Source organism: Streptomyces sp. NPDC051555, assembly GCF_044454405.1.
Classification (GTDB): domain Bacteria; phylum Actinomycetota; class Actinomycetes; order Streptomycetales; family Streptomycetaceae; genus Streptomyces.
The window spans coordinates 18,968-73,001 of the sequence record NZ_JBITDP010000026.1 but is presented as its reverse complement, the minus strand read 5'-3'; the positions used below and the strand labels follow the sequence as shown (position 1 = coordinate 73,001).

The following is a 54,034-nucleotide window of genomic DNA, read 5'->3' as shown; positions in this document are numbered from 1 at the left end:
AACGTCTCCCACACCTCGGTCCGCTACTTCTCCGTCTACGGCGAACCCCAGACCGTCAAGGATGGGTCGCATTCCTGGGTCGTCGCCTGGATGACGATGCGCGCGAAGCTCGGTCTTCCCCTGCACCTGAACGGAGGCGGCCGACAAGTCCGCGACTTCGTGCACGTCGAAGACGTCGCCGAGGCCACCATCCGGGCCATGCTCGCCCCAGGCGCCGACCGGCAGACGCTCAACATCGGCACCGGCCGGGCCACGTCCGTTCGGGACGTGGCCCAGCTCATCCGCAACCGCTACCCCGACGCGGAGTTCCAGGACCGGCCCTCGCCCGAGGGCGACCCGCTGGGCGGGACGGCCGACACGGCCCGCATGACGGCCGCTTTGGAATGGGAGCCCCGGATCACGGTGGCCGAGGGCGTGGCCCGCTACGTCGCCTGGCTCGACAGCACTCCGGGCGCCCTTCCCGACTTCCTGCGGCGCGAGGCCGCCGAAACGGCCTGACCCCTCTCGCCACCCCGACGAAGATCAGGAGAGCCAGATGCCCGATTCCATCCGCATCGGAGACTTTGTGCGCGGACCCGTGGCGACGGGCTTGCACGCGACCGGCTACGCCAAGATCGGCGAGTTCGAGCTGTCCGACTTCCTCACCCGCTGGGACGAGGTCCAAACGGGCAGCATGATCACTCTCGGCCCTGGGATCGCCGTCGGCCGGCGCTCCGTCATCGCCTCGAGCGTCTGCATGGGCAGTGCCGTGGTCCCCCCTGCCAGCGTCGTGCGCTCCTCCTCACCCGAGGTCGTCATCGAGCCTCGCCGCATGCCACCCCCGCCGTCGGCCTCCGACTTCAGGTGGATGTCCGGGAGGGGCTTCGCGGGCGAGGATCCTCTGCATGAAGAGTGATCTTTTCGCATCGGAGAACCTGGCCCAGGCGCCCACCGCCCCCGGCATGGAGCTGCAGAACGCCAAATCCGTCAAGTACACCGTCAACGGTGAAATGCTCGCCCGCCAGGGCGCGATGATCGCCTTCCGGGGCAACCTCCAGTTCGAGCGCAAGGGCCAGGGCATCGGGGGCATGCTCAAGCGCGCGGTCACCGGCGAGGGGCTGCCCCTGATGTCGGTCCGCGGACAGGGCGAGGCCTGGTTCGCGCACCAGGCCGGGAACTGCTTCATCGTCGAGATGGAGCAGGGCGACGCGCTGACCATCAACGGCCGCAACGTCCTGTGCTTCGACCCGACCCTGTCCTACGAGATCAAGATGGTGAAGGGCGCCGGAATGACCGGCGGCGGCCTCTTCAACAGCCTCTTCACCGGCTACGGCAAGCTCGCCCTGGTCTGCGACGGCAACCCGATCGTCATACCGGTCACCGCGCAGGCGCCCGTCTACGTCGACACGGACGCGGTCGTCGGCTGGAGCGCCCAGCTGGAGACCGGGCTGCACCGCTCGCAGTCCGTCGGCTCGATGATCCGCGGCGGCTCCGGCGAGGCCGTCCAGCTGATGCTGCGCGGCGAGGGCTTCGTCATCGTCCGCCCGAGCGAGGTCACGGAGGCGGCCGCCGCCCACTGACCGGGCGACCGCCGACACGGTACCCGGCGGCGCGGCCGGGTACCGTCGTGGGCATGGACCAGCCGCAGGACCCGCAGCGCCCGGACGAGGGCGCGTCGTACTGCCCCGCCCCGGCCACCCCGGCCGGGCGCGTGCCCGGACCGCCCTACGCGGACTGCCTGGAGTGTGGCGAGCCCACCGAATACGGCGTCGCCACCCCGGGCGTGGTCCTGTGCCCGGTATGCGAATGGCAGGACGCCCAGCGCACGGCCTGCTCCGGCTAGACCGACCGGTCTTCCGCGGCGGAACGTCACTTCCCGATCAGGTCGGAGACCTTCGCGAAGCGGTAGCCGCGCTTGCGGAGTTCCGGGACGATCTTGCGGATGGCCTCCTCGGTCACGGGGGCGGCGCTGCGCGTGCAGTGCATGACCACCACCGAACCGGGCTTCACCCCGGCCAGCACCTGTTCGGCCACCGCGTCCGGGTCCTTGGCGAAGGCGTCCCCGCTGACCACGTCCCACTGGACCGCCGTGACCTTGGCCGTGGCCAGGACGCGCAGGGCCTGGTCGTCGTAGCAGCCGCCGGGGAAGCGGAAGTACGGGACGGTGTTGACCGCGCCCGCCTTGCGGAAGGCCTCGAAGGCACGGTCCACGTCGGCGCGGGCCGCGGCGCCGTCGAGCGCGGGCAGGCCGTAGCAGGGGGACTTGAAGGCGTGGTGGCTGTAGGAGTGGTTCGCGATCTCGAAGTTCGGGTCGGTACCGATGGCCTTCGCCTGGTCCGGGTACTCCTCGGCCCAACGGCCCGTCATGAAGACGGTGGAGGGCACCTTCAGCTGGCGCAGCGTGGAGATCAGCTGCGGGTTGTCGAAGTGCTCGCCGCCCGCCGCGCGCGGCCCCTGGTCGGAGGTCATGTCGGCGTCGAAGGTGAGCGCGACGGTCTTGTCCGTCGTCTGCCGGGAACGCTCGAAGACCGGGGTCAGCCCGCCCGGACCGGGGGCGATCGTGGGCGGCTTGGAGGGGGCTGCCGCCGAGGCGCCGGGAGAGGCGCCGGACGAGGGGGAGCCGGAGGGCGCGGCCGAGGCGGGCGCACCCGTCCGGGCGGGTGCGGAGGCGGCCCCCGGGGTGGCCGAGCCGCCCCCGCAACCCGCGAGGGCGGCACCGAGCGCGGCTACAACGGCCACTTTGCGTACAGAAATGGTCACGTACGCAAAATATATGACTATGAGGTAAGCAGGCGGGAGCGGCACTCGTCCACGTCGAAGTCGGCCGCGGGATACTCCGGCGCGAGGGCCTCCAGGTGCTCCAGGAGCAGCGCGCCGATCGCCCAGTTGCGGTACCACTTGCGGTCCGCGGGTACGACGTACCAGGGCGCGGCGGCACTGGCGCAGCGCTCCAGGGCCAGCTCGTAGGCCTCCTGGTAGGCGGGCCACACGCTGCGCTCCTCGATGTCCCCCGGGTTGAACTTCCAGTGCTTGGCGGGGTCGTCCAGGCGGGCCAGCAACCGCTCGCGCTGCTCCTCGTAGGAGATGTGGAGGAAGACCTTCAGCACGCTCACGCCGTCCTCCGCGAGGGCCTTCTCGAACCGGTTGATCTGCGCGTAGCGGCGGCGCACCTGACTGCGCGGCGCCAGCTCGCGGACCCGGGCGATCAGGACGTCCTCGTAGTGCGAACGGTCGAAGATGCCGATCTCCCCCGGCTGGGGGAGGGCCTTCTTGATCCGCCAGAGGAAGGGGTGCTCCCGCTCCTCCTCCGTCGGCGCCTTGAAGGCCCGGATCCGGCAGCCGGAGGGGTTGAACAGGCCGATCACGTGCTTGACCGTGCCGCCCTTGCCGCTGGTGTCCATGCCCTGGAGCACGAGCAGCACCCGGCGGCGGTCCCCGGCGGTGCTGGCGGCGTAGAGGCGCTCCTGGAGCTCGGCGAGCCGCTCGCCCATCGCGGCGGCGGAGGCCAGGGAGGCAGCCTTCCCGCCCGGGACGCCGGGTGTCGACCGGGTGTCGATGTGCGCCAGCTGGACGGTCTCCCCGAGGGACACCCGGAGCAACGGCGCGACGGGCACGTCCGCCTCCCGTCCCGCCTCCCGTCCCGCCTTCCGTCCGGCCTCCCGTCCCGCCTTCGGCTTCTTCTCCTGCTTGGCCTTCGTCTCCGCCTTCGCCTTCGCTTTGGCCATCACTACCCCCATCACGCCGGTTTCGTCCGATCTTGCACCACATCGAACGGGGCCGCGACGGGGCGCGACGGGGCACGAGGGCGTGCGGGGTCAGTGCCAGGGGCCCGTCACCGCGAACGTCGTGCCCGGGGCGTAGGCGTTGACGTACATCGTCCGACCGTCCGGGGCGAAGGTGACCCCCGCGAACTCGCCCCACTCCGCCGTGCCCGCCGTGCCGATGTCGTCCGCGTTGCGGGCCATCGCGTACACCGTGCCGGTCCGGGTCAGCCCGAAGACGTACTGTGCCCCGCCGCCGTCCTCGCACACCATCAGGCCGCCGTCCGGGGCCAGGCAGATGTTGTCCGGCGAGTCCCCCGGCAGCCGTACGTCCGTGGCCGGGCCGAAGACGACCTCCAGGCGGATCCGGCCGCGCACGGGGTCGTGGGACCAGACCTGGCCGAAGTGGTCGGCGGCGGCCCCCTCGCGGCTGCGGGCGAAGCTGGAGACGAAGTGCACCACGTCCCCGCCCCAGTAGCAGCCCTCCAGCTTCTGCGCGTGCGTGATGCCGCCCGGGCCGAAGTCCTGGAACCGGATCGGGGTGCGGGCGGCCGACGGGTCGGGTACGGGCACCCACTCGACCGGGAACTCCGTCCCCGGCTCCGTCACGACGGCCAGGTCCGCCACCCCCCGCACCCGCATCGCCTCCAGCACGCCCCCCGCCCGCAGCGAACCGGGCCCGCCCAGCGGGCGGCGCGGCAGGAACCGGTAGAAGAGCCCGAAGGGCTTCACGAAGGCGTCCTCGGTCTCGTAGACCACGCCCCGCACCGGGTCCACCGCCACGGCCTCGTGGGCGAAGCGGCCCAGCGCCGTCAGCGGCACCGCCCCCGAGCGCCGCGGATCGGCCGGGTCGACCTCGAAGACGTACCCGTGGTCCTTCGCGTACCCGGCGACGCCCGCGGTGTCCTCGGTCTCCTCGCAGGTCAGCCAGGTGTTCCAAGGGGTGCGTCCGCCCGCGCAGTTGACGGCCGTGCCCGCGATGCCCACCCGTTCGCCGACGACCTCGCCCGCCGGGCAGAGCTCGATGACGGTGCAGCCGCCGAGCGCGGCCGGGTCGTAGGTGAGTCCCTCGACGGGCGGGACGCGCAGCGCGGCGGTGGTCCGGTTCTCGTGGTTGCGCACCAGCCGCACCCCGCCGGACGTGGTGGCGAAGGCCGCCATGCCGTCGCAGTTGGCCGGGACGACGCCCTCACCGGAGCGCATCCGGTCGCCGGCCCGGGACAGCACCCGGTAGCGGAACCCCGCGGGCAGGTCCAGCAGCCGGGCCGGATCCGGTACGAGCGGCCCGTAGCCCCCCGCGGGGGGCGCGGGCGGCGCCGAGCGGGCGCTCGCTCCGGCGGAGGCGGTGAAGAGGGCGCCCAGCGCGCCCGTGAAGGCGATGGCGGCCGTACCGCCTGCGGCGAGCAGGCTGCGTCGGGTGGTGGGCATCGGCAACTCCCCATGGCGGGACCGGAGGTGGTTCCGGGCCGTCGTACCACGGGGGCGCGCCGGGCGGGCCGCGGCGCGGGCGGGCCCGGCGCGGCGTCACACCTGCGGGTGCCCGCCCGGCCCGGCCGCCCACCGGCCGCCCACCGGCCGCCCACCGGCCGCCCACCGGCCGCCCACCGGCCGCCCACCGGCCGCCGGCCGGTCGGGCCGGGGCGGGAGCGGGCGGGCCGGGCGCGGGCCGGGCACCGCGAGGGATCAGAGCAGCTCGGCGGAGAGCGTGATCGTGGTGCCGGTCAGGGCCTGGCTGACCGGGCAGTTCTTCTTGGCGTCCTCGGCCGCGGCGGCGAAGCCCTCGGCGTCCAGGCCCGGTACCTCGGCGCGCACGCTGAGGTGGATCCCGGTGATGCCCTCGCCCGGCTGGAAGGTGACGTCGGCCTTGGTCTCGACGCGGGTGGGCGGGGTGCCCGCACCGGCCAGACCGTGGGAGAGGGCCATCGAGTAGCAGCTGGAGTGCGCGGCGGCGATCAGCTCTTCCGGGCTGGTCTTGCCGTTGGCGGCCTCCGCGCGGGAGGGCCAGGAGACGTCGAAGGAGCCCTTGCCCGAGGAGTCGAGGGTGACGACCCCGGCACCCTTCAGCAGGTCGCCTTCCCAGACGGTGTGCGCGTGACGCGTGGTGGCCATGGCGGATCCCTTCACATAGGTGGAAGCGGCCGGGAGGTCTGACGACCTGTCCGGCGACCCCAAACCTACTGGGCCACCAGGCCCTTCGCGTCACGCGCCAGCGCGGTGAGCCGAGAGATGGCGCGGAAGTACTTCTTGCGGTAGCCGCCGTTCAGCATCTCGTCACTGAACAGACGGTCGAAGGGCACGCCGGAGGCGAGGACCGGTATCTCGCGGTCGTAGAGCCGGTCGGCGAGCACCACCAGGCGCAGCGCGGTCGACTGGTCCGGCACCGGGCCGACGTCGGTGAGGCAGACCGCGGCGACGCCCTCGGTGAGCGCGCCGTAGCGGCTCGGGTGCACCTTGGCCAGGTGTTCGAGCAGCCCGGGGAAGTCGTCGAGGCTGGCGCCGGGCGTCGCGTACGCCGCCTTGGCGACCTGCTCGTCGGAGAAGGGCGCGGGCGCCTCGGGCAGGCCGCGGTGGCGGTAGTCCTGGCCGTCGATCCGCAGCGGCCGGAACCGCGCGGACAGGCCCTGGATCTCGCGCAGGAAGTCGGCGGCCGCGAACCGGCCCTCGCCGAGCTTGCCGGGCAGCGTGTTGGAGGTCGCGGCGAGCGCGACGCCCTGCTCGACGAGCCTGCTGAGCAGCGAGGACACGAGCACGGTGTCGCCCGGGTCGTCCAGCTCGAACTCGTCGATGCACAGCAGCCGGTGCCCGCCCAGGGTCTGCACGGTCTGCTGGAAGCCGAGCGCGCCGACCAGGTTCGTCAGCTCCACGAAGGTGCCGAAGGCCTTGAGCGCGGGCTCGGCCGGAGTGGCGTGCCACAAGGAGGCCAGCAGGTGGGTCTTGCCGACGCCGTAGCCGCCGTCGAGGTAGACCCCGCGCGGGCCGGTGGCCGGCGCGACCTTGTGGCCGCGCCCGAACCAGCGGCGCTTGCCCCCGCCGCTGGCGTGGGCCCCGCCGAGACCGGCGGCGAAGCCGCTCAGCACGGTGACGGCCTCGGCCTGGCTGGGCTGGTCCGGGTCGAGGTTGTAGGTGTCGAAGCGCACCGCGTCGAAACGCGGGGGCGGCACCATCTCGGCCACGAGCCGTTCGGCGGGTACGTGCGGGGCGCGGGCGCACAGCGCGAGCGGACCGGCGTCGGGTCCGTCGGCGCCGGAGCGGGGTCCCGCGTCGGCTATCGGGCTCCGTCCGGCGGCGTCGCCGTGCGGGGCGGTCGCACCGGAGGGGGAGAGGGAGGTTGACACAGCCCTTAACTCTACGGGGCGTGGCACACTGCACCGATGCGACGCCTGTTCCCTGTGACCGATCAGACACCCCCCGTCCCGGGCGACCACCCGTGGTCGCTGGACGAGCTGGCGGAGGCCTACGCGTACCCCGCGCTCGGCGCCGGGGAGCACTGGCTGCGCGCGAACATGGTGTCCTCGCTGGACGGCGCCGGGCAGCACGACGGGCGCTCGCAGCCCCTGTCCAGCGAGACCGACATGAGGATCTTCGGCACCCTGCGGGCGCTGGCCGATGTGGTGGTGGTCGGTGCGGAAACGGTTCGCCAGGAGGGCTACCGCCCGGCCCGGGCCCGCGAGGACTTCGCCGCCCGCCGGGCCGCCGCCGGGCAGGGCCCCGCCCCGGTCATCGCCGTGGTCACCGCGAGCCTGGAGCTGGACTTCGCGCTGCCCCTGTTCACCGCGCCGCTCGTGCCCACCCTGGTGCTCACCGGAGCCGCCGCCCCCGCCGACCGGGTCGGCGCGGCGGCCGCGTCCGGGGCCGAGGTGGTGGTGGCCGGGGAGGGCGCGGGCGTGGACCCCGCCCGGGTGGTGCGGGAGCTGGCCGACCGGGGGCTGCGCCGCCAGCTCACCGAGGGCGGGCCGCGACTGCTGGGCCAGTTCGTGGCCGCCGGGGTGCTGGACGAGCTGTGCCTGAGCGTCTCCCCGACCCTCACGGCGGGTGACGCCCAGCGGATCGCGGGGGGCCCGCGGGTCGACGTACCGCACCGGCTGGCACTGGCCTCGCTGCTGGAAGAGGCCGGGTTCCTGTACACGCGTTACCGTCGGATCTGACAAGCAGCGGAATTTCCCGTTCCGCTTAGCTTCCGCTGGGCACATATACCAGCGCGAGCCCCGTGCGACATCGGGGCAGGATGGTTTCCGCAGGGGCCGGCCGCGGCCCATGAAGGAGAGGGCGTCCGTGTTCACGAGCGTTTTGATGATCGAGCAGCCTCTGACACCCGTAGACGTGGACTTCGTCACCACCCTGCACGGAGACGACCCGGTCTCCTTCTTCGTCCTCATGCAGCCCCGGGGCGACCAGGACCGGCTGCTGCGCGCCATCGACGATGTCGCGCTCGGCGAGCTGCCCGAGGCGTTGCGCGAGGGGGACGAGCCCGAGGGCGACGCCGCCCGCGGGCCCGCCGAGCAGGCCCTGGCCGTGTCGTTGGCGGCCCTGCGGGCCAAGGGAGCCAAGGCCGTCGGGCAGGTCATCGAGGACCACCCGCTCGACAAGTTGAAGGCCGTCGTGGCGGAGACGGGCGCCGATGAAGTGATCGTCCTGACCGCCCCGCACTTCGTGGAGGAGTTCTTCCACCGGGACTGGGCCTCACGGGCACGGCACAAGGTCGGGGTTCCGGTGCTCAAACTCTTCGCCCACAACGAATAGGCTGGGCGCCACGCACACCGCCACGCACACCGTCACGTTTGACCATCAGGAGCGACCTGTATGACGCCCGGCCTGCCGACCGCCATGGAACGGCCCCACTTCATCGGCATCGGCGGCGCCGGCATGTCCGGCATCGCGAAGATCCTCGCGCAGCGCGGCGCGCGGGTCGCCGGTAGCGACGCCCGTGAGTCCGAGACCGCCGCCGCCCTGCGCGCCCACGGCGCCACCGTCCACATCGGGCACGCCGCCGGCCACCTCGCCGACGACGCCACCTGCGTGGTCGTCTCCAGCGCCATCCGCGCGGACAACCCGGAGCTGGCCCGCGCGGCCGAGCTCGGCGTCCCCGTGGTGCACCGCTCGGACGCGCTCGCCGCGCTCATGGACGGCCTGCGCCCGATCGCGGTGGCCGGTACGCACGGCAAGACCACCACCACCTCCATGCTGGCGGTGTCCCTCTCGGCCCTGGGCCTGGACCCCTCCTACGCCATCGGCGGCGACCTGGACGCCCCCGGCTCCAACGCCCACCACGGCGAGGGCGACATCTTCGTCGCCGAGGCGGACGAGAGCGACCGCAGCTTCCACAAGTACGCGCCCCAGGTCGCCATCGTCCTCAACAGCGAGCTGGACCACCACGCGAACTACGCCTCGATGGAGGAGATCCACGACTCCTTCGAGACCTTCGTGGGCAAGATCCTCCCCGGTGGCACCCTGGTCGTCTCCGCCGACCAGGAGGGCGCGGTCGAGCTGACCCGCCGGGTCCGCGACCTGTCCTCGGTCGACGTCGTCACCTACGGCGAGACCGAGACGGCCGACGTCCGCGTCCTGAAGATCACCCCGCGCGGTCTGGCGGGCGAGGTCACCGTGCTCATCGGCGGCAAGCTGCTCACCTTCACCGTCTCGGTGCCCGGCCGCCACTACGCGCTCAACGCCGTCGCCGCCCTCGCCGCGGGCGTGGCCCTCGGCATCCCGGCGCACAACCTGGCCTCCGCGCTCGGCAAGTACACCGGCGTCAAGCGCCGCCTCCAGCTCAAGGGCGAGGCGGCGGGCGTGCAGGTCATCGACTCCTACGCGCACCACCCCACCGAGATGACCGCCGACCTGGAGGCCATCCGCGGCGCCGCCGCGGACGCCCGGATCCTGGTCGTCTTCCAGCCGCACCTCTTCTCCCGCACCCAGGAACTGGGCAAGGAGATGGGCCAGGCCCTCGCGCTGGCCGACGCCTCCGTGGTCCTCGACATCTACCCGGCCCGCGAGGACCCGGTCCCCGGTGTCACCAGCGAGATCATCATCGCCGCGGCGCGCGCCGCGGGCGCCGACGTCAGCGCCGAGCACGCCAAGGACGCCGTCGCGGAGGTCATCGCGGGAATGGCGAAGCCCGGCGACCTCGTTCTCACCATGGGGGCGGGTGACGTGACCGACCTGGGTCCGGCCATCCTGGCCCGGCTGGCGAACTGAAGGGGACGACGCGCGATGGCGTACGAGATCGAGAAGCCCGACGAGCAGTGGCAGGCGGAGCTGACGCCGTCGGAGTACCAGGTGCTGCGACTGGCGGGCACCGAGCCCGCCTTCCGCGGTGAGTACACGGACACCACCACGGCCGGCGTCTACTCCTGCCGCGCCTGCGGCTCCGAGCTGTTCCGCTCCACGGAGAAGTTCGAGTCGCACTGCGGCTGGCCGTCCTTCTTCGACCCGAAGGACTCCGAGGCGGTCGAGCTGATCGCCGACACCACGCACGGCATGGTCCGCACCGAGGTCCGCTGCGCGACGTGCGGTTCCCACCTTGGGCACGTGTTCGAGGGCGAGGGCTACCCCACCCCGACCGACCAGCGCTACTGCATCAACTCCATCTCCCTGCGCCTGGCCCCCGCCGAAGAGGGCTGAGCGCACCGCACGTCCCGCGCCGGGGCCCGCTGTCATCGGACAGCGGGCCCCGGCGTCGTCGTACGTGGGGGCGGGCCGGGGCGGGCCGGGGAAGGTCGCGGGGTGAAGGGAGGGTGGGGGCGGGGAGAAGACGGGGGACGAGGTCTTCCGTTCTCCGGGTGGACGTCGGAGGGTCACGCAAGCAACTCCGGTTGGTACGCCGGACACGTTGTCCTTGGGGCGCCCCTCGACGTCCCGCACCACCCCTCCTCACCCCCAGAGGTCCTCACACCATGGCAGAACTCGATCGTCGCCGGTTCCTCCAGATCGCGGGCGGCACCGCCGCCGCCACGTTGCTCTCGGAGAGCATCGCCCGCGCCGCCGCCATCCCCGCGCAGGGCGCCACCGGCACCATCCAGGACATCGAGCACGTCGTCGTACTGATGCAGGAGAACCGTTCCTTCGATCAGTACTTCGGGACGATGAAGGGAGTCCGGGGCTTCGGCGACCCGCGCCCGGTCCTCCAGGACAACGGCAAGTCCGTCTTCTACCAGTCCAACGGCACCAAGGACGTCCTGCCGTTCCACCCGACGGTGGGCGACCTGGGCATGCAGTTCGTCGAGGGGCTCAACCACGACTGGGCCGGCGGCCACCAGGCCTACAACAACGGCAAGTACGACAAGTGGGTCCCGGCCAAGACCACGACCACCATGTCGTACATGAACCGGAACGACATCCCGTTCCACTACGCCCTCGCCGACGCCTTCACCGTCTGCGACGCTTACCACTGTTCCTTCATCGGGGCGACCGACCCCAACCGCTACTACCTCTTCTCCGGGCACACCGGCAACGACGGTACCGGCGGCGGCCCGGTCCTCGGCAATCAGGAGGCGGGCTACGGCTGGAAGACCTACCCCGAGCGGCTGGAAGCGGCCGGGGTGTCCTGGAAGGTCTACCAGGACGTCGGCGACGGGCTGAACGCGGCCGGGTCCTGGGGCTGGATCAGCGACCCCTTCCGCGGCAACTACGGGGACAACTCGCTGCTCTACTTCACCTCCTACCGGGGCGCCCAGCCCGGCGACCCCCTGTACGAGAAGGCCCGCACCGGTACGAACGCCAAGGCGGGCGAGGGCTACTTCGACCGGCTGCGCGCCGACGTGCAGAACGGCACGCTGCCGAAGGTCTCCTGGATCGCGGCCCCCGAGGCCTTCAGCGAGCACCCGAACTGGCCCACCAACTTCGGCGCCTGGTACATCTCCCAGGTCCTCGACGCGCTGACCTCGAACCCGGCCGTGTGGGCGAAGACCGCCCTCTTCATCACCTACGACGAGAACGACGGTTTCTTCGACCACGTCGTGCCGCCGTACCCGCCCGCCTCCTCGGCCTGGGGCCTGTCCACCGCCGACGTCACCAAGGACCTCTACACCGGCGGCGTCTCCGGCTACGCGGCCGGTCCCTACGGGCTCGGCCCGCGCGTGCCGATGATCGTGGTCTCGCCGTGGAGCAAGGGCGGCTACGTCTGCTCCGAGACCTTCGACCACACCTCGGTGATCCGCTTCATGGAGAAGCGCTTCGGTGTGCAGGAGCCCAACATCTCGCCCTGGCGCCGCGCCGTCTGCGGTGACCTGACCGCGGCCTTCGACTTCACGCGGGCCGACGCCGCCCCCGCCGCGCTGCCCCCGACCACGGGCTACGTGCCCAAGGACCACAACGCGCACGCGTCCTACCACCCGGTCCCCCCGACCACCGGCTCCCTGCCGGTGCAGGAGACGGGCTCCAAGCCCACCCGCGCGCTCGGCTACGCCCCGTACGTGGATGGCCAAGCCACCGTCTCCACCGGCAAGTTCACCCTCACCTTCGCCAGTGGCCCAACCCTCGGCGGGCACTTCCACAGCACCTCGGGCAACCGTACGGACGGCCCCTGGCCCTACACCGTCGAGGCGGGCAAGACCCTCTCCGACACCTGGAGCACCAGCAGCTCCACCGGCAACCAGATCAATCTCAGCGTCTGGGGCCCCAACGGCTTCCTCGCCACCTTCAAGGGCCCGGCGAAGAAGGCCGGACCCGAGGTGAGCGCCCGGCACGTCACCGCCTCCGGCAACCTGGCGCTGTCCATGACCAACGCGGGCTCGGCCGCCGTGAACCTCACGGTGACCAACGCCTACGGCGGCGCCGCCCAGACCTTCAAGGTCTCGCCCGGGGCCACGGTCGCCCACACCGTCAACCTCCAGGCCACGGGCCGCTGGTACGACGTGAAGGTGGTCTCGGACGCGGATGCCACCTTCCTGCGCCGCTTCGCGGGCCACGTGGAGACGGGCGCCCCGGGGGTCTCCGACCCGGCGCTCAGGACCGCCTGACCCCGGTACCCTGCCCCCCCCACGGGGGTGGAGGGCCTTGATTCCGCACCCGGGGGCTTAATGCTTGCGTTAAGTTCCCGGGTGCGCCTCAATGGGAAGTGATTCTGGTCGGCGAAGTGGCGGCGTGGTTCGAGGCGCTGGCCGAGACCGACTGGAGCAGCGCTGAGCAGGTGGAAGACGCGGTGGACGCGCTCGCGATGGTCGGCCCGACACTCGGCCGACCGCTGGTCGACCGGATCAAGGGCGCCGAACAGCACCACATGAAGGAGCTACGTCCGGGCTCGTCGGGCGGTAGCGAGATCAGGATCCTGTTCGCCTTCGATCCGGTGCGTCGCGCGGTGCTGCTGGTGGCGGGGGACAAGGCCGGAAACTGGCAGCGATGGTACGAGGTGAACATTCCACTCGCGGAGAAGCGCTACCGGAACCACCTCGCCGAATTCGAGACCCGGGAGTACGAATGAGCACCGTCGGCTGGGAGGAAGCGAAGCGCCAGGCGCGTGAGCGCCGGGCGGCGGCCGGGCTGTCCGTGAGGTCGGCCGCCGAGAAGCGGGCCGCCATGGACCGGCTGCTGGCAGAGGTGAGGGCGTACCGGCTCGCCGAGATCCGGCAGGAGCAGGCGCTGACCCAGAAGGAGGTGGCGGACACCATGGGCGTCTCCGCTCCGCGGGTGTCGGCGATCGAGAACGGTGACACGGACCGTACGGAGGTCGCGACATTGAGGTCCTACGTCGAGGCATTGGGCGGGCGTTTGCGCGTCGTGGCGGACTTCGGCGACGCGGAGTACACCGTCGCCTGACATCCGTCCCCCGTGACGGTGTGAGGGTGGGCCCGCTGGGCAGAACGTACGGCGTCGGTTCGCGCCACCCCCACCGGCTCCGTCACCGAGGGAGAACACATGGCCATCGCCCACCGCAGGATCGGCGCCGGGCCCGTCCGCGTCGTCGTGCTGCACGACTGGTTCGGGACCTCCGCGCACTGGGGATCCGTACTCGACCACCTCGACCCCGCCGAGTTCTCGTACGTCTTCCCCGACTACCGGGGCTACGGCGAGCGCAAGGAGGTCGCCGGCCGCTACACGGTTGCGGAGATCGCGGACGACGTGCTCGCCCTCGCCGACGAACTGGGCTGGGACACCTTCTCGTTGATCGGGCACTCCATGGGGGCCAAGGCCGCCCAGCAGGTACTGGTCCGGGCCCCGCAGCGGGTCGAGAAGCTGATCGGGGTGGCCCCGGTGCCCGCCGGGCCCTACGCGATGGACGACGGGACCCACGCGCTCTTCCGGGGCGCCGCCGCGGACCCGGAGAACCGGCGCACCATCCTCGACCTGGTCACCGGCAACCGGGCGAGCCGGCACTGGCTGGACGGGATGGTCCGGCACTCCCTGGAGGTCTCCCGCCCCGAAGCCTTCGCCGCCTACTTCGAGAGCTGGCAACCGCTGGACCTGTCCGCCGCGGTCAAGGGGAACACGGTCCCGGTGCTGACCCTCGTCGGCGCCTACGACCTCGCGCTCACCGTCGACCTGGTGCGCTCCACCTGGCAGGCCCTCTACCCGCACTGCCGCGTCCATGTCCTCCCCGGCACCGGCCACTACCCCACCCACGAGACCCCGGTCGCCTTCGCGACGGAGGTCGAGGCCTTCCTGCGGACGTGAGCGCGGTCGGGCGGTGCGGTGGAGCGGGTCGGGGCGGGCGGAGCGGTGGTCATGCCGCCACCCGCCGGCCCGTCGCCCCGGCACCCTCAGTCCACCCGCAGCCGTCCCACCAGCCACTCCAGCGCCGGGGGCAGCTCCCGCCCCCAGGTCTCGTAGTTGTGCCCGCCGCTGTCCAGCACGATCGAGGACACCCGGGCGGGCGCTCGCACCGCCGCGACGAACTCCAGGGTCTGCGGGTACTGCTTCTCGCCCTTGCGGCTGCTCGCCACCAGCAGGGAGACCGGCGGCTGCGGCAGCGCCCGCAGCCGCCACAGCAGGTCGCTCTCCCGCCGCCGCACCGGGTCCCCGCCGAACAGCTCGCCCGTCTCCTCGTCCCGCTCCGCCGCGTAGGACGCCGAGAGCCCGGCCGCGGCCCGGTAGGACTCCGGCGCCCGCAGGGCCAGTTTCAGCGCGCAGTACCCGCCCACCGAATTGCCCATCACGCCCCACCCCCGCGGGTCCCGGGTCAGCCCGTAGTGCCCGGCGACCGCTGCCGGCAGGTCCCGCGAGAAAAACGTTTCCGCCTGCGGTCCGCCCGGTACGTCCACGCACTCGGTGTCCCGCGGCGGCGCCACGGTCGGGGTCATCATCACCAGCACCGCGGGCCGCATCGCCCCCGACCGCACCGCGTCCAGGGCCAGCTGCGGGTAGTGGAACAGGTCGATCAGCACCCGTGTCGTGCTCGGGTACCCGCTCAGCGCCAGCACCACCGGGAACCGGGCGCGCTGCTCCGCGCTCGCCCGCAGGAACTCCGGCGGCAGGTGGACGTACGCCTGCCCGTTCAGCCCGCTGCGGGACCCGCGCACCGTCACCGCCTCGATCCGCCCGATCACCGCCGGATCGTCCGAGCCCCGGTACCGCCAGGAGTGGGTGCCCTGGACCCGCACGGCGTCCGCGCCCGGGGCCCCGGTCAGCACCGGCGCGTCCCGGGAGAGGGCGAGTATGTCGTGCCAGGAGGAGTAGAAGCCGTACCCGCCGTTCACCGCGAGCAGCAGCGGCAGCCCCATGGTCAGGGCGAGCACCAACTGGAGCCCGATCCGGCCGAGCACCGGTCTCGCACCGGGGCCGGCCAGCCGGGGCCAGGCCCACCACACCACCGCCGCGAACACCGCGCCCGCCAGGATCAGCGCGCAGATCAGGGCGGGAAGGCCGTTGATCGCCATCGAGGAGTCTCCCGGCCGCTCAGCCGACCGGTCCGCGGGAGGTGACCGCGCCCGTTCCCCACGCCCAGGCGGCGATCTCGACCCGGTTGCGCAGGCCCAGCTCGGCCTGCACCGACACCAGATGGGTCTTGACCGTCGACGGCGAGATGTACAGGTCGTCGGCGATCAGTACGCGGATGTCACGGCTCATGGCGTTGATCTTGCCAGGCGAGTACCGGGAAGACACCGGTGACCTGCCAGCCACCGCCCGGCAGCGGCCCCGCCGCGAGCCGCCCGTCCACCGCCTCGACCCGTTCGCGCAGGCCGATCAGGCCCAGACCGCCCCGGCCGCCGGGCAGCAGGGCGACCACGCCGACCACGGCCGAGGGCGCCGCGGGCGTCGGCGACGGCCCTGGTGAGTCGTTCTTGCCGCATCGCTGTCCCGGCCGGTGGGTGGATGCGGAAAAGCCCGTGGGGGGTACGAGGAAAACCTCGTACCCCCCACGGGATCAGGGTGAGTGACGGGACTTGAACCCGCGGCCACCTGGACCACAACCAGGTGCTCTACCAACTGAGCTACACCCACCACGAAGGGCGGCGGACCACCCGTTCGATGTGCATGCACAGCATAGCCGATCAGGGAGGTGGTCCCGCGACACCGTTTCCGCGGGCCCGCCGGGCGCCTCCGCGGCCCACCGGCCCGGTTCGACCGGCCCGGTTCGACCGGCCCGGTTCGAGCGGCCCGCTTCGACCGGCGCGGCCGTCGCGCGCGCCGCACCGCTCACGGCAGGATCGGTCCATGGCCTTCGACACCGCACCCGGTACCGCGTCCGACACCGCCCCCGACCCCTTCACCGCCGCGGACTACGCGGCCCGGATGACCGCGGCCGCGCAGAGCGCCGCCGACGCCGGGCTCGCCGGTCTGCTCATCGCCCCCGGCCCCGACCTCACCCACCTCACCGGCTACCGGCCCGTGGACACCGAGCGGCTGACCCTGCTCGTCCTGGCCGCGGGGCAGGACCCGGTGCTCGTCGTCCCCACCCTGGAAGCCCCCGACGCGGCCGCGGCGGCCGGCGCTCCCGCGCTCACCCTGCGCGACTGGACCGACGGCAAGAACCCCTACGGCGTCACCGCCCCGCTGCTCGACGTCTCCGGTCGCTTCGGGGTCAGCGACAACACCTGGGCGCTCCACCTGCTGGGACTCCAGCGGGAGTTGCCCACGACCTCCTACGTCTCCCTCACCGACGCGCTGCCCATGCTGCGCGCCGTCAAGGACGAGCGCGAGCTGGCCCGGCTGGCGTCGGCGGGCGCCGCCGCCGACGCCGCCTACGCCCGGATCCTCGGAGTCCGCTTCGCCGGGCGCGCGGAGACCGAGGTCGCCGCGGACCTGGCCGCCCTGCTGCGCGAGTACGGCCACTCCCAGGTGGACTTCACCGTGGTCGGCTCCGGACCCAACGGCGCCAACCCGCACCACGAGGCGGGCCCGCGGGTGATCGAACACGGCGACATGGTGGTGCTCGACTTCGGCGGCCTCAAGCACGGCTACGGCTCCGACATCTCCCGCACCGTCCACGTCGGCGAGCCGACGGCCGAGGAGCAGCGCGTGCACGACATCGTCCGGGAGGCCCAGCGGACCGCCGTCGAGGTGGTCCGCCCCGGCATCGCCTGCCAGGACGTGGACCGGGCGGCCCGCGCGGTGATCACCGAGTTCGGCTACGGCGAGCGGTTCATCCACCGCACCGGCCACGGCATCGGCGTCACCACGCACGAACCGCCCTACATGATCGAGGGCGAGGAGCGGCCACTCGTCCCCGGCATGTGCTTCTCCGTGGAGCCCGGCATCTACCTCCCGGGCCGCTTCGGCGTCCGGATCGAGGACATCGTGACGGTCACCGAGGGCGGCGGGCGCAGCTTCAACAACGCCCCGCGCGAACTCGCCGTCGTCGAGTAGCGCCACCGGCCCGGGCCGGGGACCAGGTGCGTCGCCGGCCCGGCCCGGCCCCGGTCAGATCGTGACCGGGCCGTGGGCGGTGGCGAACTCGACCGAGACCAGGCCCGCTTCCTCGTCCTCGACCCAGGTGACGTCGATCTGGTCGAGGGGGTGGTCGGCCGGTTCGCCGAGGAATTCGGCGATGGAGGCGGCGTCGCCGGCGATGGAGACCCCGTGGATGGTGCTGGAGGTGCGCGGGTCGGCGCTCGGGCGTTCCTCGGCGGGGGCCAACCACTCCAGGAAGTAGGGCAGTTGCGGGTCCTCCATCAGCTCCAGCAGGCCGATCTGCTTCCACCGCAGGTCGAAGCCGTCGGGGCGGACGCGGTGGCCGTCGGTCGAGGTGCGGCCGAGGCGGGCCTCGACCGGGGCGATGTCGTCGACGGAGACCACCCAACCGAGCCAGCCGCCGCCCTCGGCGGCGCGGCGCGCGACGGCCTGGCCGAAGGGTGCGCGGTCGGCGGCGGGGTGGTCGAGCGTGGTGACGACCTCGACGTAGGTGCCGCCGCTCAGCGGGAGAATGAAATTGCGCGTGCCGAACCGCGGGTGCACGCCCCCGTCGACGAACCCGGCGCCGAGGGCCGATCCGATCCACTGAACGGTCGAGACGAAGCTGTCGCGGGCCACCGCATAGGACACATGATCAAGTCGCACTGCGGCATCATCACCCGACGACCCGTGCACATCCCGGCGCCACGCCCGACGCCCCGGCCGCGTCCGCCGCGAATTCAACCGTGGAGCGGATCGGTTCAGCCGTGGAGCGGATCGATCCTCGTCATCCCGGCGGGGAGGCCCCGCTCACGGGCCCAGGACGGCCGCCGACTCGCCCGCGAGGTGGAGGCGGCCGTCCGGCCCCGGGTGGTCCAGCGGCTCCCACGAGGCCAACACCCGTACGCCGTTGCGGCCCAGCGCGATCGTCACCGGCTCGGCGGACAGGTTGACCGCGACCCGGACGTCCCCGCGCCGGAAGGTCACCCAGCGGCGCTCCTCGTCGCAGGCCACCCGGACCGCCGCGAGATCGGGATCCCGCAGGTCGGGCAGGGTCCGGCGGAGCGCGATCAGCGTCCGGTACCACTCCAGCAGCCGGGCGTGCGCGGCCGCCTCCGGCTCGGCCCAGTCCAGGCAGGACCGCTCCCGGGTCGCCGGGTCCTGCGGGTCCGGGATCTCCTCGGCCTTCCAGCCGTGCGCCGCGAACTCCCGGCGGCGGCCGGTGCGCACGGCCTCCGCGAGCGCCGGGTCCGGATGGTCGGTGAAGTACTGCCAGGGGGTCCCCGCCCCCCACTCCTCGCCCATGAACAACATCGGCACGAACGGCCCCGTCAGCGCCAGGGTCGCGGCGCAGGCCAGCAGCCCGGGGGAGAGCGAAGCGGCGAGCCGGTCGCCGAGCGCCCGGTTCCCGACCTGGTCGTGCGTCTGGGCGTATCCGAGGAAGCGGTGCGCGGGCGTACGGCGCCGGTCCACCGGGCGGCCGTGGGTGCGGCCCCGGAAGGAGGACCAGGTGCCGTCGTGGAAGAAGGCCCGGGTCATGGTCTTGGCCAGCGCGCCGAGCGGGGCGCCGGCGAAGTCGGCGTAGTAGCCCTGTGACTCGCCGGTCAGCGCACAGTGCAGGGCGTGGTGGAAGTCGTCGTTCCACTGCGCGGTGAGGCCGAGGCCACCGGCCGTGCGCGGGGTCGTCGTCCGTGGATCGCACTGGTCCGATTCGGCGATCAGGAACAGCGGGCGCGCGGTCTCGACGCCGAAGGCGTCGACGGCCGCGGCCAGTTCCTCCAGGAAGGTCAGCGCCCGACCGTCGGCCAGCGCGTGCACGGCGTCCAGCCGCAGCCCGTCGATCCGATAGTCCCGCAGCCAGCCGAGCGCACTGCCGATCAGGTACGCGCGCACCTCGTCGGAGCCGGGCGCGTCCAGGTTGACCGCCGCGCCCCACGGGGTGTGGTGCGTGTCGGTGAAGTACGGGCCGAAGGCCGGGAGGTGGTTGCCGGAGGGGCCGAGGTGGTTGTGCACCACGTCCAGCACCACCCCGAGCCCGGCGCCGTGCGCCGCTTCCACGAAGCGGGCGAGCCCGGCCGGGCCGCCGTACGGCTCGTGCACGGCCCACGGCGCGACCCCGTCGTAGCCCCAGCCGTGGCGCCCCGGGAAGGAACAGACGGGCATCAGCTCCACGTGCGTGACGCCGAGGGCGGCGAGGTGGGACAGCCGGGCCGCGGCCGCGTCGAAGGTGCCCTCGGGAGTGAAGGTGCCGATGTGCAGCTCGTACAGGACGGCGTCCTGGAGGGAGGTGCGGGGCGCGGGGGCCGGGGCCTCCGGGAAGAGCGCCTCGACGTCGACCACGGCCGAGAGCCCGTCCGGGCCGTCGGGCAGGCGCCGCCCGCGCGGATCGGGCCGCACGGGCGGCGCCTGCCCGTCCGGGGCGTCGGTGTCGGCGTCGGTGTCCAGCAGGAAGCCGTACCGGTCCCCGTCGGCGGCCGGGGCCTCGACGCACCACCAGCCAGCCCGCTCCGGATCGGGCGCCATGTTCCGCGTGCTGTCGTTCAGCCGCAGACCCACCTGTCCTGCCTGTGGTGCCCACACCTCGAACTGCATGGACGGTCCCCTCGTCTCGGGCGGCAACCGGCATTCGTGCCACGACGGCGTCTCGACCCGGCCCATCATCGCGGCCCGGACGCAGGAGTTCTGGACACTTGGTGCACGACGGGCCGACAATCACCCTGTGACGTCCAGTTTCGAGTTCCCCGCCTATCCGGTGCCCCGGGTCTCCGACGCGGAGCGCGAGCGCGCCCTCGGCCGGCTGCGGGACGGCGCGGCGGACGGCAGGCTCTCGCACGACACCTTCGTGCGCCGGATGGAACTCGCGCTGGTCGCGCGCCGATCCGAGGACCTGGCCGTCCTCACGGCCGACCTCGGCGCGCGCGGCCCGGGCGGGCTGGAAAGCCCCCTGACGCAGCGTCTGTTCGGTTGGGTCGGCAAGGTCTCGGCGGTGAGCGCCGGTGTGCGGCGCGCCTGGGCCGCGGAGAAGCTGCCGAAGCTGTTGCTCCCGCCGCACGGCGCGCTCGGGCACGCGCTGACCATCGGTCGGGACCCCGGCAGCGGCCTGCGCCTCGTCCACGAGACGGTCTCCCGCCACCACGCCGAGCTCAGCCTGCGGGGCGGCCTGTGGGTGCTGCGGGACCTCGGCTCCACCAACGGCACCACGGTCAACGGCCAGCGCGTGACCGGCGCCGCCGTGGTCCGCGCCGGCGACCAGGTCGGCTTCGGCACCATGCAGTACCGGTTGTCGGCGAACTAGGCGAGACGGTCCGGGCCGGGACGGCCCGCAGGACCGGTGGGCTACACGTCCGATTCCTGCCAGCCCGCGCCGGGGGCGGGCGCCGAGACTGGGGTCATGACGACCACCTTCACGCCCCTGCCCGTCCCGCCCGCCGCCCTGCGGGAACTGCGGACCACCGATGACGCCGGGCGGCCGGCGCGGCCCTTCACCGCGCGCGCGGACGGGGCGCCCCTCGACTGCGTGGGCAGCCCCCTGCGCTGCTGCCTGCGCGGGATCGAAGCCGGTGACCGGGTCGCCCTCGTCTCCTACGCGCCGCTGCGCCGCTGGGCGGCGGCCACCGGGGTCGAGCCCGGGGCCTACGACGAGGTGGGGCCCGTCTTCATCCACGCCGAACCGTGCGCCGGGCCGGGCGAGGACCGCGGGTCCGGTGGGTACCCCTTCGCGCGCACGGGGGCCCTGCGCACCGTGCGGCGCTACGACGCCGACGGGCACATCGTGGGCGGCCGCCTCTTCGAGGTCCCGGACGACGCGGCGGCCGGCTTCGAGCGGGTCCTCGGGGAAGCCTTCGCCGAGCCCGAGGTGGCACTGGTGCACGTACGGGCCCTGGAGTACGGCTGCTTCCAGTTCGAGGTCCGGCGCCCGTAGGGGGTTGCCCGGACCCCGCCCGCGCGGCGCGGCGGGCCGGCCCGCAGGATGGCGGCATGGATTCCATGGACCAACGGCCCGCGGTGCGCCCGGCGCGCCCCGAAGACCTCCCGCGCGTGGTGGAACTCATCCACGAGCACGTCGCCCACGAACGCTCCGCCCCCCGGCCGCCCGACCTGGCCGAGCGGCTCGGCCCGCTGCTCTTTCCCGGCGGCGACGCGCCGGCGCCCCCGCTGTGGGTGCTGATCGCCGAGGACCCGACGGGACAGGCGGTCGGATACGCCGCCTGCTCCCGGGAGTTCGCGTTCTGGGACGCGGCCCACTACCTGCACATGGACTGCCTCTACCTCGCCGAGGGCGCGCGCGGCCACGGCCTGGGCGCGGCACTGATGGCCGCAGTCGCCGCCCTCGCGGCCGAGCTCGGCCTCGACCAGGTCCAGTGGCAGACCCCCGACTGGAACGAAGGGGCCGTGCGGTTCTACGACCGCCTCGGCGCGGCGGGCACGCCCAAGCGCCGGTACGGCTGGGCCGTCCCGGCCGCCGCGGACACCGACCGAGCAGGGGTCAACCTCCCGCGGTAGTGGGGGGACCGGCCGCCAAGAGCCGCTCGTACGTCGCCAGTACGGTGCGGGTCTGGTGCTCGACCTGGGTGGCCACCGGCACCCAGCGCGGCTGGAACCGGGCCGCGAAGGCCTCGCACCAGCCGGTGACCAGCCGGTCCAGCGCGGTCGCCGCCGGGTGCCCGGCCGCGCACAGCACCCGCAGCAGCATGGCGGCGGCCCGCAGCGCGAGGCGGCGGGCGAAGGCGTCGATGCTCCCGATGTAGGCGGCCGTCGCCTCCGGGGGCGCGGAGCCGGCGGACCACTGCGCGGCGATCTGCGGGATCAGCGCGAGCGTCCAGTCCACCGCCCGCAGCAGGGGCCCGGACGTCGGATCCCCGGCGGGCAGTTGGCCGCGGGCCCCGGCGAGGACCCGGGCGACCTGATCGGCGTCCGCGGTGAGCCGCCGGGCCAGGGACCGCAGGGCGCGCCGCGGATCGGGGTGCGGGGCCGGATCGTCCACCAGGTCGCTGGCCCACATGGGGACCTCGACGATCGCGGTCGTCCCGTCGTAGGCATGGGCGTGGTACCAGGTGCTCAGCCGGGTGTCCTCCGGGTGGAACACCCCGGGGGCATCGCTGTCCGGCGCGGGCATCACGAAGATCCCGGGGCCGGGGGAGGGCCAGCCCGCCGCGTCCGAGGCGCCTGTCTCCACCGGGATCCGCAGCTCGGCGGCCGACTTGGCGAACGGTTCGGCGAGTCCCGGTATGTCCCGGGTGAGCTGGACCCAGCTGCCGCCGAGGTCCGTCGCGTGCAGGGACACCTGGAGCACCGGGCGCAGCTCGTCGATCAGCGCGGTGAGGGCCAGGGTCTCGGGCGGCAGCCGGTCCGGAGGTAGTAAGGACGGCGCCCACTCGGGCTGTTCGGGACCGGGCGGGCGGAAGAAGTTGCGGTGGTAGTCCAGGATCGAGTGCGGGTGCGGTGTGCGGTGCAGGGCCGCCCCGTCCGGGTCGGCGCAGAGCAGGAAGTGCCAGCCGCACCCGGCGCGCAGGCCCGGGGCGTCGAGGACGCGGCGGGCGAGCGCGAGGGCGGTCGGCCCGCCGACGGGTTCGTTGGCGTGGGCCCCGGCCACGACCAGGACGTTGTGGCGCGGGGCGACGTCCGGACCGGAGCCGGAGCCGACGCCCGGGCCGGAGCCCGGCGCGGTGGCGGGCCGTGTCCCGCCCTCGGGCGACTGGACGGAGAGCAGCCACAGCGGGCGCCCGCCCCGGGAGGTTCCGGTACGACGGAGCCGGACCAGGGAGGGGTGCGCGTCGGCCAGCGCGCGGGCCGCCAGGGCGAGTTCCTGCGGTGTGGGGTAGCACATGTCTCGGAGGAGGGTCACTGTCAAGCTCTGCCCGCCTGACGTGCGCCCCTACCGCACGGGAGGCTCCGGGTTGACGCCCGCGGCCGCCACGGTCGCCCCCGCGCCCGGCTACTGCACGGCTACTGCTGGTGCAGGCCGCGCCCGGCCAGGGTCAGGAAGACCTCGCCGACGGCCTCCGAGAGCGTCGGGTGGGCGTGCACGTGCCGGGCCACGTCCGCCGGTTCGGCGTCCCACCCCACGATCAGCTGGCTCTCCGCGATCATCTCCGACACGTGCGGCCCGACCAGGTGCACCCCGAGCACCCGCCCGCCGCGCTCGGCGACCACCTTCACCATCCCGCCCTGCCCGTGCACCATGCCCTTCGCCACGGCCGTCAGCGGCATCGAGTTGACCACCACGTCGTAGGACCGTTCCCGCGCCTGCGCCTCGGTCAGCCCGACCGCGGCGGTCTGCGGGGCGGAGTAGGTCACCCGCGGCACCGCCGCGTAGTCCACCGGCGCCGACGCCACCCCCGCCAGGGTCTCCGCGACCAGCAGCCCCTCCGCGAACGAGGCGTGCGCGAGCCCGAGCGAAGGGGGCGGCAGCAGGTCGCCGACCACGTGGATGCCCGGGACCGCGGTCTCCAGCCTCGACCAGTCGGCGGGCGCGACGAACCCCCGCTCGTCCACGGTCAGTCCGGCCGCCTCCAGGCCCAACCCGTCCGTCACCGGCACCCGGCCGACCGCGACGAGCAGCCGCTCCGCGGCGATCGTGCGCAGCTCGCCGCGGGCGGTGCGCACGGTGGCGCGCACCCCGCCGCCGTCCGGGGCGCGGACCGCCCCCTCCAGCCGGGCCCCCGTCAGCACGTCGATCCCGCGCTTCTTCAACCCCCGGACCAGGTGCCGCGACACGTCCACGTCCTCCAGCGGGACGAGCCGGTCGGCCGCCTCGACCAGGGTGACGTCGGCGCCCATCGACCGGTGGAAGGAGGCGTACTCCACCCCGATCGCCCCGCCGCCCAGCACCAGCACCGATCCCGGCAGCCCAGGGGCGAAGAGCGCGTCGTCACTGGTCACCACCGTCCGGCCGTCCGGCTCCAGGCCCGGCAGGATCCGCGGCCGCGAGCCGGTGGCGAGCACGATCCCGCGGGTGGCGGTGAACTGCCGGCCGTCCTCGGTGCGGACGGACCGCGGGCCGGTCAGCCGTGCCCCACTGCGCACCACGGTGACCCCGGCGTGGCTCAGGTGGCCCTCGACGCCCTGGTGGTTGCGGCCGACGATGTCGTCGCGGGTGGCGGTCAGCGCGGACCAGTCCACCGAGTCCAGGGTCGCCTTCACCCCCCACCGCTCGCGGGCCTCGGCGATCCCGTCGACCAGCTCGGCCGCGTGCAGCATCGCCTTGCTGGGGATGCAGCCGCGGTGCAGGCAGGTACCGCCGACCTTGTCCCGCTCCGCGAGGACGACCCTGAGGCCGAGGGCCGCGGCGCGCAGGGCGGTGCCGTACCCGCCGGTGCCGCCGCCGATCACGATCACGTCGGTCACGATCACGTCGTTCGAACGTCCGTCGTTCGAGCGTCCGTCGTTCGCGATCACGTCGTTCGCGGTCACGTCAGTCACGTCTGTGTTCATGGACCCCAGCCTGCGCGGCGGGGCCGGGGCGGGTCCAAGGCAATGATCTTGTCGGACCCATGCACGTCCTGCATGACGCATGATGGCTGGTCATGAGCCTGCGCCAGATGGAGTACTTCCTCGCCGTGGTGGAGGAGTCCTCCTTCACCCGGGCGGCGGAGGTCCTGTACGTCACCCAGCCCGCCCTGTCCCACCAGGTCAAGGCATTGGAGCGGTCGCTCGGCGGGGACCTGCTGGAACGGATGCCGCGGGGCGTGCGGCTCACGGCGATGGGCCGCGCCTTCCTGCCGCACGCCCAACTGGCCGTGCGCAGCGCCCGGCTGGCCGAGCGCGCCGCCCGCGCCGCCGCCGGGGCGGACGGAGGCGAGCTGCACGTCGCCACCCTGCACGCCCTGGCCGTCGGTCTGCTGCCCGGCGTGGTCGCCCGGTGGCGCGCGCTGCATCCCGGGGTGGGGCTGGTGCTGCGCGAGTACGCCAGCACCGACGCCCTGGAGGAACAGCTGGAGCGCGGCGCCGCCGACCTCGCCGTGGGCCCGGAGCCGGAGGGCTGGAGCGGCCCGGTGCTCCCGGCGGGCCGGGAGGAGATCGTCCTGGTCGCCGCCTTCGACGACCCGCTCGCGGGGCGCGCCGCGGTCCGGCTGGCCGAACTCGCCGACCGCGACTGGATCCGGTGCGCCATGGAACCGCGCGTCGAGGGGGAGCCCTTCCTGGACCGGGTGTGCGGTCGGGCGGGGTTCACCCCGCGCAGTGTGCTCCACACGGAACACACCTCCACCGCCGTCCGGATGGCCGCCGCGGGCATCGGCATCGTCGCGGCCCCGGCGCACCTGGTCCGCGGCGCGATCGGCGAGGACTGCGTCCTGCTCCCGGTCGACCCGCCGTGGCACCGCGCCCTGGCGGTCTTCTCCCGCCAGCCCCTCACCGGCGCCGCCCGCTCCTTCGCCGCCCTCCTGGCGGACCCTCCCGGCGAGTGAGGGCCGTGGGCTAAGGTGCCCCGAACCGGGGCGAGGGGGGATCGCGTTGGAGCGTCGCAGGATGCTCGGGATCGGTACGGGGCTCGGAGCGGGCGCGGCCGCCGTGTGGGCGTGGCGGAGCCTGGGCGGACGGGGGGACGCCGGGGGCGGGGCGAAGTGGCACACCGACAGCGCCCCCCTGGAGGAGGCGTTCCCGGTGCTGGGCCCGCTCACCGACGCCGAGTGGGTGAGCAGCCGGGACCACGACCGCGACCTGCCGTCACCGGAGCTCGTCCTCTCGGGCTTCGCCCGGCTGGCCCCGGGCAGGCTCGCCGAGCTGACGGCGACCCACGACTTCGTCGTCGAGACGCCGACCGCGGGCTTCACCTCGTGGTTCGAGAAGCCGCTGGCCGGCCGGGGACCACAGCATCCACAGTGGATCCGCTCGCCCGCGCTCGACCATGACGGCGGCGATTCCGCCACCCACCTGTGGTTCGACCGGAGCGGCGACACCGTCCGCTTCACGGCGCGCAACCCGTACGGCTAAGGGGCGTCCGACGGCGCCTCGCGGACCAGGACCGTCACCGGGCCCGTCGACAGCAGGTGCTTGAGGGGGACCCGGTCGGTCAGGGGTTCGCGCCCGGGGTCCAGGACCGGGGTCCAGGCGCCCGGGGGCAATGGCAGCAGGGTGTCGCCCCAGCCGCCCGCGACGTCGAGCAGGTGCGGCAGGCGGGTGACCGCGACCAGCAGTTCCGGGGAGCGGGTGTAGGCCAGGCAGTGCTCCGCCGCCGGGCCCTCGGCCGCCAGCGGGGCGTAGCCGGCGAAGAGCTCCGGGCGCTCCCGCCGCAGCCGCAGCAGGGTGGTCGTCAGGGCCCGCTTCGCCGCGCCGGTGGCGGACCGCGGGGGGCCGGGGAAGGCCACCGGGCGGCGGTTGTCCGGGTCCACCAGGGTCCGGCACTCGTCCTCGCCGCCCTGGTAGAGCTCCGGCACGCCCGGCATGGTCAGGTGCAGCGCGGTCATCGCCAGGATCCCGTCCCCGGCCGCCGCCGAGACGTCCGGCAGGGCTCCCGGGCCGGGCAGGTGACCCGCGAGGGTGGCCTCGTACGCGGGGTTCGGATCGGTCCAACTGGTGAGCAGCGCGCTCTCCTTGGCGGCTTTGAGCAGGGCCGCGGCGAGCCGCTCGGTGCGCTGCGGCGCGTCCCCCAGGCCCAGGGCGCTCTGGAAGGCCGTCCACGCCTGCCGCGGGTCCGGGGCCCCGGCGAGCAGGGGCATCAGGTCGGGGCGCTGCGAGAGCACCGCGATCCGCGCCCGGACGTCCGCGCTGCGTTTGGTGTCGTGCGTGGACAGCACCGTGCCGGAACCCGGCCAGTGCCGCTCCAGGTGGGCGCAGTACGCGTGGAACTCCTCCGGGAGGACCGCCGGCCGGCCCGGGTCGCCGCCCACCTCCGTCGCCGACAGCAGCGGGGCGTAGCGGTAGAAGGCCCGGTCCTCCAGGGACTTGGCGCGCAGCGCGGCCGAGGTCTGGGCGAAGCGCGCCGCGAAGGCGGCGTCGGACAGCAGCAGGGCGCGCACCGCCGCGACGGCCTCCGGGGCGGCGGCCGACTCCGGCGGGTCGACGAGGCCGGGCAGGTCGGCCCGCCCCGGGTAGGTCCGGTAGACGCGGCACGCGACGAGGAGTTCCCGCACGGCCTCCGCCAGCGGGGGGCCGGCCCGCCGCACCAGGGTGGCCAGTTCGGCCGCCAGGTCCTGCGTGAGCACCTCGCGGGTGGCGGCCTCCGCCGTCCGCGGCCAGTCGGGCGCGCCGGTGGAGCTCCGGTAGCGGGCGGCGAGTTCGGCGGCTCCGGTGCCGCAGGTCAGTACCCCGTCCACCTGCCGCAGGGCGTCGTAGCCGGTGGTGCCGGCCACCGGCCAGTCCTGCGGCAGCCGTTCCCCGTCCGCCAGGATCTTCTCCACCACGATCCACACCCCGTCTCCCGCCGCGGCCCGCAGCCGCCGCAGGTAGCCCGCCGGGTCCGCGAGCCCGTCCACGTGGTCGATCCGCAGCCCGTCGGCGACCCCGTCGGCGAGCAGCTCCAGGAGCTTGCCGTGCGTGGCCGAGAACACCTCGGGATCCTCCACCCGCACCCCGATCAGATCGGAAATGGTGAAGAAGCGGCGGTAGTTCAGCCCGGTGCGGGCCTCCCGCCAGTGCGCCGGCCGGTACCACTGGGCCGCCAGCAGCTCGGCCGGGGGGAGCGCCCGCGTGCCGGCCCGCAGCGGGAAGCGGTGGTCCCCGACGTGGAGCAGGCCGTCCGCCACCCGGACGTCGGCCGGATCCAACGGAGCGGCCAGCACCGGCAGCAGCAGCTGACCGTCGTTCACCTCCCAGTCGATGTCGAACCAGCGCGCGTACGGCGAGCCGGGACCCTCCCGGAGCACCTCCCACAGGGGACGGTTGAGTTCTAAGGCCGCCGGGACCGCCATGTGGTTCGGGACGATGTCCAGGACCAGGCCGAGGCCGTGCGCGCGGGCCGTGCGGGCGAGCGCGCGCAGCCCCTCCTCGCCGCCCAGCTCGGCCCGGACCCGGGTGTGGTCGACGACGTCGTAGCCGTGGGAGGAGCCGGGCACCGCCTCCAGCACCGGGGACAGGTGCAGGTGCGAGACCCCGAGCGAGGCGAGGTACGCGGCGGCGGAGGCGGCCGCCGCGAAGGGGAATTCCGGGCGCAGCTGAAGTCGGTAGGTGGCGGTCGGGCGCGGGGTGGCTGGCTGCGGGCTCATGAGAACGTACGTACCCAACCTGCCGGATTCCGTGCCATGACCCAATGCATCCGGGTGACTGCGCCGGGTTAACGTTCGTCAGGTGTTTGGAACCGTCGACACCTATCGAAAAGTCATCGCCCTCACCGGGCCCCTCCTGCCCGTCATATCCTTCTTCGCCCGACTCCCCGTCGCGATGTCGCAGTTCGGCAGCGTCCTGCTGGTCGTCCAGACCAGCGGCTCCCTGGCCACCGCCGGCATCGTCGGCGGTTCGCTCTCCGCCGGCCAGGTGGTGTGCGGCCCCTTGCTGGGCCGGCTGGCCGACCGCCACGGACAGCGGCCCGTCGTCCTGGCCGCCGCCGCCGTCAACGCCCTCGCCACCGGCGCACTCGTCGCCGGGGCCCTCGTCGGCCTCGACACGGTCCCGCTCGCCGCGATCGGAGCCGTCACGGGGGCCTCCATCCCCCTGATCGGACCGCTCGCCCGGACCCGTTCCGTGGCCCTCGCGCACCGCGCCGGGGCCGACGAGGGCGTGATCGGCGCGGTCCACTCCCTCGAAGGCACCCTTGACGAGGTGTCGTTCGTGTTCGGCCCGGCCCTCGTCGGGCTCGCCGTCCTCGTCGCGCACCCGGCCGTCGCCCTCTCTGGCGCGGCCGTCCTCGTCGTCGCCTTCGGCAGTGCCTACGCCCTCCACCCGACCGCCTCCGTCACGGCCGGATCGCCGGCGCCCACCGGCGCCGCGAAGGCCGGCCGCCCCCGTCACCCCGGGATCGTGCACGCGGTCCGGGGCTCGCTCGCGCTCCAGGGCGCCATGTTCGGGGCCTGCCAGGCCGGCATCGCCTCCCTCACCGACCGCCTCGGGGCCCCCGGCCAGGCCGGGATCGTGTACGCCGCGATGGGCGTGGTCAGCGCGGTCGTCGGCCTCGCCCTCGGCGCCCTGCCCGCCCGCTTCGGGCTGCGGCTGCGTTGGCGGACGGCCACCGGAGCCGCCCTCCTGCTCTCGGCCCCGCTGCTGTTCGTCGACAGCCTCTGGAGCCTGTACGCCGTCGTCACCGTCCTCGGCGCGGCCTACGCCCCGCACCTGATCACCGCCTTCGCGCTGACCGAGCGGGCGGTGGCCCACGACCGGCTCGCCGAGTCGATGGCCTTCGCCGCCAGCTCCCTGGTCGCCGGGCAGGCCGCGGCGCTCGCCGTCTCCGGACGGCTCGCCGAGTGGTACGGGCCGGCCGGAGCCTTCGCGGTCGCCGTGGGCGCGGCCGCCCTGTGCCTGGTCCTCGCCCTCCTCGCCCGGGTGCCCGCCGCCCGTACGCACCCGGCCGCGGCGGGCGGCGGGGCGGCCGTCGTGCCCGCCGCCGTGTCCGCCGCCCCGCGGGGGTCCTACGCCGGGCGCTGAAGCACGACCAGGCTCCGCCCCGTCAGCGCCACCCGGTCGCCGGCCGCGTACTGCGGTCCGGTGCCGGGTGGCAGTACGTCCGACCGCGCCGTGTCCACCACGAGCCGCCACTGCGCGCCGTGTCCCACCGGGACCGTGAAGTCCTGGGGCTCCGCGCCCGCGTTGAACATCAGCAGGAACGAGTCGTCGGTGATCCGCTCGCCGCGGGTGCCCGGCTCGGAGATCGCCTCCCCGTTGAGGAACACCGTCAGGGCCTTCGCGTGCTGCGCCTGCCAGTCGCGCGCCCGCATCGGCTCGCCGTGCGGGGTGAACCAGGCGATGTCCGACAGCTCGTCGTCGGTCCCCTCGACCGGCCGTCCGTGGAAGAAGCGGCGCCGCCGGAACACCGGGTGGTCGCGCCGCAGCCACACCATCTGTCGGGTGAACTCCAGCAGGGGCGGCGGCGGTTTGCCCGGCTCCGGCCAGATCAGCCAGGACAGCTCGTTGTCCTGGCAGTAGGCGTTGTTGTTGCCGCCCTGGCTCCGGGCGAACTCGTCGCCGTGGCTCAGCATCGGCACGCCCTGCGACAGCATCAGCGTCGCCACGAAGTTGCGCATCTGGCGCGCGCGCAGCTCCAGGACCTCCTCGTCCTCGGTGGACCCCTCGACCCCGCAGTTCCAGGACCGGTTGTGGCTCTCGCCGTCCCGGTTGCCCTCCCGGTTGGCCTCGTTGTGCTTGTCGTTGTAGGAGACCAGGTCGTGCAGGGTGAAGCCGTCGTGGCAGGTGGCGAAGTTGATCGAGGCGAGCGGGCGCCGACCGTCGTCCTGGTACAGGTCCGAGGAGCCGGTCAGCCGTCCCGCGAACTCGGCGAGCGTGCGCGGCTGGCCGCGCCACAGGTCGCGCACGGTGTCGCGGTACTTGCCGTTCCACTCGGTCCACAGCGGCGGGAAGTTGCCCACCTGGTAGCCGCCCTCGCCCAGGTCCCAGGGCTCGGCGATCAGCTTCACCTGGCTGACCACCGGATCCTGTTGGACGAGGTCGAAGAAGGAGGAGAGCCGGTCGACCTCGTGGAACTGGCGGGCCAGGGTCGCCGCCAGGTCGAAGCGGAAGCCGTCCACGTGCATCTCGGTCACCCAGTAGCGCAGCGAGTCCATGATCAGCTGGAGGACGTGCGGGGACCGCATGAGCAGCGAGTTCCCGGTGCCGGTGGTGTCCGTGTAGTAGCGGGCGTCCTCCCCGAGCCGGTAGTAGGAGGCGTTGTCCAGGCCCCGGAAGGACAGGGTCGGCCCCAGGTGGTTGCCCTCGGCCGTGTGGTTGTAGACCACGTCGAGGATGACCTCGATGCCCGCCTCGTGCAGGGCCCGGACCGCCGATTTGAACTCCAGCACCTGCTGGCCCCGGTCCCCGGAGGCGTAGCCGTTGTGCGGGGCGAAGAACCCGATGGTGTTGTAGCCCCAGTAGTTGCTGAGCCCGTCGTTGAAGAGCCGGTGGTCGTTGACCGACTGGTGCACCGGCATCAGTTCCAGCGCCGTCACCCCGAGCTTGGTCAGGTGGCCGATCACCGCCGGATGGGCGAGGGCGGCGTACGTACCGCGCAGTTCCTCGGGCAGGTCGGGATGACGCATGGTCAGCCCCTTGACGTGCGCCTCGTACAGCACGGTGTGGTGGTACTCGGTGCGCGGCGGCCGGTCGTCGGCCCAGTCGAAGTACGGGTTCACCACCACCGAGGTCATCGTGCGCGGCGCGGAGTCCAGGTCGTTGCGCGAGTCGGGCCGGCCGAAGTGGTAGCCGTACACCTGCTCGCCCCAGTCGATCGACCCGCTGATGGCCCGCGCGTACGGGTCCAGCAGCAGCTTGGCCGGGTTGCAGCGCTGCCCGCGCTCGGGCTCGTACGGTCCGTGCACCCGGAAGCCGTAGCGCTGGCCCGGCATCACCCCGGGCAGGTAGGCGTGGCGGACGAAGGCGTCCGTCTCGCGCAGCTCGACGGCGGTCTCCGAGCCGTCGTCGTGGAGGAGGCACAGTTCGATGCGCCGTGCGGCTTCGGAGTAGACCGCGAAATTGGTGCCCGCCCCGTCGTACGTGGCACCCAGGGGGTACGCCTGTCCTGGCCAGACCTGCATAGATGCGACTCTTCCAATCTGATCCGGCGTCGGACTACGTCCCCCAGATCTTCCCCGAAAGAGCGGAGGTACGCGGGGACTTGGGATGGTCCTACCGGGTGAAGGCGTAGAGCCGATATGCGGGTCAGTGGACTATGCGCGCATCGGATAATGGGTCAACGGCGTGCCGGTGTAAGGGCCATCCGGCTGCACCGGGCCGCGCGCGCGGGATACCCTTCCTTGATCGTTGGAGGCGGGGGCCAGGAGCGGGAGGCGGTGCGCGGGTGGGCTCGGGAGGTCTGGAGCTTCCCCCTGGTGACAGCGGTCACGAGGGCGGTCCGGCGGACACCCCGGGAGGTGTACCCGGCGCGGTGGCCGGGACGGTCTTCCTGGCGGGTCCGACGGAGACCGGAAGTGCGGGGAGTGCCCGGACCGGGGTGGAGCTGGACTGGGGCGCGGACGCGTGGAGCGAGGTCCGCACCAGGGCCCAACGCGCGGGCCGGGCGTACATCTGGCTCAATCTGATCGAACAGCGGCTGCGGGCCGTGGTCGGGGCGGTGCTCCGGCCGATCTACGAGCCCGTGCACGGCCAGGACGACTGGGTGGTCGCGGCCGCCGGGCCCGCCGGGCAGGAGTGGGTGCAGCGGGCGGTCGCCGTCCGCGAGGTCAGCCGCCGCAAGGGCTACCTGCTGGACTCGGCCGACGACAACGTGCTGAGCTTCCTGACCCTCCCGCAGCTGCGGGAGCTGATGGTCCAGCACTGGCCCTGCTTCGAGCCGTACTTCGACGACCGGCGCGAGATCGAGCAGGCCCTGGACGAGCTGGAGGTCACGCGCAACGTGGTCTCCCGCAACCGCGCCCTGTCGCGCCCGGTGCTCGAACAGGCCGAGCGGGCCTCGGCGCGGCTGCTCGACGTCCTGGGCGGCGGTTCGGGCAGTCCCTCGGCCGACCGGCTGCCGATCGACGCCGTCGAGGACCTGGTCGGCGACCGGTACGCGGACGTCATCTCGGTCCACCCCGACCGGGTGCGGCTCCAGCGCCAGCTCCCGGCCGAGGACCTCTTCGGCGGCGCCCGCCGCCTCGACGCCATCGGGATAGGCCTGAACCTGCTCGTCCAGAACTACTCGGGCCGAAGACTCGTCCGGCTCACCGAGGCGGGCTGCCGGGTGCGGCTGCTGTTCCTCAATCCGGCGAGCAGCGCGGTCAAGCGGCGCGAGCGGGAGCTGGGGCTGCGCAAGGGGGAGTTGAGCCGCTCGGTGGAGATGAACATCCTCCACGTGCGGCGGGTCCGGGCGGGGCTGCGGGACCCCTCCCGCTTCGAGATCCACGTCTTCGACGAGACCCCGCGCTTCACGGCCTACCTGGTGGAGGGCGAGTCCTCGGGCATCGCGGTGGTCCAGTCGTACCTGCGCCGGGCCCGCGGGATGGAGGCGCCGGTCCTGGTGCTGCGCGGGGGTGGCCGGGGGGTGCCGCGCGACGCGGACCACGGGCTCTTCACGACCTACCGGGAGGAATTCGAATCGGTGTGGGAGGACTCCCGGCCGGTGTCGTGAGCGCGGGCGGGGCAGGGTAGGGGAGCGGGCGCGGGTCGGGTCGGGCGCGGGTCGGGGTCCGTCCGGCCGCCGTGCTGGCAGGATGGCGGCATGGAACGTGTGCAAGGCATCGGTGGACACTTCATGCGGGCCGCGGACCCGGCGGCCCTGGGCGCGTGGTACCGCGACTGCCTGGGTCTGGACGCGGACGAGCACGGCCTGTGGCGCCAGGAACCCGGGCCGACGGTCTTCGCGACGTTCGACTCCGGGACCGACTACTTCGGCTCCCGCACCCAGCAGAGCATGATCAACTTCCGGGTCCGTGACCTGGACGCCATGCTCGCGCAGTTGCGCGCGAAGGGGGCGGACGTGGCCGCGCAGACCCAGGAGATGGCGGGCGTCGGCCGCTTCGGCTGGGTCACCGATCCCGAGGGCAACCGCGTGGAACTGTGGCAGCCCGCGTGAGCCGCCCGCCCGTGTGGGTCGCCGCGCCGATCACCCCGGGGGCCGGACTGTCAGTGCCGCGTGACAGGCTGAAAGCCGTTGACCGGATGTGTACGGGGGAGGGGCGCGTGATGGGGGACCGGCACGACAGCTGGATCAGTGGGCCGTTGGTGGCCTTCGATCTGGAGACGACGGGCACCGACGTCGAGACCGACCGCATCGTCACGGCCGCGGTGGTGCGGTTGGAGGAGGACGGCGCCGTCTCGGGTGAGCGGACCTGGCTGCTCGACCCCGGGGTGGAGATACCGGAGCAGGCGTCGGCCATCCACGGCATCTCGACGGAGCACGCCCGCGCGCACGGCGCACCGGCCGCCGCCGCGATCGACGAGATCGCGCGGGCCGTCGCCGAGGGGCTGCGTCGGGGGACGCCCCTGGTGGTGATGAACGCCCGCTACGACCTCTCGCTGTTGGACCGGGAGTGCCGGCGGTACGGGGTGGAGTCGGTGAGCGAGCGGCTCGGCGGGGTGCCCGCGCCCGTCATCGATCCGTTGGTGATCGACAAGCACGTCGACAAGTACCGCAAGGGCAAGCGGGCGCTGCACGCGCTGTGCGCGCACTACGGGGTGCCGCTCCTCGACGCGCACGACGCGCGGGCGGACGCCGTGGCGGCCGCCCGGGTCGTGCGGCGGATGGGGGAGAAGCACCGGCCCGTCGGGGCCATGCCGCTGGCGGACCTGCAAGACCTCCAGGTGCGCGCGGCGGCCGAGCAGTCGGTCTCCCTCCAGGCGTACCTGCGGCGCACCGCGGACCCGACCGCCGTGGTGGAGCCCGCCTGGCCGCTCATCCCCCGCAAGCCCCAGGACGAGGGCGCGCTCAGGCATTAGGGAGTCCGCCGGAGCCCCCCCCGCTCACGCCGTGGGTCTCAGGCCGGTGAGGACGGGACGGTGGTCGCTGCCCAGGTCGGGCAGGACGCGGGTGGTGGTGGCCTCCAGGCCGCGCAGCAGCACGTGGTCGATCCGGACCACGGGGAGGGCAGCCGGCCAGGTGAAGCCGAAGCCCCGCCCCGCCTGGTCCTGCGCCGCGTCGAGGTGCCGGGCGAGGGGCGCCAGGCCCCGGTCGGCCAGGCTGCCGTTGAGGTCGCCGAGCAACAGCACCCGCGGGGCCGGATCCCGCGCCACGCGGTCGGCCAGCGCTGCCGCGGCCGCGTCGCGGGGTCCGACGGTGAAGCCCTCGGTCGCCCGGACCCGTACGGAGGGCAGGCGCACCGCGTACACGGCGGCGTCACCGCCGGGGGCGGCGACGACGGCCCGGATCGCGTGCGGCCAGGGGCCGCCCAGGTCCATGGCCTCGACCTCGCGCAGCGGATGGCGTGACCACAACCCGAGCGTGTTGCGGGTGGTGTGGTGGGGGTAGGCCGCGGCCAGCGCCTTCTCGTAGGCGGGGACGGCCGACACGGGAACCTTCTCCAGGGCGACGAGATCGGCGCCGGTGGCGATCACCTCCCGGGCCACGGCCTCCGGCGTGGTGCGGGTCCCGCCGACGTTGAAGGACAGGGCCTCGAAGGCGCTGGGCCCCGCTCGGGGCGGCGCCGTCAGGGCGGGCACGAAGAGGTGGCACCAGGCCACCAGGGGCACCAGGGCCGCGGCCACCGCCACCTTGGTGCCGCGCGCCGCGGCGCCGAGGAGGAGCGCCGCTATGGCGACGCCGAACCACGGCAGGACCGTCTCGACGAGGCTGCCGAGGTTGCCCGGGCGGTCGGGCAGCAGCCGGGGGAAGAACAGTGCTCCGGCGAGCAGCAGCGCCGGGACGGCGATGCGTGCGGTGCGGCGGGGGCGGCCCCCGCAACGATCCCGCCGTGTGCTGCGGGTCATGGACGATCACTTTCGCTCGGCGGACGCCGGGTCGGATACAGCCCCGGCGCCTCAGGTGGGTGAACATGGCGATGCCCGAACCCGCCACCAGGGCGAGGAAGGCGGGCCGGGCCCAGACGAACGCCGTCTCCGGCTGGTGGAAGTTCGCGGAGCAGATGCCGCCCAGCAGCGTGGGGACCATGAACACCACGAGCCACGACGTCACCCTCCGGGTGACCCTGGTCCCGTCGTGGAGCTCCACCGACTTCCGGTGGAGGAGGACCAATTCCTTCCGGTACCGACGGACTCCCCGGAGGAAGCTGAGCAGCTCCTGCGTCGAGGGGTTTCGACCGTGACCTTCAGCTGGTCTTCAGTAATTTCCCGAATATCCTCAATTTCCTTGTTCAGCCCGCGGATCTCCCTATTGATCTCGCGGAGCAGCTCCATCTTCTGGGCGTGCTCCTCCACGGTTTCCGCCGGCATGAGCGTCCGGTCGTCGTCGTGGTTCTGGTTGTGGCCCTGGTCGGGTTGGGCATGGGAAACTCCCGTCACGGCACGTCCTGGGCGGCACGCGGGGTGTCCGCCCGGCGGACCCCGGACGTGCTTCGGTGGTGAACGTGTGGTGAACGCGATGAAGTGCGCGAGGAATTCGGGTACGCGGAAGCCGTCGATGGCTTTGGACCCATGCGAGAAGACGCAGTTGCGGGGGAAGGTCATTTCCCCCGCGGGACGCTACTGCGGTGCGTCAAGCGGGATCGGTGGCGCATACGCCTCGGGACTACTACCACCAGGCACGCTGATCACCTCCCGCAGATTCGAACGCGGTTCGTCCCGCGCCTCCGCCACCGTAAACGAAAAGCAATGTGAAAACAAAGTCGGTGTAATTGAATATCGGCCGGACGGTCAGAAGGGGTACCAGCGGACCTCGGGATCGCCGTCGCGCAGCGAGGCGACCCGGCGGCGGAATTCCGCCAGCGCCTTCGGGTTGGTCGGGGCGTGTTGGGAGACCCAGGCGCAGCTCGCCGTCTCCCGCGCCCCGCGCAGCAGCGCACAGCCGTCCCAGGCGCGCACGTCCCAGCCGTACGCCGTCACGAAGGCGTCGTAGGACTCCTCGGGCAGGCCGTACCGGTCGCGGGAGAGGGCCATCACCACCAGGTCGTGCTCCCGCAGGTCCAGGGCGAAGGTCTCCAGGTCGACCAGGACCGGTCCGTCCGGGCCCACGTGGACGTTGCGCGGGAGCGCGTCCCCGTGGATCGGCCCCGGGGGCAGGTGCGGGACGAGGGTGGCCGTCTCGGCCGCATAGCCGTCGCGGCGGGCCCGCAGGTAGGCCGCGTCCTGCGGGTCGATCGCGTCACCGGCCAGCCGCAGCCACCGTTCCACCCCGCCCAGCAGGTCCCGGCGGGAGAGGTCGAAGGGCGGTGCGGGCAGGGCGTGCACCCGGCGCAGCAGGGCGGCCAGATCGGCCGGACCGGCCGGCCGCACCGCTTCCGGGAGGCGGTGCCACAGGGTCACCGGGTGGCCGTCCACCAGCCGCGGCGTCGGCTCGGCCGCCCGTACCGCGGCGATCCCGACCCCGGCGAGCCAGCCCGCCACCGCCACCTCGCGCTCCGCCCGGGCCACGAGCGCGGGATCCCGGCGGCCGACCTTCACGACCAGGTCGCCGTCCGCGAACACCGCGTTCTCGCCCAGGGCGAGCAGCTCGGCCTTCCGGCTGAGGCCCGCCGCCGTCAGTAGGTCCCTGGCCCGTGCCTCGTCCATGCCGCTCCGCCGCTCTTCCCGTTCGGTCCGCACCGTCGTGAACGGGCCAAGTCTCGCATCCCGCCGTGCGGTGCCTTGACGTGCCATCAGGGGCTGCGCACGATGGCCGGGCCGGATCGGACGGATCCACCCGGAAGGGGGAGACGTGGCCCCGCCCCCCACCGCGGATCCCACCGCGGCGCCCACCACCCCCACCACCCCCACCCCGTCCCCGCCCGCGCGCTCCCGGGCCCGTGCCGATCACGGGGTCTGGTTCCTCGTCCTGCCCGCCCTCGTCCCGATCCTGCTGCTCAGCGTCGGTCCGCTGCTCTACGGCATCGCGCTCGCCTTCACCGACGCCCAGTCCGGCCGGACCGCCGCCACCCAGTGGGTGGGCGCCCTCAACTTCCAGGACCTGCTGCACGACCGGCTCTTCTGGGAGTCCTTCCGGATCGGGCTGCTCTGGGCGGTCGGGGTCACCGCGCCGCAGTTCCTGCTCTCCCTCGGGCTGGCCCTGCTGCTCGACCAGGACCTGCGCCTGCGCGGGCTCACCCGGGCGCTCGCGATCGTCCCCTGGGCCATGCCCGAAGTGGTCGTCGCCGTCATGTGGCGGCTCGTCTACCACCCCGACGCGGGCGTTCTCAACGAGACCCTCCGCGGGATCGGCCTCGGCGGCGACACCGACTGGCTCGGCGGGCTGGCCACCGCACTGCCCGCCGTCATCGTCGTCGGCATCTGGGCCGGCATGCCGCAGACCACCGTGGTCCTGCTCGCCGGACTCCAGAACACCCCGCACGAACTCCACGAGGCCGCCGCCCTGGACGGCGCCGGGGCCTGGCGCCGCTTCCGCGCCGTCACCTGGCCCGCGCTGCGGCCCGTCGCGCTGTCCGTCACCGCGCTCAACTTCATCTGGAACGTCAATTCCTTCGCGCTGGTGTACGTCCTCACCAACGGCGGGCCCGGTGGCCGGACCCGGCTGCCCATGCTCTTCGCCTACGAGGAGGCCTTCCGCTACGGCCAGTTCGGCTACGCCGCCGCCATGGGCTGCGTCATGGTCGCCGTGGTCTCGGTCCTGCTCGCCCTCCACCTCGCCGGCCGCCTGAAGGGAGGCGATGCGTGATGGCCGTGCGCCCGCGCCGCTCCGTGCGTCCACGCGGCTCCGTACGCTCGCGCCGCTCCGTGCGCACCGCCCAGTACCTGGCGCTCGCCGCCTACCTCGGCTTCCTCGGCTTCCCCTTCCTCTGGCTGCTCTCCACCGCCTTCAAACCGGCGCGCGAACTGGGCAGCCTGCACCCCACCTGGATCCCGCACGACCCCACCCTGGACAACTTCCGCCGGGCCTTCGACGAGCAGCCGCTGCTCCGGGCCGGCCTCAACAGCCTGACCGCCGCGCTCTGCGCCGCCGTGATCGCCGTCGCCCTCGCCACCCCCGCGGCCTTCGTCCTCGCCCGGCGCCGGGGCCGGCTCGCCGCGGCCACCACCGGGTGGGTGGTGGTCAGCCAGGCCTTCCCCTTCGTCCTCGTGATCATTCCGCTGTTCCTGGTGCTCAAGGAGCTGCGGATGATCAACTCGGTCCCGGGGCTGGTCCTCGTCTACGTCGTCTGGTCGCTGCCCTTCGCGCTGTGGATGCTGGTCGGCTACGTCCGCGCGGTGCCCGCCGAGCTGGAGGAGGCCGCGGCGGTGGACGGCGCCGGACGGCTGCGCACCCTCGTCTCCGTCGTCGCCCCGCTGCTGGCCCCCGGGATCGTCGCGACCGGGCTCTTCGCCTTCGTCACCGCCTGGAACGAGTTCTTCTTCGCCCTCGTGCTCCTCAAGAGCCCGCGGCAGCAGACCCTGCCGGTCGTCCTCACCCACTTCCTCGGCGCCGAAGGGGCCGCCGACCTCGGGCCGCTCGCCGCCGCGGCCTGCCTCGCCACGCTGCCCTCGCTGCTGGTCTTCTCGCTGATCCAGCGCCGGATCACCGGCGGCATGCTGGCCGGGTCGGTGAAGGGCTGATGCCCCGCCGCCGCGGCCCCCGCCGCTCAGGCCCCCGTCGCTCCGCTCCCCGTACGGCGGCCGTCGCGGCCCTCGTGCTCGCCCTGCTGGCCGCCCTGCTGGGCGGCTGCTCGGGCGGCGCCGGCGGCGGCGCGGGCGACGGCCGGATCAGGCTCCGCTTCCAGTCGCTGGCCTGGCAGAAGGAGTCCGTGGCCGCCAACAAGGAACTCGTGGCGCAATGGAACGCCGCCCACCCCGAGGTCCAGGTCCAGTACGTCCAGGGGAGCTGGAGCAGCGTCCACGACCAGCTGCTGACCTCCTTCGAGGGCGGGGAGGCGCCCGACGTCATCCACGACGCCTCCGACGACCTCGCCGACTTCGCGTACGCCGGCTACCTCGCCGACCTGCGCCCCCTGCTCTCCGACCGGCTGAAGGAGGACATCCCGGACCGGAGCTGGCAGAGCGTCACCATCGGCACCGGGATCTACGGCGTGCCCTTCCTCCAGGAGCCCCGGGTGCTGATCGCCAACACCGCGCTGCTGCACGCCTCGGGGGTCCGGATCCCGACTCCCGAAGCCCCCTGGAGCTGGGCGGAGTTCCGAGCCGCCGCCGCACGGCTCACCGCCGACGGGCGCTACGGCGTGGCCTGGCCGCTGAAGGACCCCGTCTCGGCCACCCTCAACCTGGGCGTCTCGGCCGGCGGCCGGCTCTTCACCCGGGAACCGGACGGCCCCGCGGGGAAGGCCGTGCTCCGCTGGGGAGCGGGCGACGCGGTGGTCCCGCAGACCATCCACGACCAGGTCGACACCGACCACAGCGCCTCCCGGGCCACCCTGGGCATGGGCGGCTCGGACACCCTGCCCGGCTTCTTCGCCGGGAAGCACGCCATGGTGCCGCTCGGCTTCTCCTACCGTCAGCAGATCGTCAGCCAGGCCCCGCCCGGCTTCGCCTGGCAGGTGCTGCCCGCGCCCGCCGGAGCCGACGGACCGGTGCAGGGGGTCAGCCCGCAGACCCTGTCGATCGCGCGGGACAGCCCGTACAAGAAGGAGGCCGCGGCCTTCATCGACTTCCTGCTGCGCCCGGCGGGCATGGTCCGCCTCGCGTGCGGCGACTGGATGCTGCCCACCGGTGCGAGAGCCCTGGCCGACCCCGCGCTGCGCACCCCCGAGTGGGGCTGGGCGACCGGCGCGGCCCTGGCGGCCGGGCTGCGCCCGGCACCGGCCCAGTCGGTGCGGGGCTACCCGGAATGGAAGGACAAGGTGGCGACCCCGGCCCTCCAGGAGTACTACAGCGGCGCCATCGACCTCGCCGCGCTGGAGCGCCGCCTGGTGGGGGACGGGAACCGGGTGCTGGCCCGCTACCAACGGTAGGGCCTACGAGCGTACGCACCCCGCGCTGTCGGTGCCCGCCCCTATCGTTCGGGGATGAGCACACGGACGTACGCCGCCCTGCTGCGCGGCATCAATGTCGGCGGGCACAAGAAGGTCCCGATGGCCGAGCTGCGCCAGGTGCTGGCGGAGCTCGGCCACACCGGTGTCCGGACCTACCTGCAGAGCGGCAATGCCGTCTTCACCACCGCGCGGACCGGCCCCGACTCCGGGGTCGACGCGCTCGCCCGGGAGCTGGAGGCGGCCATCGAGGAGCACTTCGGCTTCCGCGTCCCCTGCCTCCTCGTCGACGGGGAGCACCTGCGGGCCGTCGCCGCCGCCTGCCCCTTCCCGGCGGCCACGCTGGAGGGCAAGCAGCTGCACGTCACCTTCCTGTCCGAGCGGCCCGCCGCGGACCGCTTCGAGGCGCTCGACGCGGACGCCTTCCTCCCCGAGGAGTTCCGGCTCGGCGACCGGGTGGTCTACCTCTACGCCCCCGAGGGCCTCGGCCGCTCCAAGCTGGCCGAGGCGCTGGCCCGGCCGGCGGTGGTCAAGGGCCTGGACGTCACCACCCGCAACTGGAACACGGTCGCCAAGCTCGTCGAACTGACCGCGGACCCGGCCTGATCCGGTGGACGTCCCCGGACCGTCGGCCTACGGCGCGAGCGCGTCCAGCAGCGCCAGCTCCGCCGGGGACAGCGCGATCGAGGCCGCGTCCAGGTTCTCCGCCAGGTGTACGGGCGAGCCCGTGCCCGGCGTCGGGCACAGCACCGGCGAGTGGTGCAGCAGCCAGGCCAGGGCGATCTGCCCCGGCCCGGCCCCGTGCGCGGCGGCCACCGCGGCCAGCGCCGCCGACCCGTCGCGGGTCAGCGCGCCGCTGCCGAGCGGGTAGTAGGGCAGGAAGGCGATCCCCTCGGCCTCGCACAGCGCGAGCACCGGCGCGGCCGAACGGTCCATCAGGTGGAAGGCGTTCTGGACGGAGGCCACCGCCTCCGTCTCCAGGGCCTGCGCCAACTGGTCGGCGCCCACGCTGTCGAGGCCGATGTGCCGGATCTTGCCCTCCGCGCGCAACTGCCCCAGCACGCCCAGCTGTTCCGCCTCCGGCAGGGCCGGGTCGAAGCGGTGCAACTGGTACAGGTCGATCCGGTCCACCCGCAGCCGCCGCAGGCTCGCCTCGCACGCCGCCCGCAGCTGTTCCGGGCGGCCCGCCACGTGCCACTCGTCGGGGCCGGTGCGCACCACCCCGCCCTTGGTCGCGATCACCAGGCCGTCCGCGTACGGGTACAGGGCCTCCGCGATCAGCTCCTCGGCCAGATCGGGGCCGTAGTTGTCGGCGGTGTCGATGAGGGCGACCCCGCGCTCCACCGCCGTGCGCAGCACTGCCCGCGCCTGCTCCCGGTCCCCGCGCGGCCCCCAGTACCCGGGACCGACGAGGCCCCCCGTCCCGAAGCCGAGCCGACGCACCGACAGGTCCCCGCCCAGACCGAACACCGTGTCCACCATGCCCTGACGGTAACGCAGGCCGGGCGGTGTGCCAGGCTCGTCCCATGCGTTACATCATCATCGGCGCGGGCGCGATCGGCGCCACCATCGGCGGACGGCTGGCGGAGGCCGGCGGCGAGGTCGTCCTCGTCGCCCGCGGCCCGCACGCGGACGCCCTCCGGACGGACGGCCTGCGGCTCACCACCGCCGACGGCCCCCGCACCCACCGGCTGCCGGTGGTCACCGGACCGCAGGAGCTCGGCGAGCTGCGCCCCGACGACGTCCTGCTGCTGGCCGTCAAGACCCAGGACGCCCTCGCCGCGCTCGACGCGTGGGGCGACGCGGAGGTCGCCGGCGGCGGCACCGCGGCCCAGCGCCTCGCGCTGGTCTGCGCGCAGAACGGCGTGGAGGGCGAGCGCCTCGCGCTGCGCCGCTTCGACCGGGTCTACGGCCTGTGCGTGTGGCTGCCCGCCAGCTTCCTGGAACCGGGCGCGGTCTCGGCCCTGGGCAGCCCGCACACCGGGATCCTGCAGCTCGGTCGGGCCGCGGGCGGCGCGGACGCGCGGGCCCGGCGGATCGGCGCCGACCTGGCGGCCGCCGGTTTCGAGACGGTGGTCACCGAGGACGTGATGCGCTGGAAGTACGCGAAGCTGCTGGGCAACCTCGGCAACGCGATCCAGGCCACCACCGGCCCCGAACCGGACCCCGCCAAGGGCGCCCTGCTGCTGCGGGCGATCCGCGAGGCCAAGGCCGCCTTCGCCGCGGCCGGGATCGCCCACGCCTCGGAGGCCGAGGAGTCGGCGGCGCGCGACGGCAAGGCCGTGCAGCCGCCCGGGGTGCGCGGCGGCTCGTCCTGGCAGAGCCTGGCCCGCGGTACGGGCAGCATCGAGGCGGACTACCTCAACGGGGAGGTCTCCCTGCTGGGGCGGCTGCACGCGGTCCCGACCCCCGTCAACGACGTGCTGCGGCGCGCGGCCAACATCTTCGCCCGCGAGGGCCTGCCCCCGGGTTCCATGACCATCGGGGACCTCACCGCGCTGGCCGACGAGGCCGAGGCCCGCGGGTGAGCCGGTACGTCCTGTTCGACGTCGACGGCACGCTGATCGACGCGATCGACAACCAGCGGCGCGTCTGGGCCACCTGGGCCGAGCACCACGGACTGGACCCGGCCGAGACCTACCGGGTCGCGCTGCGCACCCGCCCGACGGAGACCTTCGCGGAGCTCGCGCCGGACCGGGACCCGGCGGCCTGCCTGGCCCTGCTGCACGCGCTGGAGGACGAGGACGTACGGACCGGGACCTACGGCGCCTTCGAGGGCGCGGCGCAGCTGTTGGGCGCGCTGGCGCCGGGCTCCTGGGCGCTGGTCACCTCGAACTACGCGCACCGGGTGCGCGGCCGCTTCGAGCGCACCGGGCTCCCCGTGCCCGAGGTCCTGGTGGACGCCGCCGCGGTGGCCGAGGGCAAGCCCTCGCCGGTCCCCTACCTGCGGGCCGCGGAGCTCCTGGGGGCGGACCCCCGGGACTGCCTGGTCATCGAGGACGCCCCCACGGGCGTGCGCGCGGGCCTGGCCGCCGGGATGACCGTGTGGGGGGTCAACGCGCCGGTCGCGGTGGAGGGCGTGCACCGGCACTTCGCCCGCCTCGCGGACGCTGCCCCGGAGGTCCTCGCCTTCGTGCGCGGCGCGGCTCAGGCCGACAGCGCGGGGAGCAGGGCCGCAGCGGGGGCCGCCGCGTCGTAGCGGCGCAGCAGCAACCGGGCCACCTCGGGGGCGGCGCCGAGCACCTCGGCCACCAGGTCGGCCCCGGCGGCCGCGGCGCCCGCCGCGATCCGGTCCGGGAGCCGCCCGGGGGCCAGGACGTACGGGGCCACCACCACCCGACGGGCACCGTCGGCGCGCAGCGCCCGTACGGCGTCCTCGGTGCGGGGCAATGCCGCGGAGGCGAACGCGGGCCGCACGGCGCACCAACCGGTGTGCCGCCACTCCCGCGCGATTTCAGCGATCACCGCGATCGCCTCCGGGTCTGAGGAACCGGCGGACGCGAGCACCACGCCGGTGGTCGAACGGTCGGCCGGACGCAGGCCGGCCTCCGCCAGCCGGCGCTCCAGGGCGCCGGTCAGCAGGGGAGAGGGGCCGAGCACATCGGCCACCCGCAGGGACAGTCCGGGCAGCGCGGCCCGGGAGCGCTCCAGCACCGCGGGGACGTCCGCCTTCGCGTGGAAGGCGCGGGTCAGCAGCAGCGGGAGGGCGACGACGTCCCGCACGCCGTCCGCGTACAGGGCCGAGAGGACCTGGGCCGCGGTCGGGGCGTTGAAGTCGAGGAACGCCGTCTCCACCCGCAGCCCCGGCCGCAGCGCCCGCACCCGCCCGGTGAGGGCGTGCACGGTCGCCGCGTGCCGCGGATCGCGGCTGCCGTGGGCGATGACCAGCAGAACGGGACGCACGGCGCTGTCAGCTCTTGACCAGCAGACCGCGGGTGCGCAGCACCCAGCGCTCCAGCGGGCTGAAGATGATCAGGTCGATCGCGATGCCCACCAGCAGGATCAGGATGATCGCGAGGAACACCCCGGGCATGTCGATGTTGTTGCGGCCGTTCTCCAGCAACTGGCCGAGGCCCAGGCCCAGGTCGGGCGAGGAGGCGATGATCTCGGCGGCCATCAGCGAGCGCCAGGAGAAGGCCCAGCCCTGCTTGAGACCGGCGAGGTAGCCGGGCAGCGCGGCCGGCATGACCACGTGCCAGGTGCCCTTGAGGCCCGTGGCACCCAGCGTGCGCCCGGCCCGCAGGAACAGCGGCGGGATCTGGTCGTGGCCCGCGACGAGGCCGTTGGCGATCGAGGGGACCGCGCCGAGCAGGATCACCGCGAACATCATCGAGTCGTTCAGGCCGAGCCAGATGACCGCGGGCGGCACCCAGGCCACCGACGGCAGGGACTGCAGCCCCTGGAGGATCGGGCCGATCGCGGCGCGCACGAACTTCACCCGGGCGACCAGCAGGCCGAGCGGGGTGCCGATGGCCAGGGCCAGCAGGAAGCCGAGCAGGCCGCGGGAGACGCTGGTCCAGATGACCTCCAGCAGGGTCCCCTTGAGCCACATGGCGGTCAAGCCGTCCCACACCGCGGACGGCGAGGGCAGCTTGGTCGCGTCCGTGACGTGCGTGGAGACCAGCACCTGCCACACGGCGAGGACCAGACCGACGGCGATGACCGGCGGCAGGACCTTCTTGACGAGCACCTCGCGGACCGGGGTGCGGTGGGTCTGGACCGCGTCGAGCGCGTCCAGGCCGGCCTCCAGGCCGGCCAGGTCGTCGCTGGTCGCCTTGGCCGGGGCCGGTTCGGTGATGTCAGTGCTGGCCATGGCGGCGGATCTCCCCACGCAGGTGTTCAGTGATCTCGACGGACAGTTCCGCCACGTCCGGGTCCTCGATGCGGCGCGGCTGCGGAATGCCGACGGTCCATTCCTTGGCGACCCGGCCGGGCCGCGAGGAGAGCAGGACCACGCGCTGCGCGAGCCGGACCGCCTCGCGGACGTTGTGCGTCACGAAGAGGACGGAGAGGTTGGTCTCGGCCCAGATGCGGGTCAGTTCGTTGTGCAGCACGTCGCGGGTGATGGCGTCCAGCGCCGCGAACGGCTCGTCCATCAGCAGCAGGCGGCTGTCCTGGGCGAGCGCCCGGGCGAGCGCCACGCGCTGGCGCATGCCGCCCGACAGCTCGTGGACGCGCTTGCCGTAGGAACCGCCGAGGCGGACCAGCTCCAGCAGCCGCTCCGCCTCCGGACGGCGTTCGGCCTTGGGCACCCCGCGCAGCCGCAGGGCGAGTTCGATGTTCTTGCCCGCGGTGAGCCACGGGAAGAGGGCGTGCTCCTGGAACATCAGGGCGGGCCGCCCGCCGGGGGTCTCGATCGACCCCGCGGACGGGGCGTCCAGCCCCGCGACCAGGTTGAGCAGGGTGGACTTGCCGCACCCCGACGCCCCCAGGATGGTGACGAACTCGCCGGGTGCGACATCGAGGTTGATGTCGTCCAGCACGAGCTGCGAACCGGCCGGGCCGGAGAAGGACTTCGAGACGTGCTCGATCCGTGCGGCGTGCGTCGTCGACGCCGTCGCTGCGGTGCCCTCGGCAGCCTTGGCGAGCGTGGTGGCCATGGTCGTCACCTCCTGGGGATCAACTGCGCTGACGGATTACTGACGGATTACTTGGCGCCGAGACCGGCGTCGGCGACCTCGGGCTTGCCCGCGGCCTTGAGGACCTTGTTCAGGAGCGACAGGTCGTAGATGCCGGCGAGGTCGGGCTGCTCGATGAGCTTGGCCTTGACCGCCCAGTCGGACTCCGTCTTCAGCGTGCTGGCCAGCGGGTCGTCGGTGACCAGGATGCTCGGCCACGCCGGGTCGATGACCTTGGCGTCCAGTTCCTTGCCGCTCAGGGTCTTCAGCGCGGCGTTCGCGGACGCCTTCGCCTTGTCCTGGTTGGCGTTGATCCACTCGTTCGTCTTGACGGTGCCGCGCAGCACGGCCTCGACGACGTCCGCGTGCTCCTTGAGGAACTTCTGCGACACGATGATGTTCGTGATCACGAACTTCTTGTCGGGCCACAGGCTGGTCTCGTCCAGGAGGACGGAGCCGCCGTCGGAGACGAGCTTGGAGGCCGTCGGCTCCGGCACCCAGGCGCCGTCGATCGAGCCCTGCTTGAAGGCGTCCGGGGTGACCTTGTTGTCCGTGCGGACGACGGAGACGTCACCCTTGCCGGACTCCGGGTCGACCTTCCAGCCCTTCTCGGAGATCCAGTTGAGGAAGGCGACGTCCTGCGTGTTCCCCTTCTGCGGGGTGGCGATCTTCTTGCCCTTGAGGTCGTCCAGGGTCTTGATCTTGTCCGGGTTCACGACCAGCTTGACGCCGCCGGAGGCGGAGCCGGAGATGATCCGCAGGTTCGAGCCCTTGGACTTCACGTAGCCGTTGATCGACGGGGAGGGGCCGATGAAGCCGATGTCGAGAGAGCCACCGTTGAGGGCTTCGATCTCGGACGGGCCGGCGTTGAAGGTCTGCGGTTTGATCGTGGTGGCGCCGAGCTCCTTGGCGATCAGCCCTTCCTGGATGCCGACGAGCGCCGTGGCGTGCGTCAGGTTCGGGAAGTAGCCGATGCGGACCTCGGAGGCCGAGAGCTTCTTCGCGTCGGCCGGGGCCGCGCTCGCCTTGGTGTCTGCGGGCTCGTCCTTCGCGGCCTCGGAGCCGTAGCCGCAGGAGGCGAGGGCCCCGATCAGCAGGGGCAGGGCGGCGGCGGCGACGACGCCGCGGCGGACGGTCTTACGGGTGGTACCGGTGGCAGGCACGGGAGGTGTTCCTCTCGTCGCGTCGTGGTCTCACGACGCGCGTCTTCGTTTGCGGAGCAAGGGCGGGTACAGCTCGTGGGGGGTGTGGGCGCGCATGCGGTGCGCGTACGTCATCGCGCACATCGCGCCACCCCTCCCTGGCCGCTGCCGAGGGCGCCGCTGCCCACGCGGCCGCCCTCCTTCGCGAAGGTCGAGTAGATGTCGGTCTTCGTCATGCTCAGAAGTCCCACCCTTCTTCATCCGTGGGAGCCTGGTCGGCGGTCTCGGGCCGGGAGGCGAAGGCCGCCCCCGCCATGCCCGCCGCCAGGGTGGTTCCGTCGGCCGGGTCGATCAGCAGGAAGGACCCGGTACGGCGCGAGTCGGCGTAGGCGTCGAGCGCGAGCGGCTCGGCGGTGCGCACGACCACGCGGCCGATGTCGTTGGTCACCAGCTGCCCGGGCTCCGGGTGCTGGGACAGGTCGTCCAGGGTCAGCCGCGAGGGGATCTCCTTGACGATCGCCTTGACCGTGCGCGTGGTGTGCTTGAGCAGCACCCGGGCGCCCACGGCCAGCGGCTGGTCGGCCACGTGGCAGACCGTCGCCTCGACGTCCTGCGTCGGGGCCGGGGCGCTCGCGCTCGGCGCGATCAGGTCGCCGCGCGAGATGTCGATGTCGTCCGCGAGCCGCAGGGTCACCGACTGCGGGGCCCACGCGATGTCGACGCTCTCGCCGAGCGCGTCGATCCCCTCGATGGTGCTCGTACGGCCCGACGGCAGGACGGTGACGGCCTCGCCGACGCGCAGCACGCCGGAGGCGATCTGGCCCGCGTAGCCGCGGTAGTCGGGGTGCTCGGCGCTCTGCGGGCGGATCACGTACTGCACCGGGAAGCGGGCCGGGCAGGCGGTGAGGTCGTGGCTGACCGGGACCGTCTCCAGGTGCTCCAGCACCGTCGGGCCGCCGTACCAGTCCATGTTCGCGGAGGGCTCCACGACGTTGTCCCCGGCCAGCGCGGAGATCGGGATCGCGGTGATCTCCGGGACGCCCAGGTCCGAGGCGTAGGCGGTGAACTCCTCGGCGATCGCCGCGAAGACCTTCTCCTCGTAGCCCACCAGGTCCATCTTGTTGACGGCCAGGACCACGTGCGGCACCCGCAGCAGGGCGGCGACGGCCGCGTGCCGGCGGGTCTGCTCGATCACGCCGTTGCGGGCGTCGACCAGCACCACTGCCAGGTCGGCCGTGGAGGCGCCGGTGACCATGTTCCGGGTGTACTGCACGTGCCCGGGGGTGTCGGCGAGGATGAACCGGCGGCGCGCGGTGGCGAAGTACCGGTACGCGACGTCGATGGTGATGCCCTGCTCGCGCTCGGCCCGCAGGCCGTCGGTGAGCAGCGCGAGGTCGGGGGTGTCCTGGCCGCGCTGGGCGGAGACCGCTTCGACGGCCTCCAGCTGGTCGGTCAGGATCGACTTGGAGTCGTGCAGCAGGCGGCCGACCAGGGTGGACTTGCCGTCGTCGACGGATCCGGCGGTCGCGAAGCGCAGCAGGGTGGTGGTCGACAGGTCGGCCAGCGGTTCGGTGGTGGCGGTCATCTCTAGAAGTACCCTTCGCGCTTGCGGTCTTCCATCGCGGCCTCGGACATCTTGTCGTCGGCGCGGGTGGCACCCCGCTCGGTGAGCCGGGAGGCGGCGATCTCGGCGATCACGGCGTCCAGCGTGGTGGCGTCGGAGTCGACGGCGCCGGTGCAGGACATGTCACCGACGGTGCGGTAGCGGATCAGCCGCGTCTCGGGCTCCTCGCCCTCCTTCGGGCCGCCCCACTCGCCCGCGGTCAGCCACATGCCGTGCCGCTTGAACACCTCGCGCTCGTGGGCGAAGTAGATGCCCGGCAGCTCGATGCCCTCGCGGGCGATGTACTGCCACACGTCCAGCTCGGTCCAGTTGGAGAGCGGGAAGACGCGCACGTGCTCGCCGGGCGCGTGGCGACCGTTGTAGAGGTTCCACAGCTCGGGGCGCTGGCGGCGCGGATCCCACTGGGAGAACTCGTCGCGGAGGCTGAACACCCGCTCCTTGGCGCGGGCCTTCTCCTCGTCGCGGCGACCGCCGCCGAAGACCGCGTCGAAGCGCAGCTGCTGGATCGCCTCGGTGAGCGGGAGGGTCTGCAGCGGGTTGCGGGTGCCGTCGGGGCGCTCGCGCAGCTTCCCCGCGTCGATGTAGTCCTGTACGGACGCCACGTGCAGGCGCAGTCCGTGCTCGGCCACCGTGCGGTCGCGGTACTCCAGCACCTCGGGGAAGTTGTGACCCGTGTCGACGTGCAGCAGGGTGAAGGGCACCGGCGCGGGCGCGAACGCCTTGAGCGCCAGGTGCAGCATGACGATGGAGTCCTTGCCGCCGGAGAAGAGGACCACCGGCTTCTCGAACTCGCCCGCCACCTCGCGGAAGATGTGCACCGCCTCGGATTCGAGGGCGTCCAGGTGGGACAGCGCGTAGGGCGCGTCGGCCTCGGTGTGGACGTGGGCGACCTTGGTGGTCATGCCAGACCCCTCTCGTTGAGCAGCGCGAACAGGGCCGCCGCGGACTCCTGCACCGACTGGGTGTGCGACTCGATCCGCAGGTCCGGGGCCGCGGGGGCCTCGTACGGGTCGTCCACACCGGTCAGGCCGGAGATCTCGCCCGCCGCCTGCTTGGCGTACAGGCCCTTCACGTCGCGCTCCGAGCAGACCTCGACCGGAGTGGCCACGTGGACCTCCAGGTAGGTCGTTCCCTCGGCGGCGTGCCGCTTGCGGACGGCCTCGCGGCTGTCCTCGAACGGGGCGATGACCGGGACCAGGGCCTTCACACCGTTGCTCGCGAGCAGTTCGGCGACGAAGCCGATCCGCTGCACGTTGGTGTGCCGGTCCTCGCGGGTGAAGCCCAGCCCGGCGGAGAGGAACTCACGGATCTCGTCCCCGTCGAGCACCTCCACCCGGTGGCCCTCGCCGCGCAGCCGCTCGGCCAGCGCGTACGCGATGGTCGTCTTGCCCGCGCTCGGCAGCCCGGTAAGCCACACGGTGGCGCCCTGGTCGCTCACGCTCATCTGTTCGTTCTCCGTCGGTTCCGTACGGTTCGTGGACTGGGTCATCAGCCGTGCAGCCCGCATTCGGTCTTGCCGAGCCCGGCCCAGCGGCCGGACCGGGCGTCCTCGCCCTCCGCCACCCGTCGGGTGCACGGCGCGCAGCCCACGGAGGCGTAGCCGTCCATCAGCAGCGGATTGGTCAGGACCCCGTGTTCGGCGACGTACGCCTCCACGTCCTCCTGGGTCCAGCGGGCGATGGGGGAGACCTTGACCTTCCGCCGCTTCTCGTCCCAGCCGACCACCGGGGTGTTCGCCCGGGTCGGGGACTCGTCGCGGCGCAGCCCGGTCGCCCACGCGTCGTACGCCGTCAGGCCCTCTTCCAGCGGCTTGACCTTGCGCAGCGCGCAGCACAGGTCCGGGTCCCGGTCGTGCAGCTTCGGGCCGTACTCGGCGTCCTGTTCGGCGACGCTCCGGCGCGGGGTGAGCGTGATGACCTTGACGTCCATCACGGCCTCGACCGCGTCGCGGGTACCGATGGTCTCCTCGAAGTGGTAGCCGGTGTCGAGGAAGACCACGTCCACGCCGGGGCGCACCCGGGAGGCGAGGTGGGCGACCACCGCGTCCTCCATCGAGGAGGTCACGGCGAACTTCGAACCGAAGGTGTCGACCGCCCAGCGCAGGATGTCCAGCGCGGAGGCGTCCTCCAGGTCGCGGCCCGCCCGCTCGGCCAGCTCCTTGAGGTCGCCGCTCGTCCGACTATCCTGAATCGTCGTCATATCTCTTCCCCTCCAGCGGTGTTGGACCGAAGTCCGCGGGCCAGCAGCCCGAGGTACTTCAGCTGGAAGGCTCGATTGCAGGACCTGCATTCCCAGGCGCCGTGACCCTGTTCGTTGGGGAACAGGTCCTCGTCGCCGCAGTACGGGCAGTGGAAGGGCGCGGCGCGCTCGCTCATGCCAGGCTCTTCTCGTCGGCGCGCGCGACCCAGGCGGCGAAGCGCTCGCCGTCCTCGCGCTGCTCCTCGAAGCGCGTGACGACCCGCTCGACGTAGTCGGGCAGACCGTCCGCGGTGACCTTGAGGCCGCGGACCTTGCGGCCGAAGCCGGCCTCCAGGCCCAGGGCGCCGCCGAGGTGCACCTGGTAGCCCTCGACCTGGTTGCCGTCGTCGTCCAGGACCAGCTGGCCCTTGAGACCGATGTCCGCCACCTGGATGCGGGCGCAGGCGTTGGGGCAGCCGTTGATGTTGATGGTGAGCGGCTCGGCGAAGTCCGGCAGGCGGCGCTCCAGCTCGTCGATCAGCGAGGCGCCGCGCGCCTTCGTCTCGACGATGGCCAGCTTGCAGAACTCGATGCCGGTGCAGGCCATCGTGCCGCGGCGGAAGGGGGACGGCTTGACCCGCAGGTCCAGTGCCTCCAGGGCGGCGACGAGGGAGTCCACCTGGTCCGCCTCGATGTCGAGCACGACCATCTTCTGCTCGGCGGTGGTGCGCAGCCGGCCCGAACCGTGCCGCTCGGCCACGTCCGCGATCTTGGTGAGGGTGGCGCCGTCCACGCGGCCGACCCGGGGGGCGAAGCCGACGTAGAAGCGGCCGTCCTGCTGCTGGTGCACGCCGACGTGGTCGCGCCACTGGCCGGTGGGCTGCGCGGGGGCGGGACCGTCCGTCAGCTTGCGCTTCAGGTACTCGTCCTCCAGGACCTGGCGGAACTTGACCGGGCCCCAGTCGGCGACGAGGAACTTCAGGCGGGCGCGGTTGCGCAGCCGGCGGTAGCCGTAGTCGCGGAAGATCGAGATGACGCCCTCGTAGACGTCCGGGACCTCGTCCAGCGAGACCCAGGTGCCCAGGCGGACACCGAGCTTGGGGTTGGTGGAGAGCCCGCCGCCGACCCAGACGTCGAAGCCGGGGCCGTGCTCCGGGTGGTTCACGCCGACGAAGGCGATGTCGTTGATCTCGTGCGCCACGTCGAGCAGCGGCGAGCCGGAGACGGCCGACTTGAACTTGCGGGGCAGGTTGGAGAAGTCCTTGTTGCCCACGATCCGGCGGTAGATCTCGTCGATGGCTGGCGTGCCGTCGATGATCTCGTCCTTGGCGATGCCGGCGACCGGGGAGCCGAGGATGACGCGGGGGCAGTCGCCGCAGGCCTCGGTGGTGGAGAGACCGACCGCCTCCAGGCGCCGCCAGATCTCCGGGACGTCCTCGATACGGATCCAGTGGTACTGCACGTTCTGCCGGTCGGTGAGGTCGGCGGTGCCCCGGGCGAACTCCTGCGAGATCTCGCCGATCACGCGCAGCTGCTCGGTGGTGAGGCGGCCGCCGTCGATGCGGACGCGCAGCATGAAGTACTCGTCGTCCAGCTCCTCCGGCTCCAGGATCGCGGTCTTGCCGCCGTCGATCCCGGGCTTGCGCTGGGTGTAGAGGCCCCACCAGCGCATCCGGCCGCGCAGGTCGTTGGGGTCGATCGAGTCGAAGCCCCGCTTGGAGTAGATCGTCTCGATGCGTGTCCGCACGTTGAGACCGTCGTCGTCCTTCTTGAACTGCTCGTTGCCGTTGAGGGGCGTGTGGTGGCCGACGGCCCACTGGCCCTCACCGCGGTGGCGGCCGGGCTTGCGGCGCGCGGCTGCGGGGGCGGCTGCGGGCGTTTCTGGGGTGGCGGCCATGGCGGTACGTCCTTCTGTGGCGGCTCGAAGCCAGGGGGCAGGCGGAGCGACGGTGCCCACGGCTTCGACCTGCGGTGATGCGCGGCAGTGCGCTGACAGGTGTGGCGGATCGCGCCCCCTTCGCCGGTGGGCGGGGGGCGTTCTTCGGCCTGCGGGGGCTTACGGAATCGACGCGTCCGCGGGGCGGCGGCGACGAGGTGCGGCGGTGGCTGGTTCCGTCAGCGCGCCGGACAGATGGCGCTGGACATGCGGCCGAGGTCGACGTGCCGCCGACTCACCAAGGCAATTCCAGCTCCAGTCATGGCGGAAGCGTGTCATGGGCCGATTGGAGGAGTCCACTACTGTCCACCATTCGGACGAAAGCGTCCCGCATCCTGGGATCGTGTGGCCCGAGTCACCTCCTGAGCCTCCCGTGACCACCCCCTACCCCCCGTTTCCAGCCGCCCCGGCAGGGGCGGCCGATCCAGCCACGCGCGCGGGGTAGGGGGGCCCGCGTGGGGGTGCGGGGCCGGGGGGGGGGGCCGGGTGGGTGGGGGCGGGGCGGGGGCCGTG

At 73.2% G+C, this 54,034-nt stretch carries 56 protein-coding genes, 1 tRNA gene and 1 pseudogene (1 of these 58 only partly in view); 29 read left to right on the top strand and 29 right to left on the bottom strand.

The features are described from left to right. The 4 genes in view from ACIBEA_RS36130 to ACIBEA_RS36115 are tightly spaced (at most 53 nt apart) and all read left to right on the top strand, a layout consistent with a single transcriptional unit that may run on beyond the window. A protein-coding gene (locus tag ACIBEA_RS36130; RefSeq protein WP_399267440.1) for an NAD-dependent epimerase/dehydratase family protein crosses the window boundary here: on the top strand, positions 1-498 show its 3' portion. The gene continues 555 nt to the left of window position 1, outside the view; only the last 498 of its 1,053 coding nucleotides appear in the window; its start codon lies beyond the left edge, outside the window; it ends in the stop codon at positions 496-498. A 37-nt stretch (positions 499-535) separates the two neighbouring features. Next, positions 536-895 (top strand): hypothetical protein, encoded by a 360-nt coding sequence (locus ACIBEA_RS36125; RefSeq protein ID WP_399267439.1) that lies wholly within the window; start codon positions 536-538, stop codon positions 893-895. Next, a complete protein-coding gene (locus tag ACIBEA_RS36120) occupies positions 885-1,559 on the top strand; it encodes an AIM24 family protein (protein WP_354379188.1) in 675 nt (224 codons plus the stop codon). The genes ACIBEA_RS36125 and ACIBEA_RS36120 overlap by 11 nt, the downstream gene beginning before the upstream one ends. A 53-nt stretch (positions 1,560-1,612) precedes the next feature. After that, positions 1,613-1,822 (top strand): hypothetical protein, encoded by a 210-nt coding sequence (locus ACIBEA_RS36115; protein ID WP_399267438.1) that lies wholly within the window; start codon positions 1,613-1,615, stop codon positions 1,820-1,822. Between the two features lie 26 nt (positions 1,823-1,848). Here the strand turns inward: ACIBEA_RS36115 and ACIBEA_RS36110 are convergent, their stop codons facing one another. The 5 genes from ACIBEA_RS36110 to zapE form a co-directional block, all read right to left on the bottom strand. Further along, positions 1,849-2,739 carry a polysaccharide deacetylase family protein gene (locus ACIBEA_RS36110; RefSeq protein ID WP_399267437.1) on the bottom strand — a complete coding sequence of 297 codons (891 nt, stop codon included), beginning with the start codon at positions 2,737-2,739 and terminating at the stop codon, positions 1,849-1,851. A gap of 17 nt (positions 2,740-2,756) precedes the next feature. Further along, positions 2,757-3,704: a PPK2 family polyphosphate kinase gene (locus tag ACIBEA_RS36105; RefSeq protein ID WP_399267436.1), complete on the bottom strand. Its 948-nt coding sequence runs from the start codon at positions 3,702-3,704 to the stop codon at positions 2,757-2,759. A gap of 90 nt (positions 3,705-3,794) precedes the next feature. Continuing rightward, entirely contained in the window at positions 3,795-5,168 is a 1,374-nt protein-coding gene (locus ACIBEA_RS36100) for an alkaline phosphatase PhoX (protein ID WP_399267435.1), read from the bottom strand. Positions 5,169-5,423: 255 nt separating this feature from the next. Continuing rightward, entirely contained in the window at positions 5,424-5,849 is a 426-nt protein-coding gene (locus tag ACIBEA_RS36095; RefSeq protein WP_399267434.1) for an OsmC family protein, read from the bottom strand. 65 nt (positions 5,850-5,914) lie between these two features. Then, entirely contained in the window at positions 5,915-7,009 is a 1,095-nt protein-coding gene (zapE, locus tag ACIBEA_RS36090) for a cell division protein ZapE (RefSeq protein WP_399267474.1), read from the bottom strand. Between the two features lie 102 nt (positions 7,010-7,111). Here zapE and ACIBEA_RS36085 point away from each other — a divergent pair, with 102 nt between their 5' ends. The 8 genes from ACIBEA_RS36085 to ACIBEA_RS36050 all read left to right on the top strand — a co-directional run bounded on the left by ACIBEA_RS36085 (position 7,112) and on the right by ACIBEA_RS36050 (position 14,348). Next, positions 7,112-7,885 carry a pyrimidine reductase family protein gene (locus ACIBEA_RS36085; RefSeq protein WP_399267433.1) on the top strand — a complete coding sequence of 258 codons (774 nt, stop codon included), beginning with the start codon at positions 7,112-7,114 and terminating at the stop codon, positions 7,883-7,885. 127 nt (positions 7,886-8,012) lie between these two features. Then, complete coding sequence (locus tag ACIBEA_RS36080) at positions 8,013-8,480, top strand: indole-3-glycerol phosphate synthase (protein ID WP_399267432.1); 468 nt, start codon at positions 8,013-8,015, stop codon at positions 8,478-8,480. Positions 8,481-8,540: 60 nt separating this feature from the next. Then, complete coding sequence (gene murC, locus ACIBEA_RS36075; protein ID WP_399267430.1) at positions 8,541-9,935, top strand: UDP-N-acetylmuramate--L-alanine ligase; 1,395 nt, start codon at positions 8,541-8,543, stop codon at positions 9,933-9,935. 15 nt (positions 9,936-9,950) lie between these two features. Beyond that, positions 9,951-10,361: a peptide-methionine (R)-S-oxide reductase MsrB gene (gene msrB, locus ACIBEA_RS36070; RefSeq protein ID WP_399267429.1), complete on the top strand. Its 411-nt coding sequence runs from the start codon at positions 9,951-9,953 to the stop codon at positions 10,359-10,361. 272 nt (positions 10,362-10,633) lie between these two features. After that, positions 10,634-12,697 (top strand): phosphocholine-specific phospholipase C, encoded by a 2,064-nt coding sequence (locus ACIBEA_RS36065; protein ID WP_399267428.1) that lies wholly within the window; start codon positions 10,634-10,636, stop codon positions 12,695-12,697. A 98-nt stretch (positions 12,698-12,795) separates the two neighbouring features. Continuing rightward, on the top strand, positions 12,796-13,158 hold the full coding sequence (locus tag ACIBEA_RS36060) for a type II toxin-antitoxin system RelE/ParE family toxin (RefSeq protein ID WP_399267427.1): 363 nt from the start codon (positions 12,796-12,798) through the stop codon (positions 13,156-13,158). Next, entirely contained in the window at positions 13,155-13,493 is a 339-nt protein-coding gene (locus tag ACIBEA_RS36055; protein ID WP_399267426.1) for an XRE family transcriptional regulator, read from the top strand. Before ACIBEA_RS36060 ends, ACIBEA_RS36055 begins: the two co-directional genes overlap by 4 nt. A 99-nt stretch (positions 13,494-13,592) precedes the next feature. Next, complete coding sequence (locus ACIBEA_RS36050; protein ID WP_399267425.1) at positions 13,593-14,348, top strand: alpha/beta fold hydrolase; 756 nt, start codon at positions 13,593-13,595, stop codon at positions 14,346-14,348. A gap of 86 nt (positions 14,349-14,434) precedes the next feature. Here ACIBEA_RS36050 and ACIBEA_RS36045 read toward each other — a convergent pair whose 3' ends face one another. The 4 genes and pseudogenes from ACIBEA_RS36045 to ACIBEA_RS36030 form a co-directional block, all read right to left on the bottom strand. Next, positions 14,435-15,550, bottom strand: coding sequence for an alpha/beta hydrolase (locus tag ACIBEA_RS36045; protein ID WP_399267424.1), 1,116 nt, complete (start codon positions 15,548-15,550; stop codon positions 14,435-14,437). 19 nt (positions 15,551-15,569) lie between these two features. Then, positions 15,570-15,716, bottom strand: a pseudogene (locus ACIBEA_RS36040) (response regulator transcription factor); the annotation flags it as partial. Positions 15,717-15,729: 13 nt separating this feature from the next. Continuing rightward, on the bottom strand, positions 15,730-15,909 hold the full coding sequence (locus ACIBEA_RS36035) for a hypothetical protein (protein ID WP_399267423.1): 180 nt from the start codon (positions 15,907-15,909) through the stop codon (positions 15,730-15,732). 133 nt (positions 15,910-16,042) lie between these two features. Beyond that, a tRNA-His gene (locus ACIBEA_RS36030) sits at positions 16,043-16,115 on the bottom strand. A gap of 213 nt (positions 16,116-16,328) precedes the next feature. Between ACIBEA_RS36030 and ACIBEA_RS36025 the strand changes: the two genes are divergently transcribed. Beyond that, positions 16,329-17,480: a M24 family metallopeptidase gene (locus ACIBEA_RS36025; RefSeq protein WP_399267422.1), complete on the top strand. Its 1,152-nt coding sequence runs from the start codon at positions 16,329-16,331 to the stop codon at positions 17,478-17,480. Positions 17,481-17,534: 54 nt separating this feature from the next. Here ACIBEA_RS36025 and ACIBEA_RS36020 read toward each other — a convergent pair whose 3' ends face one another. Together ACIBEA_RS36020 and treZ are read right to left on the bottom strand one after the other, a co-directional pair. Then, positions 17,535-18,170, bottom strand: a complete 636-nt coding sequence (locus ACIBEA_RS36020) for a VOC family protein (RefSeq protein WP_399267421.1) — start codon at positions 18,168-18,170, stop codon at positions 17,535-17,537. Between the two features lie 144 nt (positions 18,171-18,314). Next, complete coding sequence (treZ, locus tag ACIBEA_RS36015; protein WP_399267420.1) at positions 18,315-20,096, bottom strand: malto-oligosyltrehalose trehalohydrolase; 1,782 nt, start codon at positions 20,094-20,096, stop codon at positions 18,315-18,317. A 127-nt stretch (positions 20,097-20,223) separates the two neighbouring features. On the opposite strand from treZ, the gene ACIBEA_RS36010 reads away from it, so the two are divergent. From ACIBEA_RS36010 to ACIBEA_RS36000, 3 genes are all read left to right on the top strand, one after another. Beyond that, positions 20,224-20,799 (top strand): FHA domain-containing protein, encoded by a 576-nt coding sequence (locus ACIBEA_RS36010; protein ID WP_399267419.1) that lies wholly within the window; start codon positions 20,224-20,226, stop codon positions 20,797-20,799. Positions 20,800-20,895: 96 nt separating this feature from the next. After that, a complete protein-coding gene (locus ACIBEA_RS36005) occupies positions 20,896-21,426 on the top strand; it encodes a DUF1203 domain-containing protein (protein WP_399267418.1) in 531 nt (176 codons plus the stop codon). Positions 21,427-21,482: 56 nt separating this feature from the next. Beyond that, on the top strand, positions 21,483-22,007 hold the full coding sequence (locus ACIBEA_RS36000) for a GNAT family N-acetyltransferase (protein WP_399267417.1): 525 nt from the start codon (positions 21,483-21,485) through the stop codon (positions 22,005-22,007). Here ACIBEA_RS36000 and ACIBEA_RS35995 read toward each other — a convergent pair. Together ACIBEA_RS35995 and lpdA are read right to left on the bottom strand one after the other, a co-directional pair. Then, on the bottom strand, positions 21,991-23,349 hold the full coding sequence (locus ACIBEA_RS35995; protein WP_399267416.1) for a M14 family zinc carboxypeptidase: 1,359 nt from the start codon (positions 23,347-23,349) through the stop codon (positions 21,991-21,993). The two genes, ACIBEA_RS36000 and ACIBEA_RS35995, sit on opposite strands and share 17 nt — an antisense overlap. 101 nt (positions 23,350-23,450) lie before the next feature. Further along, positions 23,451-24,938 (bottom strand): dihydrolipoyl dehydrogenase, encoded by a 1,488-nt coding sequence (gene lpdA, locus ACIBEA_RS35990; protein ID WP_399267415.1) that lies wholly within the window; start codon positions 24,936-24,938, stop codon positions 23,451-23,453. Positions 24,939-25,030: 92 nt separating this feature from the next. Between lpdA and ACIBEA_RS35985 the strand changes: the two genes are divergently transcribed. Beyond that, positions 25,031-25,912, top strand: a complete 882-nt coding sequence (locus ACIBEA_RS35985) for a LysR substrate-binding domain-containing protein (RefSeq protein ID WP_399267414.1) — start codon at positions 25,031-25,033, stop codon at positions 25,910-25,912. A 46-nt stretch (positions 25,913-25,958) separates the two neighbouring features. Continuing rightward, on the top strand, positions 25,959-26,438 hold the full coding sequence (locus tag ACIBEA_RS35980; RefSeq protein WP_399267413.1) for a hypothetical protein: 480 nt from the start codon (positions 25,959-25,961) through the stop codon (positions 26,436-26,438). Here ACIBEA_RS35980 and treY read toward each other — a convergent pair. Then, the gene (gene treY, locus ACIBEA_RS35975) at positions 26,435-28,648 is read right to left on the bottom strand and encodes a malto-oligosyltrehalose synthase (protein WP_399267412.1); all 2,214 of its coding nucleotides are present in this window, start codon (positions 28,646-28,648) and stop codon (positions 26,435-26,437) included. The genes ACIBEA_RS35980 and treY overlap by 4 nt on opposite strands. An 82-nt stretch (positions 28,649-28,730) precedes the next feature. Between treY and ACIBEA_RS35970 the strand changes: the two genes are divergently transcribed. Further along, the gene (locus ACIBEA_RS35970; protein ID WP_399267411.1) at positions 28,731-30,020 is read left to right on the top strand and encodes an MFS transporter; all 1,290 of its coding nucleotides are present in this window, start codon (positions 28,731-28,733) and stop codon (positions 30,018-30,020) included. On the opposite strand, the gene glgX is transcribed toward ACIBEA_RS35970, so the two are convergent. Beyond that, positions 30,005-32,119, bottom strand: a complete 2,115-nt coding sequence (gene glgX, locus ACIBEA_RS35965) for a glycogen debranching protein GlgX (protein ID WP_399267410.1) — start codon at positions 32,117-32,119, stop codon at positions 30,005-30,007. The two genes, ACIBEA_RS35970 and glgX, sit on opposite strands and share 16 nt — an antisense overlap. Positions 32,120-32,382: 263 nt before the next feature. Between glgX and ACIBEA_RS35960 the strand changes: the two genes are divergently transcribed. The 3 genes from ACIBEA_RS35960 (at position 32,383) to ACIBEA_RS35950 (ending at position 34,958) form a co-directional block, all read left to right on the top strand. Continuing rightward, positions 32,383-33,651, top strand: a complete 1,269-nt coding sequence (locus ACIBEA_RS35960; protein WP_399267409.1) for an SAV2148 family HEPN domain-containing protein — start codon at positions 32,383-32,385, stop codon at positions 33,649-33,651. Positions 33,652-33,741: 90 nt separating this feature from the next. Then, on the top strand, positions 33,742-34,095 hold the full coding sequence (locus ACIBEA_RS35955; RefSeq protein WP_399267408.1) for a VOC family protein: 354 nt from the start codon (positions 33,742-33,744) through the stop codon (positions 34,093-34,095). A 110-nt stretch (positions 34,096-34,205) separates the two neighbouring features. Then, the gene (locus tag ACIBEA_RS35950; RefSeq protein ID WP_399267407.1) at positions 34,206-34,958 is read left to right on the top strand and encodes an exonuclease domain-containing protein; all 753 of its coding nucleotides are present in this window, start codon (positions 34,206-34,208) and stop codon (positions 34,956-34,958) included. Positions 34,959-34,982: 24 nt separating this feature from the next. Here ACIBEA_RS35950 and ACIBEA_RS35945 read toward each other — a convergent pair whose 3' ends face one another. After that, positions 34,983-35,945: an endonuclease/exonuclease/phosphatase family protein gene (locus ACIBEA_RS35945; protein ID WP_399267406.1), complete on the bottom strand. Its 963-nt coding sequence runs from the start codon at positions 35,943-35,945 to the stop codon at positions 34,983-34,985. Between the two features lie 65 nt (positions 35,946-36,010). On the opposite strand from ACIBEA_RS35945, the gene ACIBEA_RS35940 reads away from it, so the two are divergent. Then, positions 36,011-36,280: a hypothetical protein gene (locus tag ACIBEA_RS35940; RefSeq protein ID WP_399267405.1), complete on the top strand. Its 270-nt coding sequence runs from the start codon at positions 36,011-36,013 to the stop codon at positions 36,278-36,280. 547 nt (positions 36,281-36,827) lie between these two features. On the opposite strand, the gene ACIBEA_RS35935 is transcribed toward ACIBEA_RS35940, so the two are convergent. Beyond that, a complete protein-coding gene (locus ACIBEA_RS35935) occupies positions 36,828-37,682 on the bottom strand; it encodes a phosphotransferase enzyme family protein (RefSeq protein ID WP_399267404.1) in 855 nt (284 codons plus the stop codon). 145 nt (positions 37,683-37,827) lie between these two features. Here ACIBEA_RS35935 and ACIBEA_RS35930 point away from each other — a divergent pair, with 145 nt between their 5' ends. Genes ACIBEA_RS35930 through ACIBEA_RS35915 form a run of 4 tightly spaced genes read left to right on the top strand, consistent with a single transcriptional unit; the run spans position 37,828 to position 41,629 of the window. Beyond that, complete coding sequence (locus ACIBEA_RS35930; RefSeq protein ID WP_399267403.1) at positions 37,828-38,781, top strand: carbohydrate ABC transporter permease; 954 nt, start codon at positions 37,828-37,830, stop codon at positions 38,779-38,781. Further along, positions 38,781-39,656 carry a carbohydrate ABC transporter permease gene (locus tag ACIBEA_RS35925; RefSeq protein ID WP_399267402.1) on the top strand — a complete coding sequence of 292 codons (876 nt, stop codon included), beginning with the start codon at positions 38,781-38,783 and terminating at the stop codon, positions 39,654-39,656. Before ACIBEA_RS35930 ends, ACIBEA_RS35925 begins: the two co-directional genes overlap by 1 nt. Then, complete coding sequence (locus tag ACIBEA_RS35920) at positions 39,656-41,005, top strand: ABC transporter substrate-binding protein (RefSeq protein ID WP_399267401.1); 1,350 nt, start codon at positions 39,656-39,658, stop codon at positions 41,003-41,005. Before ACIBEA_RS35925 ends, ACIBEA_RS35920 begins: the two co-directional genes overlap by 1 nt. Positions 41,006-41,059: 54 nt before the next feature. Continuing rightward, positions 41,060-41,629 carry a DUF1697 domain-containing protein gene (locus ACIBEA_RS35915; RefSeq protein WP_399267400.1) on the top strand — a complete coding sequence of 190 codons (570 nt, stop codon included), beginning with the start codon at positions 41,060-41,062 and terminating at the stop codon, positions 41,627-41,629. Between the two features lie 27 nt (positions 41,630-41,656). On the opposite strand, the gene ACIBEA_RS35910 is transcribed toward ACIBEA_RS35915, so the two are convergent. Beyond that, positions 41,657-42,505: an aldo/keto reductase gene (locus ACIBEA_RS35910; RefSeq protein ID WP_399267399.1), complete on the bottom strand. Its 849-nt coding sequence runs from the start codon at positions 42,503-42,505 to the stop codon at positions 41,657-41,659. Positions 42,506-42,549: 44 nt separating this feature from the next. Between ACIBEA_RS35910 and ACIBEA_RS35905 the strand changes: the two genes are divergently transcribed. Both ACIBEA_RS35905 and ACIBEA_RS35900 read left to right on the top strand, forming a co-directional pair. Beyond that, the gene (locus ACIBEA_RS35905; protein ID WP_399267398.1) at positions 42,550-43,551 is read left to right on the top strand and encodes a ketopantoate reductase family protein; all 1,002 of its coding nucleotides are present in this window, start codon (positions 42,550-42,552) and stop codon (positions 43,549-43,551) included. Further along, the gene (locus ACIBEA_RS35900; RefSeq protein ID WP_399267397.1) at positions 43,548-44,222 is read left to right on the top strand and encodes an HAD family hydrolase; all 675 of its coding nucleotides are present in this window, start codon (positions 43,548-43,550) and stop codon (positions 44,220-44,222) included. The genes ACIBEA_RS35905 and ACIBEA_RS35900 overlap by 4 nt, the downstream gene beginning before the upstream one ends. On the opposite strand, the gene ACIBEA_RS35895 is transcribed toward ACIBEA_RS35900, so the two are convergent. The 11 genes from ACIBEA_RS35895 to ACIBEA_RS35845 form a co-directional block, all read right to left on the bottom strand. Continuing rightward, positions 44,171-44,926, bottom strand: coding sequence for a sirohydrochlorin chelatase (locus ACIBEA_RS35895; RefSeq protein WP_399267396.1), 756 nt, complete (start codon positions 44,924-44,926; stop codon positions 44,171-44,173). The genes ACIBEA_RS35900 and ACIBEA_RS35895 overlap by 52 nt on opposite strands. Positions 44,927-44,933: 7 nt before the next feature. After that, a complete protein-coding gene (locus ACIBEA_RS35890; RefSeq protein WP_399267395.1) occupies positions 44,934-45,836 on the bottom strand; it encodes an ABC transporter permease in 903 nt (300 codons plus the stop codon). After that, complete coding sequence (locus ACIBEA_RS35885; protein ID WP_399267394.1) at positions 45,823-46,623, bottom strand: ABC transporter ATP-binding protein; 801 nt, start codon at positions 46,621-46,623, stop codon at positions 45,823-45,825. Before ACIBEA_RS35885 ends, ACIBEA_RS35890 begins: the two co-directional genes overlap by 14 nt. Positions 46,624-46,670: 47 nt before the next feature. Next, entirely contained in the window at positions 46,671-47,804 is a 1,134-nt protein-coding gene (locus tag ACIBEA_RS35880) for an aliphatic sulfonate ABC transporter substrate-binding protein (protein ID WP_399267393.1), read from the bottom strand. A 217-nt stretch (positions 47,805-48,021) separates the two neighbouring features. After that, on the bottom strand, positions 48,022-49,368 hold the full coding sequence (locus ACIBEA_RS35875; RefSeq protein WP_399267392.1) for a sulfate adenylyltransferase subunit 1: 1,347 nt from the start codon (positions 49,366-49,368) through the stop codon (positions 48,022-48,024). Positions 49,369-49,370: 2 nt separating this feature from the next. Continuing rightward, the gene (cysD, locus tag ACIBEA_RS35870) at positions 49,371-50,309 is read right to left on the bottom strand and encodes a sulfate adenylyltransferase subunit CysD (RefSeq protein WP_399267391.1); all 939 of its coding nucleotides are present in this window, start codon (positions 50,307-50,309) and stop codon (positions 49,371-49,373) included. Then, positions 50,306-50,851 (bottom strand): adenylyl-sulfate kinase, encoded by a 546-nt coding sequence (gene cysC, locus ACIBEA_RS35865; RefSeq protein WP_385775888.1) that lies wholly within the window; start codon positions 50,849-50,851, stop codon positions 50,306-50,308. Before cysC ends, cysD begins: the two co-directional genes overlap by 4 nt. A gap of 44 nt (positions 50,852-50,895) precedes the next feature. Next, a complete protein-coding gene (locus ACIBEA_RS35860; protein WP_399267390.1) occupies positions 50,896-51,606 on the bottom strand; it encodes a phosphoadenylyl-sulfate reductase in 711 nt (236 codons plus the stop codon). Continuing rightward, positions 51,603-51,782, bottom strand: coding sequence for a hypothetical protein (locus ACIBEA_RS35855; RefSeq protein ID WP_351053617.1), 180 nt, complete (start codon positions 51,780-51,782; stop codon positions 51,603-51,605). Before ACIBEA_RS35855 ends, ACIBEA_RS35860 begins: the two co-directional genes overlap by 4 nt. Then, positions 51,779-53,482, bottom strand: coding sequence for a nitrite/sulfite reductase (locus tag ACIBEA_RS35850; protein WP_399267389.1), 1,704 nt, complete (start codon positions 53,480-53,482; stop codon positions 51,779-51,781). Before ACIBEA_RS35850 ends, ACIBEA_RS35855 begins: the two co-directional genes overlap by 4 nt. Before the next feature lie 218 nt (positions 53,483-53,700). Further along, positions 53,701-53,784, bottom strand: coding sequence for a putative leader peptide (locus ACIBEA_RS35845; protein WP_399267473.1), 84 nt, complete (start codon positions 53,782-53,784; stop codon positions 53,701-53,703). Between the last annotated feature and the right edge of the window lie 250 nt (positions 53,785-54,034).

What these genes read in the sequence shown, in the direction of transcription:
- ACIBEA_RS35940 (WP_399267405.1), top strand. Translation starts at nt 36,011, where the DNA reads ATGGCGATGCCCGAACCCGCCACCAGGGCGAGGAAGGCGGGCCGGGCC.
- ACIBEA_RS35885 (WP_399267394.1), bottom strand. Translation starts at nt 46,623, where the DNA reads ATGGCCACCACGCTCGCCAAGGCTGCCGAGGGCACCGCAGCGACGGCG.
- treZ (WP_399267420.1), bottom strand. Translation starts at nt 20,096, where the DNA reads ATGCAGTTCGAGGTGTGGGCACCACAGGCAGGACAGGTGGGTCTGCGG.
- ACIBEA_RS35845 (WP_399267473.1), bottom strand. Translation starts at nt 53,784, where the DNA reads ATGACTGGAGCTGGAATTGCCTTGGTGAGTCGGCGGCACGTCGACCTC.
- ACIBEA_RS35985 (WP_399267414.1), top strand. Translation starts at nt 25,031, where the DNA reads ATGAGCCTGCGCCAGATGGAGTACTTCCTCGCCGTGGTGGAGGAGTCC.
- ACIBEA_RS35915 (WP_399267400.1), top strand. Translation starts at nt 41,060, where the DNA reads ATGAGCACACGGACGTACGCCGCCCTGCTGCGCGGCATCAATGTCGGC.
- cysD (WP_399267391.1), bottom strand. Translation starts at nt 50,309, where the DNA reads ATGACCACCAAGGTCGCCCACGTCCACACCGAGGCCGACGCGCCCTAC.
- ACIBEA_RS36095 (WP_399267434.1), bottom strand. Translation starts at nt 5,849, where the DNA reads ATGGCCACCACGCGTCACGCGCACACCGTCTGGGAAGGCGACCTGCTG.
- ACIBEA_RS36115 (WP_399267438.1), top strand. Translation starts at nt 1,613, where the DNA reads ATGGACCAGCCGCAGGACCCGCAGCGCCCGGACGAGGGCGCGTCGTAC.
- ACIBEA_RS35920 (WP_399267401.1), top strand. Translation starts at nt 39,656, where the DNA reads ATGCCCCGCCGCCGCGGCCCCCGCCGCTCAGGCCCCCGTCGCTCCGCT.
- ACIBEA_RS35910 (WP_399267399.1), bottom strand. Translation starts at nt 42,505, where the DNA reads ATGGTGGACACGGTGTTCGGTCTGGGCGGGGACCTGTCGGTGCGTCGG.
- ACIBEA_RS36105 (WP_399267436.1), bottom strand. Translation starts at nt 3,704, where the DNA reads ATGGCCAAAGCGAAGGCGAAGGCGGAGACGAAGGCCAAGCAGGAGAAG.
- ACIBEA_RS35855 (WP_351053617.1), bottom strand. Translation starts at nt 51,782, where the DNA reads ATGAGCGAGCGCGCCGCGCCCTTCCACTGCCCGTACTGCGGCGACGAG.
- ACIBEA_RS36000 (WP_399267417.1), top strand. Translation starts at nt 21,483, where the DNA reads ATGGATTCCATGGACCAACGGCCCGCGGTGCGCCCGGCGCGCCCCGAA.
- ACIBEA_RS36065 (WP_399267428.1), top strand. Translation starts at nt 10,634, where the DNA reads ATGGCAGAACTCGATCGTCGCCGGTTCCTCCAGATCGCGGGCGGCACC.
- ACIBEA_RS36005 (WP_399267418.1), top strand. Translation starts at nt 20,896, where the DNA reads ATGACGACCACCTTCACGCCCCTGCCCGTCCCGCCCGCCGCCCTGCGG.
- ACIBEA_RS36055 (WP_399267426.1), top strand. Translation starts at nt 13,155, where the DNA reads ATGAGCACCGTCGGCTGGGAGGAAGCGAAGCGCCAGGCGCGTGAGCGC.
- ACIBEA_RS36085 (WP_399267433.1), top strand. Translation starts at nt 7,112, where the DNA reads ATGCGACGCCTGTTCCCTGTGACCGATCAGACACCCCCCGTCCCGGGC.
- ACIBEA_RS36100 (WP_399267435.1), bottom strand. Translation starts at nt 5,168, where the DNA reads ATGCCCACCACCCGACGCAGCCTGCTCGCCGCAGGCGGTACGGCCGCC.
- ACIBEA_RS35905 (WP_399267398.1), top strand. Translation starts at nt 42,550, where the DNA reads ATGCGTTACATCATCATCGGCGCGGGCGCGATCGGCGCCACCATCGGC.
- treY (WP_399267412.1), bottom strand. Translation starts at nt 28,648, where the DNA reads ATGAGCCCGCAGCCAGCCACCCCGCGCCCGACCGCCACCTACCGACTT.
- ACIBEA_RS36025 (WP_399267422.1), top strand. Translation starts at nt 16,329, where the DNA reads ATGGCCTTCGACACCGCACCCGGTACCGCGTCCGACACCGCCCCCGAC.
- ACIBEA_RS35860 (WP_399267390.1), bottom strand. Translation starts at nt 51,606, where the DNA reads ATGACGACGATTCAGGATAGTCGGACGAGCGGCGACCTCAAGGAGCTG.
- ACIBEA_RS35850 (WP_399267389.1), bottom strand. Translation starts at nt 53,482, where the DNA reads ATGGCCGCCACCCCAGAAACGCCCGCAGCCGCCCCCGCAGCCGCGCGC.
- ACIBEA_RS36125 (WP_399267439.1), top strand. Translation starts at nt 536, where the DNA reads ATGCCCGATTCCATCCGCATCGGAGACTTTGTGCGCGGACCCGTGGCG.
- ACIBEA_RS36120 (WP_354379188.1), top strand. Translation starts at nt 885, where the DNA reads ATGAAGAGTGATCTTTTCGCATCGGAGAACCTGGCCCAGGCGCCCACC.
- glgX (WP_399267410.1), bottom strand. Translation starts at nt 32,119, where the DNA reads ATGCAGGTCTGGCCAGGACAGGCGTACCCCCTGGGTGCCACGTACGAC.
- ACIBEA_RS35945 (WP_399267406.1), bottom strand. Translation starts at nt 35,945, where the DNA reads ATGACCCGCAGCACACGGCGGGATCGTTGCGGGGGCCGCCCCCGCCGC.
- msrB (WP_399267429.1), top strand. Translation starts at nt 9,951, where the DNA reads ATGGCGTACGAGATCGAGAAGCCCGACGAGCAGTGGCAGGCGGAGCTG.
- ACIBEA_RS36050 (WP_399267425.1), top strand. Translation starts at nt 13,593, where the DNA reads ATGGCCATCGCCCACCGCAGGATCGGCGCCGGGCCCGTCCGCGTCGTC.
- ACIBEA_RS36045 (WP_399267424.1), bottom strand. Translation starts at nt 15,550, where the DNA reads ATGGCGATCAACGGCCTTCCCGCCCTGATCTGCGCGCTGATCCTGGCG.
- murC (WP_399267430.1), top strand. Translation starts at nt 8,541, where the DNA reads ATGACGCCCGGCCTGCCGACCGCCATGGAACGGCCCCACTTCATCGGC.
- ACIBEA_RS35925 (WP_399267402.1), top strand. Translation starts at nt 38,781, where the DNA reads ATGGCCGTGCGCCCGCGCCGCTCCGTGCGTCCACGCGGCTCCGTACGC.
- ACIBEA_RS35935 (WP_399267404.1), bottom strand. Translation starts at nt 37,682, where the DNA reads ATGGACGAGGCACGGGCCAGGGACCTACTGACGGCGGCGGGCCTCAGC.
- ACIBEA_RS35950 (WP_399267407.1), top strand. Translation starts at nt 34,206, where the DNA reads ATGGGGGACCGGCACGACAGCTGGATCAGTGGGCCGTTGGTGGCCTTC.
- ACIBEA_RS35875 (WP_399267392.1), bottom strand. Translation starts at nt 49,368, where the DNA reads ATGACCGCCACCACCGAACCGCTGGCCGACCTGTCGACCACCACCCTG.
- cysC (WP_385775888.1), bottom strand. Translation starts at nt 50,851, where the DNA reads ATGAGCGTGAGCGACCAGGGCGCCACCGTGTGGCTTACCGGGCTGCCG.
- ACIBEA_RS35890 (WP_399267395.1), bottom strand. Translation starts at nt 45,836, where the DNA reads ATGGCCAGCACTGACATCACCGAACCGGCCCCGGCCAAGGCGACCAGC.
- ACIBEA_RS35955 (WP_399267408.1), top strand. Translation starts at nt 33,742, where the DNA reads ATGGAACGTGTGCAAGGCATCGGTGGACACTTCATGCGGGCCGCGGAC.
- lpdA (WP_399267415.1), bottom strand. Translation starts at nt 24,938, where the DNA reads ATGAACACAGACGTGACTGACGTGACCGCGAACGACGTGATCGCGAAC.